At 71.0% G+C, this 54,106-nt stretch carries 42 protein-coding genes and 2 pseudogenes; 16 read left to right on the top strand and 28 right to left on the bottom strand.

Features of this window, described 5'->3' with window-relative positions; translation table 11 throughout:
* From E1267_RS10250 to E1267_RS10240, 3 genes are all read right to left on the bottom strand, one after another.
* Nucleotides 1–1,050: GDSL-type esterase/lipase family protein (locus tag E1267_RS10250; RefSeq protein WP_132332154.1), on the bottom strand; the 1,050-nt coding region annotated here is incomplete at its 3' end.
* Nucleotides 1,047–3,746: an alpha-L-rhamnosidase gene (locus tag E1267_RS10245; RefSeq protein ID WP_220449405.1), complete on the bottom strand. Its 2,700-nt coding sequence runs from the start codon at nucleotides 3,744–3,746 to the stop codon at nucleotides 1,047–1,049. The genes E1267_RS10250 and E1267_RS10245, both read right to left, overlap by 4 nt.
* Nucleotides 3,747–3,751: 5 nt before the next feature.
* Nucleotides 3,752–5,470 carry a glycoside hydrolase family protein gene (locus E1267_RS10240; RefSeq protein WP_132332150.1) on the bottom strand — a complete coding sequence of 573 codons (1,719 nt, stop codon included), beginning with the start codon at nucleotides 5,468–5,470 and terminating at the stop codon, nucleotides 3,752–3,754.
* A gap of 138 nt (nucleotides 5,471–5,608) precedes the next feature.
* On the opposite strand from E1267_RS10240, the gene E1267_RS10235 reads away from it, so the two are divergent.
* From E1267_RS10235 to E1267_RS10185, 11 genes are all read left to right on the top strand, one after another.
* Nucleotides 5,609–7,489, top strand: a complete 1,881-nt coding sequence (locus E1267_RS10235; protein ID WP_132332148.1) for a glycoside hydrolase family 127 protein — start codon at nucleotides 5,609–5,611, stop codon at nucleotides 7,487–7,489.
* Nucleotides 7,490–7,657: 168 nt separating this feature from the next.
* A complete protein-coding gene (locus E1267_RS10230; RefSeq protein ID WP_246063689.1) occupies nucleotides 7,658–8,308 on the top strand; it encodes an RNA polymerase sigma factor in 651 nt (216 codons plus the stop codon).
* A gap of 41 nt (nucleotides 8,309–8,349) precedes the next feature.
* On the top strand, nucleotides 8,350–8,589 hold the full coding sequence (locus E1267_RS10225) for an anti-sigma factor family protein (protein ID WP_132332146.1): 240 nt from the start codon (nucleotides 8,350–8,352) through the stop codon (nucleotides 8,587–8,589).
* Between the two features lie 67 nt (nucleotides 8,590–8,656).
* Nucleotides 8,657–9,919: an ergothioneine biosynthesis glutamate--cysteine ligase EgtA gene (gene egtA, locus E1267_RS10220; protein WP_132332144.1), complete on the top strand. Its 1,263-nt coding sequence runs from the start codon at nucleotides 8,657–8,659 to the stop codon at nucleotides 9,917–9,919.
* Nucleotides 9,916–11,211 carry an ergothioneine biosynthesis protein EgtB gene (gene egtB / locus E1267_RS10215; protein ID WP_132332143.1) on the top strand — a complete coding sequence of 432 codons (1,296 nt, stop codon included), beginning with the start codon at nucleotides 9,916–9,918 and terminating at the stop codon, nucleotides 11,209–11,211. The genes egtA and egtB overlap by 4 nt, the downstream gene beginning before the upstream one ends.
* Nucleotides 11,211–11,918 (top strand): ergothioneine biosynthesis protein EgtC, encoded by a 708-nt coding sequence (gene egtC / locus E1267_RS10210; protein WP_132332141.1) that lies wholly within the window; start codon nucleotides 11,211–11,213, stop codon nucleotides 11,916–11,918. The genes egtB and egtC overlap by 1 nt, the downstream gene beginning before the upstream one ends.
* A gap of 22 nt (nucleotides 11,919–11,940) precedes the next feature.
* Nucleotides 11,941–12,921, top strand: coding sequence for an L-histidine N(alpha)-methyltransferase (egtD, locus tag E1267_RS10205; RefSeq protein WP_132332139.1), 981 nt, complete (start codon nucleotides 11,941–11,943; stop codon nucleotides 12,919–12,921).
* Nucleotides 12,922–12,934: 13 nt separating this feature from the next.
* A complete protein-coding gene (gene egtE, locus E1267_RS10200; RefSeq protein ID WP_132332137.1) occupies nucleotides 12,935–14,107 on the top strand; it encodes an ergothioneine biosynthesis PLP-dependent enzyme EgtE in 1,173 nt (390 codons plus the stop codon).
* A 135-nt stretch (nucleotides 14,108–14,242) separates the two neighbouring features.
* On the top strand, nucleotides 14,243–14,563 hold the full coding sequence (locus E1267_RS10195) for a hypothetical protein (RefSeq protein WP_132332135.1): 321 nt from the start codon (nucleotides 14,243–14,245) through the stop codon (nucleotides 14,561–14,563).
* Between the two features lie 264 nt (nucleotides 14,564–14,827).
* Nucleotides 14,828–15,124, top strand: a complete 297-nt coding sequence (locus E1267_RS45565; protein ID WP_220449404.1) for a hypothetical protein — start codon at nucleotides 14,828–14,830, stop codon at nucleotides 15,122–15,124.
* 195 nt (nucleotides 15,125–15,319) lie between these two features.
* A complete protein-coding gene (locus E1267_RS10185; protein ID WP_132332133.1) occupies nucleotides 15,320–15,835 on the top strand; it encodes a hemerythrin domain-containing protein in 516 nt (171 codons plus the stop codon).
* A 288-nt stretch (nucleotides 15,836–16,123) separates the two neighbouring features.
* On the opposite strand, the pseudogene E1267_RS10180 reads toward E1267_RS10185, so the two are convergent.
* Nucleotides 16,124–17,167, bottom strand: a pseudogene (locus tag E1267_RS10180) (IS1634 family transposase); the annotation flags it as partial.
* A 197-nt stretch (nucleotides 17,168–17,364) separates the two neighbouring features.
* Here E1267_RS10180 and E1267_RS10170 point away from each other — a divergent pair.
* The 3 genes and pseudogenes from E1267_RS10170 to E1267_RS47850 all read left to right on the top strand — a co-directional run.
* Complete coding sequence (locus E1267_RS10170) at nucleotides 17,365–17,775, top strand: hypothetical protein (RefSeq protein ID WP_132332127.1); 411 nt, start codon at nucleotides 17,365–17,367, stop codon at nucleotides 17,773–17,775.
* Nucleotides 17,776–18,596: 821 nt separating this feature from the next.
* Nucleotides 18,597–19,349 carry a hypothetical protein gene (locus E1267_RS10160; protein ID WP_132332123.1) on the top strand — a complete coding sequence of 251 codons (753 nt, stop codon included), beginning with the start codon at nucleotides 18,597–18,599 and terminating at the stop codon, nucleotides 19,347–19,349.
* A gap of 185 nt (nucleotides 19,350–19,534) precedes the next feature.
* Nucleotides 19,535–19,627: pseudogene (locus E1267_RS47850) on the top strand (IS5/IS1182 family transposase); the annotation flags it as partial.
* Nucleotides 19,628–19,640: 13 nt separating this feature from the next.
* Here the strand turns inward: E1267_RS47850 and E1267_RS10155 are convergent.
* From E1267_RS10155 to E1267_RS10090, 14 genes are read right to left on the bottom strand one after another with little or no spacing between them, the layout of a single operon-like run.
* Nucleotides 19,641–19,982, bottom strand: coding sequence for a nuclear transport factor 2 family protein (locus E1267_RS10155; RefSeq protein WP_132332121.1), 342 nt, complete (start codon nucleotides 19,980–19,982; stop codon nucleotides 19,641–19,643).
* A gap of 24 nt (nucleotides 19,983–20,006) precedes the next feature.
* Nucleotides 20,007–21,314, bottom strand: coding sequence for a glycoside hydrolase family 28 protein (locus tag E1267_RS10150; RefSeq protein WP_132332119.1), 1,308 nt, complete (start codon nucleotides 21,312–21,314; stop codon nucleotides 20,007–20,009).
* The gene (locus E1267_RS10145; RefSeq protein ID WP_220449403.1) at nucleotides 21,311–23,326 is read right to left on the bottom strand and encodes a glycoside hydrolase family 76 protein; all 2,016 of its coding nucleotides are present in this window, start codon (nucleotides 23,324–23,326) and stop codon (nucleotides 21,311–21,313) included. The genes E1267_RS10150 and E1267_RS10145 overlap by 4 nt, the downstream gene beginning before the upstream one ends.
* Entirely contained in the window at nucleotides 23,323–24,309 is a 987-nt protein-coding gene (locus E1267_RS10140) for a DUF5605 domain-containing protein (RefSeq protein WP_132332117.1), read from the bottom strand. Before E1267_RS10140 ends, E1267_RS10145 begins: the two co-directional genes overlap by 4 nt.
* An 11-nt stretch (nucleotides 24,310–24,320) precedes the next feature.
* A complete protein-coding gene (locus E1267_RS10135) occupies nucleotides 24,321–25,721 on the bottom strand; it encodes a DUF5060 domain-containing protein (protein WP_181957775.1) in 1,401 nt (466 codons plus the stop codon).
* Complete coding sequence (locus E1267_RS10130; protein WP_132332114.1) at nucleotides 25,718–27,166, bottom strand: ABC transporter substrate-binding protein; 1,449 nt, start codon at nucleotides 27,164–27,166, stop codon at nucleotides 25,718–25,720. Before E1267_RS10130 ends, E1267_RS10135 begins: the two co-directional genes overlap by 4 nt.
* Nucleotides 27,167–27,179: 13 nt before the next feature.
* Complete coding sequence (locus E1267_RS10125) at nucleotides 27,180–28,340, bottom strand: sialidase family protein (RefSeq protein ID WP_165959540.1); 1,161 nt, start codon at nucleotides 28,338–28,340, stop codon at nucleotides 27,180–27,182.
* A gap of 17 nt (nucleotides 28,341–28,357) precedes the next feature.
* The gene (locus E1267_RS10120; protein ID WP_132332110.1) at nucleotides 28,358–29,401 is read right to left on the bottom strand and encodes a sialidase family protein; all 1,044 of its coding nucleotides are present in this window, start codon (nucleotides 29,399–29,401) and stop codon (nucleotides 28,358–28,360) included.
* Nucleotides 29,398–30,447 (bottom strand): ABC transporter ATP-binding protein, encoded by a 1,050-nt coding sequence (locus tag E1267_RS10115; protein ID WP_132332108.1) that lies wholly within the window; start codon nucleotides 30,445–30,447, stop codon nucleotides 29,398–29,400. Before E1267_RS10115 ends, E1267_RS10120 begins: the two co-directional genes overlap by 4 nt.
* Complete coding sequence (locus tag E1267_RS10110; RefSeq protein ID WP_132332106.1) at nucleotides 30,444–31,460, bottom strand: ABC transporter ATP-binding protein; 1,017 nt, start codon at nucleotides 31,458–31,460, stop codon at nucleotides 30,444–30,446. Before E1267_RS10110 ends, E1267_RS10115 begins: the two co-directional genes overlap by 4 nt.
* Nucleotides 31,461–31,466: 6 nt before the next feature.
* Nucleotides 31,467–32,645 carry an ABC transporter permease gene (locus E1267_RS10105; protein ID WP_132332104.1) on the bottom strand — a complete coding sequence of 393 codons (1,179 nt, stop codon included), beginning with the start codon at nucleotides 32,643–32,645 and terminating at the stop codon, nucleotides 31,467–31,469.
* 6 nt (nucleotides 32,646–32,651) lie between these two features.
* Nucleotides 32,652–33,650 (bottom strand): ABC transporter permease, encoded by a 999-nt coding sequence (locus E1267_RS10100; RefSeq protein ID WP_132332102.1) that lies wholly within the window; start codon nucleotides 33,648–33,650, stop codon nucleotides 32,652–32,654.
* Nucleotides 33,651–33,659: 9 nt separating this feature from the next.
* On the bottom strand, nucleotides 33,660–35,645 hold the full coding sequence (locus tag E1267_RS10095) for an ABC transporter substrate-binding protein (protein WP_132332100.1): 1,986 nt from the start codon (nucleotides 35,643–35,645) through the stop codon (nucleotides 33,660–33,662).
* A gap of 18 nt (nucleotides 35,646–35,663) precedes the next feature.
* Nucleotides 35,664–37,817: an Ig-like domain-containing protein gene (locus tag E1267_RS10090; protein ID WP_132332098.1), complete on the bottom strand. Its 2,154-nt coding sequence runs from the start codon at nucleotides 37,815–37,817 to the stop codon at nucleotides 35,664–35,666.
* A gap of 4 nt (nucleotides 37,818–37,821) precedes the next feature.
* Between E1267_RS10090 and E1267_RS44190 the strand changes: the two genes are divergently transcribed.
* Nucleotides 37,822–37,986 carry a hypothetical protein gene (locus tag E1267_RS44190; RefSeq protein ID WP_161714545.1) on the top strand — a complete coding sequence of 55 codons (165 nt, stop codon included), beginning with the start codon at nucleotides 37,822–37,824 and terminating at the stop codon, nucleotides 37,984–37,986.
* 328 nt (nucleotides 37,987–38,314) lie between these two features.
* Here E1267_RS44190 and E1267_RS10085 read toward each other — a convergent pair whose 3' ends face one another.
* From E1267_RS10085 to E1267_RS10045, 9 genes are all read right to left on the bottom strand, one after another.
* The gene (locus E1267_RS10085; RefSeq protein WP_246063685.1) at nucleotides 38,315–39,292 is read right to left on the bottom strand and encodes a sugar-binding transcriptional regulator; all 978 of its coding nucleotides are present in this window, start codon (nucleotides 39,290–39,292) and stop codon (nucleotides 38,315–38,317) included.
* Between the two features lie 37 nt (nucleotides 39,293–39,329).
* Nucleotides 39,330–40,901 carry an FGGY family carbohydrate kinase gene (locus E1267_RS10080; RefSeq protein ID WP_220449402.1) on the bottom strand — a complete coding sequence of 524 codons (1,572 nt, stop codon included), beginning with the start codon at nucleotides 40,899–40,901 and terminating at the stop codon, nucleotides 39,330–39,332.
* Nucleotides 40,816–41,841 (bottom strand): transketolase family protein, encoded by a 1,026-nt coding sequence (locus E1267_RS10075; protein ID WP_220449401.1) that lies wholly within the window; start codon nucleotides 41,839–41,841, stop codon nucleotides 40,816–40,818. The genes E1267_RS10080 and E1267_RS10075 overlap by 86 nt, the downstream gene beginning before the upstream one ends.
* Nucleotides 41,838–42,746, bottom strand: a complete 909-nt coding sequence (locus E1267_RS10070) for a transketolase (RefSeq protein WP_201760883.1) — start codon at nucleotides 42,744–42,746, stop codon at nucleotides 41,838–41,840. Before E1267_RS10070 ends, E1267_RS10075 begins: the two co-directional genes overlap by 4 nt.
* Complete coding sequence (locus E1267_RS10065; protein ID WP_132332094.1) at nucleotides 42,743–43,732, bottom strand: sugar phosphate isomerase/epimerase family protein; 990 nt, start codon at nucleotides 43,730–43,732, stop codon at nucleotides 42,743–42,745. Before E1267_RS10065 ends, E1267_RS10070 begins: the two co-directional genes overlap by 4 nt.
* A 1-nt stretch (nucleotide 43,733) precedes the next feature.
* Nucleotides 43,734–44,636 carry a nucleoside hydrolase gene (locus E1267_RS10060; RefSeq protein WP_132332092.1) on the bottom strand — a complete coding sequence of 301 codons (903 nt, stop codon included), beginning with the start codon at nucleotides 44,634–44,636 and terminating at the stop codon, nucleotides 43,734–43,736.
* Between the two features lie 49 nt (nucleotides 44,637–44,685).
* Nucleotides 44,686–45,951, bottom strand: coding sequence for a hypothetical protein (locus tag E1267_RS10055; RefSeq protein WP_132332090.1), 1,266 nt, complete (start codon nucleotides 45,949–45,951; stop codon nucleotides 44,686–44,688).
* On the bottom strand, nucleotides 45,938–47,413 hold the full coding sequence (locus tag E1267_RS10050; RefSeq protein ID WP_132332088.1) for a pectinesterase family protein: 1,476 nt from the start codon (nucleotides 47,411–47,413) through the stop codon (nucleotides 45,938–45,940). Before E1267_RS10050 ends, E1267_RS10055 begins: the two co-directional genes overlap by 14 nt.
* 223 nt (nucleotides 47,414–47,636) lie before the next feature.
* The gene (locus E1267_RS10045; protein ID WP_132332086.1) at nucleotides 47,637–49,517 is read right to left on the bottom strand and encodes a calcineurin-like phosphoesterase C-terminal domain-containing protein; all 1,881 of its coding nucleotides are present in this window, start codon (nucleotides 49,515–49,517) and stop codon (nucleotides 47,637–47,639) included.
* A gap of 755 nt (nucleotides 49,518–50,272) precedes the next feature.
* Between E1267_RS10045 and E1267_RS10040 the strand changes: the two genes are divergently transcribed.
* On the top strand, nucleotides 50,273–51,154 hold the full coding sequence (locus E1267_RS10040) for an RpnC/YadD family protein (RefSeq protein WP_246063684.1): 882 nt from the start codon (nucleotides 50,273–50,275) through the stop codon (nucleotides 51,152–51,154).
* Between the two features lie 15 nt (nucleotides 51,155–51,169).
* Here the strand turns inward: E1267_RS10040 and E1267_RS10035 are convergent.
* Nucleotides 51,170–54,106 (bottom strand): glycosyl hydrolase (locus tag E1267_RS10035; protein ID WP_220449400.1); only part of this gene is annotated, 2,937 nt, incomplete at its 5' end.

Genomic DNA, 54,106 nt, shown 5'->3' with positions numbered 1-54,106 from the left:
GTCAACGCCTACGTCCGGAGCGGGGTCGAGGAGGGCGGCGTCGAAGTCGGCCACGCCGTCGAACGCGCCCCCGCTCCGGACGTAGGCGTTGACTGCCTGCCGGGCTCGTTCCCCCGCCTCGGTGTGGTATTCGGCGCCCGCGTACGGTGTGAGCGTGCCGCCGATCACGCGGACCCCGGCGGCGCGCGCGGTCGCGGCGATGCGGCCGTACGCGGCGATGAGGTCGTCCGCCCGCGCGCCCGCCCCGAGGTCGTTGAGCCCGGCCAGCAGGATCACGGCGGCGATGCCCGGCCTGGTCAGCACCTCGGCGGTCAGGCGGCTCTCGGCGGATCGGCCGGTGCCCGCGGCCAGCACGCGACCACCGGAGACGCCCTCGTTGACCACGGCCAGCGGGGGCGACCCCTGTACGGCCAGGTCGGCGAGGAGGTCCACCCAGCCGTGGCCGGTCTCCGAGCCGACCCCGGTGGCGATCGAGTCTCCCAGCACCGCCACGGTCGACACGGAGGTGGGCGCGGTGACCGTCAGCGCGTCCAGCCAGTGCCAGAGCGCCACCTCCTCGGTGAACGCCCCCGAGCCCTCGTCGGCGGCGTGGTCACCGGGGACCGACCGGTAGGCCGGGGCGGTGGCGCGGTTGCGGCCGGTCAGCGTGCCCGCCTCGCCCTGGACGTACAGGCTGATGGCGAGGCGGCGGCGGGGGCGCACCCGTACCGGGAGCGGGTCGCTGAGTGCGGTCGCGCCCGGCGCCACCGTCACCGCAGGGCTCCCGCCGAAGGTCAGCATCCGGTTCGACCCCGGCTCCAGCGCCGCCCCGGCCAGCGGGACGGCCAGCGGGACGGCCGGCGGGACGGCCGGCGGGACGGCCGGCGGGACGCCCGCGTGGACGTGCCCGAACGTCACGGGCCGGTCCCCGAAGGCGTTGGTCAGCCGTACGCGCAGGCCGTTCCCGCCCACGGTGGTCCGCACGATGTTGCGTACGGTCACATCACGCAGGCCGCCGCCGTCGAGGCGTTCGGCGGCGGCGGCCCACGTGGTCACCGGCCGGTACGTCACCGACCCCACGACGCGGTGAACGTGTACCGGCCGGAGCCCACCTGGCACACCGAAGCGGCCTCGGTCGACTTGATCACGTCGATCCCCGCCGTGGCAAGCGGCGTTCCGGACTCGCGGACCGACGACGGGTCCTTGGTGGGCACGTGGACGGTGGCGAGTGCGCCCGGCGGTACGCGTACCTCCAGCGTCAACTCCCCGCCGGAGATCTCCCACCGGCTGGACAGCCGCCCCAGCGGCGTGTCGTACGCCGCCGCGGCCCACCGCAGCCGCCCCCCGGGCAGCGGCCGGATGAGCGGCCGCCGGAAGCCGACAGAGTCCTCCTCCTGGCCGAGCCCCGCGACCCCGCTGTACAGCCACTCACCCACCGAGCCGAGCGCGTAGTGGTTGAAGGAGTTCATGGCGACGGGCCCGAAGCCGTTCTCCTCCGTCCAGCCGTCCCACCGCTCCCAGATCGTGGTGGCTCCGCGCTTGATCGAGTACCCCCACGACGGGTAGCGGTCGTCGTGCAGCAGGTCGTAGGCGAGGTCGTGGTGCCCGTACGCGGACAGGACGGGCCCGAGCAGCCCCACACCGGCGAACCCGGTGGTGAGCCGCCGCCCCCGCCGCTCCAGGTCGGCCACCAGATGCCTCACTGCCGCGGGAACCAGGTCATCGGGGACAAGCCCGTGCGCGAGCGCCAGCAGGTAGCCCGTCTGCGTGTCGCCCGAGACCCGCCCGTCGGCGGAGACGAACTCCCGTACGAACGCCTCCCCGATGCGCGCCCGCAGCTCCGCGTAGTGCTCGGCGACGTCCGCGAGGCCCAGCACGGCGGCGGCCCTGGCGGTGAGACCGGCGCTGAGCGCGAAGTACGCGGTGGCCAGCACGTCGCGGGAGGTCCGCACGCCCGCCTGCAGCCAGTCGCCGTAGTGGCTGCCCACCCGCTCGCGCCAGATCAGGCCGGGGTTGTGACGTTCGACGTGGTCGACCCACCGGCGCATGCTGGGCAGGCTGTCGCGCAGGACGCGTTCGTCGCCGTAGACGCGGTAGAGGTGCCAGGGCACCACCGTGGCGGCGTCCCCCCAGCCGGGGGCGCCGTGCCGCTCCGTCATCACGTGCGGCACCACGTCGGGGACCGCGCCCTCGGCGGTCTGGGCGCAGCGCAGGTCGGCCAGCCAGCCGGTGAAGAACGCGGCCACGTCGGCGTTGTAGCAGGCGGTGGGCAGGAACACCTGCGCGTCGGCGGTCCAGCCGAGCCGCTCGTCGCGCTGCGGGCAGTCGGTCGGCACGGACACGAAGTTGCCCCGCTGGCTCCACCGGAGGTTGCTCGTCAGCCGCCGCACCATGTCGTCGGAGCAGGAGAACTCGCCGGCGACCGGCGTGTCCGAGTGCATCGCCCGGCCGAGCACCTCGACGTCGTCGTGCCCGGTGACCTCGACGTAGCGGAAGCCGTGCACGGTGAAGCGCGGCTCGAACGTCTCCTCCGGCAGCCCCGCGGCGACGTAGTGGTCGGTCGCCTCGGCCGAGCGCAGGTTGGCGGTGTAGAGGGAGCCGTCCTCGTCGAGCGCCTCGCCGTGCCGGAGCGTGACGCGGGTGCCGGCGGGGGCGCCGCGCACCGTCAGCCGCACCCGGCCGGCGATGTTCTGCCCCAGGTCGACGATGGTGCGGCCGGCGCCGTCCCGCCGGGTCCCCACGGGCACGAGGTCCTCGGTGACGCGTACGGGCTCGGCCGCCGAGGGCACGAGGACGTCGTGGCCGGTGTCCACGACGCGGGCGGGGGCCCACGACGAGTCGTCGAAGCCGGGCAGGTCCCAGCCGGGCTGCTCCAGCCGGGCGTCGTACCACTCGCCCATCAGCAGGTCGGCGTAGCGCAGCGGCCCGGTGCTCTCCCGCCAGCTCCCGTCGGTGCCGACGACCGTGCGCGAGCCGTCGGCGTGGTCGGCCACGAGCTGGACGAGCAGCTCGGGACGCCTGCCGTAGCGCTGGGCCTGCCGGCGGCCGTCCCAGCCGAGGCTGCCCGACCACCAGCCGTCCGCGAGCACCGCGCCCACGCAGGCGGGGCCGTCGCCGACCAGGCCGGTGACGTCGTACACCTGGTACGGCACCCGGTAGCGGTAGTCGGTCCAGCCGGGGGTCAGCTCGCCGTCACCCGCCCGGTGGCCGTTGACGCGCAGCTCGTACAGGCCGCGGGCGGTGCACACGATCCGTACGGAGGTCGCCGGGCGCAGGTCGACGACGCGCCGGAAGTAGCGGGGCGGGGGCAGGGACGCGGTGCGTACGCTGCGGGGCTCGCGGTCGTCGGCCGGCGGCTCGAACGGCGGCAGGGTCTCCGGGTCGTGGCCGATCCAGGCGGCCGCCCACTCGTCCGGGTGCAGCACGCCGGTGCCGAACCACGACTCGGCCGCCGCCTCCTCGCCGTCCGCGGAACGGACCTGGACCTGCCAGGTGTAACGGGCGAACGACGTCAGCGGCGTGCCCGCGTACGAAGCGCTGGGGTCCTGCCCGTCGATCCAGCCGCTGTCCCAGGCCGGAGCGCCGCCGGAGCGGACCGTGATCCGGTACGCGGCCTGCGCGTCGCCGCGCCGGCCGGAGGCCAGCCGCCAGCTCAGCCTGGGCGCCCGGGTGGCGATGCCCTGCGGGGTGGCGAGGTGCTCACAGCGCAGGTCGTACGGGTGCAGCGCGCCCCCGGCGGGAGCAGGGGGAAGTGACCATCCGCTCACGGCGCTCACCAGGCCCATTCCGTGGCCGGCCGGGACAGCGGGTAGTCGCGTCGCGGCGCGGTGGGGTGCACCTTGCGCCCGCTGTACATCGGCCGGGCGGTGCCCTCGGGGCTGATGCCGATCACGTCGTCGCCGCGCCAGCGCACCCGGAACTCCCGGCCGGACGCGACCTCCGTGCTCGTCGACTCGGGCACGGGGAACGTGACGGTGATCCGCTCGCCCCGCCTGGGCGCGCGTACGGACAGGTAGCCGTCGGGCGCCCACGCGCCGGGCCGCGTGCCGTCGAAGCCGTCGCCGTCGCGGGTGACGCGCACCTTGGCGTACCCGGCCCAGTCGGGCACCCGCATCCGCAGCTCGCGCAGGTCCCGGTGCACGTCGAGGTCGACGCGGCCCTCATGGGGGAGGTGGCTGAGCACGGTGACCCGCTCGGTGGCCCTGGTGAGCAGCAGGTTGACCCGCACGTCACGGTCATCGCCGGTGACGACGGAGTTCCACCCCCAGAACAGCCCGCGCACGCCGGAGCCGACGCAGCACGCCTGCACGTCGGCGGTGTGCCCGCGGCCCAGCTCGATGTCGCAGACGTAGTCGTTGGGGGCGCCGTACCCGGCGAAGGCGCCGCGTACGCGCTCGCCCACCCGCACGTGCGTCACCCAGCCGGGCTCGTCGCCCGAGGTGTCAGGGGCCGACTCGACCCAGCTCAGGTCGAGCAGCTGGGACTCGACGAGGTGGTTGCGCAGGAACCGCTCCACCACGCCCCAGTAGGCGGTGTGCCCGGAGCCGGCGAGCGTGACGCCGGTGCCGATCAGGTCGACCAGGGAGCAGCTCTCGTGTTCGTAGCGCTGGCCTTCGAGGTCGCCGGGCGTCCAGCCGAATCGGGTGGCCTGGGTGAGCGCCCAGTCGTAGGAGCGGCGTACGAACGCGGTCAGCTCGTGGTCGCCGGTGTGGCGGGCGTAGCGGGCCAGCCCTTCGAGGGTTCCGAGACGGGTGTGGAAGTGGCCGCTGCGGTAGGCGCGGGCCGCGTTGAAGGCGCCGTCCTCGTGGAAGACGCCGCTCTTGTGCACGATCAGCCGGGCGAACCAGCCGCACAACTCCAGCGCGTCCTCGTTGCCGGTGGCCTGGTGGTAGCGGAGCAGCGGCATGATGAGCCGGCCGCTGAACGACGCCGGGTCGGGGGCCAGGTGCAGCGCGATGGCGTTCGGGGACGGCCAGCCGTCGGGGGTGTACTCGGAAGCGGGGTAGAACCAGACGTCCCGCTCCTTGATCGCGATCCGCTTGAGGGCGGCCACGTGCCGGTCGGCCAGCCGCCTGGCCTCGGGGTCGCCGTCGGACACGTACCACGTGGTGAGCGACAGGAGCACGGCGCGCTGGTCGATGAGGTTGGCGTTCGGGGGCCAGCCGGCCTCGGGGCGGGCCCGCCGGTAGCTCAGCCCGTCGGGGCCGAAGAAGCTCGTCAGCCGCCGCCTGAAGCCGTCCTCGACCTCCCGCCAGGTGTCCTTGCCCGTCATGTGCCGGGCGAGCAGGCAGGCGTCCAGCAGCCGGCCGTGGCTGGAGCCGTAGTCCCAGTCGCCGTGCCGCAGCGCGGCGGGCCGGGCGAGCAGGTCGGCGCTGAAGTACGGAACGCCGTCCATGCCCGTGTCCGGGTCCGTGTCGGGCAGTCCGGCCACCGCGTTCATCGCCAGCTCGGCCCGCTCTTCGAGCAGCACGGTGTCGGGGATCTCTGGCATGGCCGTCCCTTCGTTGCACATAAATATTCAAGTGTGCATAGATGTCGCATTCAGCCTGCGTCGCCAGTTGACCCGCGTCAAGGTCTGCATGGATATTCATATCTTGTTGGATATGTAAGGCTGAGGGAGGATGGTGCCATGAGCGTTGATCCGGTGGTACGGCCAGGTTCGGGTGCGGCGGTGGCCCTGCGGCCCGTGACGGGAGCCCGCATCCACGACGGCTTCTGGGAGGCGCGGCAGCGGGTCAACCGCGAGGTGACGATCCCGCTGGGAGGGGAGCGGGTACGCGACTCCGGCGCCTTCGGCAACCTGCGCCGGGCCGCCCGGGGAGGCCCCGCCGAGCATGAGGGGAAGATCTTCGCCGACTCCGACGTCTACAAGTGGCTGGAGGCGCTGGCCTGGGAGCGGGGCAGGCGCGAGGACGACGGCCTGGCCCGCTCGTACGCGCAGGCGTCGGAGCTGGTCGCCGCCGCTCAGTGCGCCGACGGCTACCTCCACACGCACACCCAGCTCACCGGCCGGCGACGCTACTCCGACCTGGCCTCCAGCCACGAGCTCTACTGCGCGGGCCACCTCATGCAGGCCGCCGTGGCGGGCCGCCGGGCCACCGGCGACGAGACGTTGCTGCGGGTCGCCGCCGGCTTCGCCGACCACCTGGCCAAGGACCTGCCCCCGGACGCGATCGACGGCCACCCCGAGGTGGAGATGGGCCTGGCCGAGCTGCACCGGGAGACCGGCGTGCCCGCGTACCTCGACCTCGCCGCGCGCCAGGTGGCCGCGCGGGGGCGCTCTCTCATCCAGCTCAAGGGACACCACGGCCCCGGCTACCGGCAGGACCGCGTGCCGGTCGCCGAGGCCACCACGGTCGAGGGGCACGCGGTGCGCGCGATGTACCTCGCGGCGGGGGCGACCGACGTCGCCGTCGAGACCTCCGACCTCGACCTGCTCGCCGCACTCGGCCGGCAGTGGCGCGACATGGTGGCCACCAAGACCTACCTGACCGGCGGGCTCGGCTCCAACTGGTACGGCGAGGCGTTCGGCGGCCACCACGAGCTCGCCCCCGACACCGCGTACTGCGAGACCTGCGCGGCGATCGGCAGCGTCCAGTGGTCGTGGCGGATGTTGCTGGCGACCGGCGACCCCGCGTACGCCGACCTGGTCGAGCGCACCCTCTACAACGCCGTGCTGCCCGGCGTCTCGCTCGACGGCGAGCACTTCTTCTACGTCAACGCGCTGCGCGTGCGCGCCGGCGCCGACCCCGACGACCTGCGCTCCCCCGCCCGCGGCCGGCAGGGATGGTACGGCACCGCCTGCTGCCCGCCGAACGTCATGCGCCTGCTCTCCTCCCTCGACCACTACCTGGCCACCCGCGACGCCGACGGCGTGCAGCTCCACCTGTACGCGCCCGGCACCGTACGCGCCGGCGACGTGCTGCTGGAGGTGGAGACCGGCTACCCGTGGACCGGCCGCGTCGAGATCGTGGTCAAGGAGACCCCCGGCCACCCGTGGACGCTCGCGTGCCGCATCCCCGCCTGGGCCGACGCGGCCGGGGCCGACGGGCAAACGGCCGAGCCGGGCGGCTACCACCGCGTGCGCAGGACGTGGCGGCCGGGCGACCGGGTGGAGCTGGACCTCGGGATCCGCCCCCGGCTGACGGCCGCCGTGCCCCGGCTCGACGTCGCCCGCGGCCAGGTCGCGGTCGAGCGCGGGCCGCTGGTCTACTGCCTGGAGCAGGCCGACCACCCGGGGGTGATCGTCGACGATTTGTGCCTGGCCGCCGCGGACCTGCGCGACGCGGGCCCGGTCGCCGGCCTGCCCGCCGACGTGGTGCCGGTCACCGCGCGCGGCCGGGCCCACGTGCACCGGGAGGACGACGGCGGTTTCCCCTACCGCGCCGCCGTCGCCCCCCACGAGCCGGAGCACGGGGGCCCGGTCGATCTGACGTTCGTCCCATACCACCTGTGGGCCAACCGGGGCGCCGGGCCGATGACGGTCTGGACGCCCATGCACCGGACATGACCGGCGAAGGCAAAGGAACCCTCATGATCTGTGATCACAGCTGGAAAACGGGTATGTCGTAGCGGCCGTTCGTGACGACTTCCGATCGCCCCCGACGTCATGCCCGGAGTGGAAGCGGCGGACGGCGGGATGTGATGATGTCCCCAACGGCACGGGGAGGAAGCGATCGTGGGGTCCCTCGCGGGCGACGGGCTGCCCCCGGATGACGTCGTCGTCTCCGCGCTGCGGGCGGGCGACGAGGAGATGTTCGCGACGCTGCTCGACACCTGGGCGCGGGGCATGCTGCGGGTGGCCCGCTCCTACGTGTCCACCGACGACTCCGCGGAAGAGGTCGTGCAGGACACGTGGCTGGCGGTGATCGGCGCCATCGACGGGTTCGAGGGCCGATCGTCGGTGAAGACCTGGGTCTACCGCATCCTGGTGAACACGGCCAAAAGGCGCAGCGTGCGCGAGAGCCGTACACTGCCGTGGAGCGCCTTCGAGCGGGACACGAGCCCGGCCGCCGATCCCACCCTGTTCCACGGAATCGACGGGGCTCTGGCGGGCAGGTGGAAGGAGGCACCCGCGGCCTGGCCGACGCCCGAAGGGCAGGCGCTCGCCGCAGAGGCGCGGGGTCTGATCGGCGAGGCGCTGGCGACGTTGCCTCCACGGCAGCGCATCGTGATCACGCTGCGCGACGTGGAAGGATGCACCTCCGAGGAGGTGTGCGAGATCATGGAGATCTCCGCCGTCAACCAGCGGGTGCTGCTGCACCGAGCCCGTGCGGCGGTTCGGGACCTGCTGGAGAGTTACTTCGCGTCGGTGAAACAGCCAGAATAGGTGAAACGGTTAAATACGCAGAGGGTAAGGCGGTCAACGTCGTGAAGCGGTTCACGTGCGGCGAACTGGTGGAATCCATCACCGCGTACCTTGACGACGCCCTCGACCCGCCCGTTCGCGCCGGGTTCGAGGCCCACGCGGCCTGCTGCGACGACTGCCGGCGCCACGTCCACCAGTTCCGCGTCACCATCCGGGCGGTCGGCGACCAGCCCCCCGAGAAGTTGCCGGACCGCACGCGCGAGCGGCTGATGTCCGCCTTCAGACAGCGCCGGCGAACCTGACCGCTCCCGTGTAACGCTCGCCCGGCCGGCGGCTCTATAGAGCCATGCGTCACGCGAGGGCAAGACGATGATCGGGCTCACGACCGAGGGGTCGCCGCTCCGAGACGCCTCCGAGGTGGGGGACTACGCGCACCAGTGCTTCCGCCCCGGCGGCGACGACCAGGTGGGCGTGGAGCTGGAGTTCCTGGTCTTCGACCGCATGTCGGCCACCCGCCACGTACCGATGGACCGGGTCGAGCGGGTGCTGCCGCCCCTGCCCGGCGGCAGCCGGGTCACCTTCGAACCGGGCGGCCAGCTGGAGCTTTCCGGCCCGGCCGGCTCGCTGACCGGCGCGATCGACGGCCTCACCGCCGACGTGGCCGCCGTACGCCAGGCCCTGGCGCACGACGGACTGGTGCTGGCGGGCGTGGGCCTCGACCCGATGCGCCAGGCGGTACGCCAGTTACGCCAACCCCGGTACGACGCCATGGCGGAGTTCCTCGGCCGGCCGTACGGCGCGCTGATGATGTGCTCCACGGCGTCCATCCAGGTCAACCTGGACCTGGGGGAACGGCCCCGCACGCGGTGGGAGCGGGCGCACCTGCTCGGACCCGTGCTGACCGCGGCCTTCGCCAACTCGCCGCTGAGCCGGGGCCGGCCGTGCGGATGGATGTCGGGCCGCCAGGCCGTGTGGGAACACCTCGACCCCACCAGGACGGCGCCCGTCCCCGCGTCGGGAGATCCGGTGGCCGACTGGGCCCGCTACCTGCTCGACGCCCGCGTCATGCTGGTGCGGGAGGGCGGCGAGCGCTGCCGCACCGTCCGCGACGGCTCCACCTTCCGCGACTGGCTGGGCTCGCGCGAACGCCCGCCCACCGCCGAGGACCTGGCCTACCACGCCACCACGGTGTTCCCGCCCGTACGCCCCAGGGGCTGGCTGGAGATCCGCTTCCTGGACGCCCAGCGTCCGGCGGACTGGCCGGTGTGCGTGGCCGTCACCCACGCCCTGATCAGCGACGACCGCGCCGCCGACGCCGCGCTCGCCGCCGTCGAGTCCTGCCTCGGACCCGGGTGGCGGCGAGGGCCGGGGGCGGACCGCGAGCCGTGGGCCTCCGCCGCGCGCCGCGGCCTGGCCGACCCCCGGCTGGCCCGCGCCGCGGTCGCCTGCTTCCGCGCCGCCGCCGAGGCGCTGCCCCGCCTGGGCGCCACCCCCGCCCTGACGGGGGCGGTGGCGGCGTTCACCGACCGGCACGTGACGACCGGCCGCTCCCCGGCGGCCGACCTGATGGATCTGGCGAGAGAACCGGGGCGGCGCCTGCCGGCCTGGCTGACCGAAGAGGGACGAGAATGAGCGACTTCAAGGAACGCATCGCGAGCGAGCTGCTCGCGGTGCGCAGCCGGTCCCTGACCTACACGGAGGCCGAAGACGACCTGCTCGTACGCCAGCACTCCCCGCTGATGTCGCCCCTGGTGTGGGACCTCGCGCACGTCGGCAACTACGAGGAGCTGTGGGTCCTGCGCGAGGCCGGCGGCCTCACCCCGCTCAGGCCCGAGATCGACGACATCTACGACGCCTTCAAGACGCCGCGCAAGGACCGCCCCAGCCTGCCCATCCTCGGCCCGGCCGAGGCCCGCCGCTACATCGAGGGCGTACGCGGCCGCGTCCTCGACGTCCTGGACGCCGTCGACTTCGACGACCCCGCGCCGCTGCGCCGCGACGGCTTCGTCTTCGGCCTGGTCATCCAGCACGAGCACCAGCACGACGAGACCATGCTGGCCACGCTGCAACTGTCGAAGGAACCCGGCCTGGTACGCGACGGGCGCCTGCCGCCGGCCCGCCCCGGCGGCCCGGCCGAGGTGTACGTGCCCGCCGGCCCCTTCCTCATGGGCACCGACACCCAGCCGTGGGCCTACGACAACGAGCGCCCCGCCCACCGCGTCGACCTGCCCGCCTACTGGATCGACCGGCTGCCCGTCGGCAACGGCGCCTACGCCGCGTTCATCGAGGACGGCGGCTACCACGACCCCCGCTGGTGGACCGGCGAAGGCTGGGAGTGGCGGCAGCGGCAGGGCGTCTTCGCCCCGCTGTTCTGGACCAAGGACGGCGGCGCCTGGCACCGTACCCGCTTCGGCCGCACCGAGCCCGTGCCCATGGACGAGCCGGTGCAGCACGTGTCCTGGTACGAGGCCGACGCCTACGCCCGCTGGGCGGGCAGACGGCTGCCCACCGAGGCCGAATGGGAGAAGGCCTGCGGCTGGGACGCCGGAGCGGGCCGGGCGCGGAAATACCCGTGGGGAGACCACGAGCCCACCCTGGAGCTGGCCAACCTCGGCCACCGAGCCGCCCGGCCCGCGCCGCTCGGCGCCTACCCGGCCGGCGCCGGCCCGTACGGAACCGAGCAGATGATCGGCGACGTGTGGGAGTGGACCGGCACGTGGTTCGACGGCTACCCGGGCTTCCGCAGTTTCCCGTACCGGGAGTACAGCGAGGTCTTCTTCGGCCGGGACCACCGCGTGTTGCGCGGCGGCTCGTGGGCGGCCGACCCGGCGGCGATCCGCACCACGTTCAGGAACTGGGACCATCCGATCCGCCGGCAGATCTTCACGGGGTTCCGCTGCGCCCGTGACGCGGAGCCGGCCTAGTGTGCCGGCACGCGGCCTGGCTCGGCGCCCCCCGCGCCCTGTCCACGCTGATCCAGGACCCCGGGCACGGCCTGCTCGCGCAGTCGTACGCGCCCCGGCGGCAGCGGCACGGCACGGTCAACGCCGACGGCTTCGGCATGGGCTGGTACGACGCCGCCCGCGCCGAGCCCGTACGTTACCGGCGGGCCATCCCGATGTGGGCCGACGCCAACCTGCCGGCGCTCGCCCAGGTCGCCCGTGCGGGCTGCCTGCTGGGGGCCGTCCGGTGCGCCACCGTCGGCATGCCGGTCGAGGAGAGCGCCACCGCGCCGTTCACCGAGGGCCGGTGGCTGCTCAGCCACAACGGCCGCGTCGAACGGGACGCGGTCAGGGCGCTGGCCGACGGCGCTGAGAGCGCCTGCGACTCCGCCTGGCTCGCCGCCGCCGTCTTCGAACGGCTGCGCACCGGGCCCGACCTCGGGGAGGCCCTCGCGGAGGTCGTCGCCCACGCCGGGGAGAAGGACCCCGGCGCGCGCCTGAACCTGCTCGCCTGCGACGGCGCGTCCATCGCCGCGACCGTCTGGGGCGACACGCTCTTCGTCCAGCGTCACCAGGACGGCGTGGTCGTGGCGAGCGAACCGCTCGACGACCTGCCCGGCTGGCAGGCCGTGCCGGACCGCAGCCTGCTGCTCGCCTCGCCGGAAGGCGTGCGCGTCCAGCCCATGTGACCCCTTCTCCTGAGGAGACACCGTGCCTGTGAGCCCTTCGACCGTGCGCCTGGTCAACCACCTCGACCTCGACTATCTGCGCTCCTCCCTCGAGAACGACGTCAGGGCCGGCCTGATATCGTCGCCGAAGTTCCTGCCGCCCAGATGGTTCTACGACGAGGCGGGCAGCGACCTGTTCTCGCAGATCACCCGGCTGCCCGAGTACTACCCGACCCGGCGCGAGCTTGCCATCCTGCGGGAACGGGCCGCCGACCTCGCCGCCGCGAGCGGCGCCGACACGCTGGTCGAGCTGGGATCCGGCACCAGCGAGAAGACCGTGCTGCTGCTCGACGCCCTCACCGAGGCGGGCACGCTGCGGTGTTACGCCCCCGTCGACGTCGACGCGGTCACGCTCGCCGCGGCGGCGCAGCGGCTTGCCGAACGCCACCCCGGGCTCGCCGTTCGCGCCGTGTGCGCCGACTTCGAACGCCACCTGCGGCTGTTGCCCCGTACCGGCCGGCGCATGGTGGCCTTCCTCGGCGGCACCATCGGCAACCTCGAACCCGACGCCCGCCGGGTCTTCATGAAGGAACTGCGCGGCACGCTCCGACCCGGCGACACGTTCCTGCTCGGGGCCGACCTGGTCAAGGACAGGAAGCGGCTGGTCGCCGCCTACGACGACGCTGCCGGGGTGACGGCCGCCTTCAACCGCAACGTGCTGCACGTCATCAACCGGGAGCTGGACGCCGACTTCGAGCCGGACGCGTTCGAGCACGTCGCCCGCTACGACGAGGAGCACGACTGGATCGAGATGCGCCTGCGGGCCTCCCGCGCCATGCGGGTGCGCGTCGCGGCGCTCGACCTGGACGTGGACTTCGCCGAGGGGGAGGAGACGCGTACGGAGATCAGCGCCAAGTTCCGCCCCGGCGGGCTGCGCGCCGAGCTGGACGCGGCCGGCTTCACCGTCCTGCGCTGGTTCACCGACCCGGCGGAGGACTTCAGCCTGGTGCTGGCCCAAGCATGATCGACGGCAAGGCATGATCGGCAAGGCGTGGCGGGCGGCACGCTCCGTCGTGCCGCCGGGCCACCTCGACGCGGCCAGCTGCAACGTACCGAGTGACCGGGTGCTCGACACGGTCGTGGGGCGCCTCCGGCGCGAACGCGAGCACGGAGGCTACGCGGCCGAACCCGGCCTCACCGACGCGAGATCCGCCCTCGCCGCCCTGGTCGGCCCGGCGGGCGCGTCCCCCGGGGACGTGGCGTTCCTGGAGAGCGGTACGGCGGCGATGGCGGCGCTGCTCGGCGGCTGGCGGCTCCCACCGGGCAGCCGTGTCGGCTTCGCCCGCACCGAGTACGGCAGCACTCTGATGCTCCTGCGCCGCCTCGCCGCCGACCGCTCGTGGACGCTCGTCGAACTGCCCGTGGACGCCGGCTCCCGCCTCGACCTCGACGGCCTCGCATCCGCGCTCGCCGGAGGGCTGGACCTCGTCACCCTGGTCCACATCGCCTCCCACCGGGGCGTCGTCCAGCCCGCGCGGGAGGCCGGCGCGTTGTGCCGCGCCGCCGGGGTGCCGCTGGTGCTGGACGCCTGCCAGTCCTTCGGCCACACGGACGTGGGCGGGGTGGGGGCGACCGCGTACGTGGGGACGTCCCGCAAGTGGCTCGCCGGCCCGCGCGGCACCGGCTTCCTCATCGTGCCCGGCCTCGCGACGGGCCCGGCACCGACGTGTGGATGGGTGGCGGGGATGGACGCCGCCGCCCCCGCGCTCGGTGGCCACACGTGGGGCATGGACGACCTGCCCGAACCGCTCCCGGGGGCGATCCGCTATGAGAGCTCGGAAGGAGCGATCGCATCCCGGGCGGGGCTCGGCGCCGCCGTACGGGAGTACCAGGAGCTCGGCCCGGCCGACCTGCACGAGCATGTGACGGAGCTGGGCCGCACGGCCCGGCACCTCCTGCACGGGGCGGGCGGCTGGCAGGTGGGGGAACCACTCGACGAACCCTCCGCCATCGTCACCCTCCGGCCTCCGGCGGGCGACTCGGTGGAGTCCGCAAGGGCCCGTGCCGCCGAGGCGGGACTGCTCGTGGGGGCCGCCCCCGTCACCAGGGCACCACTGGACCTGCGAGAGCCCGTACTCCGCGTCTCGCCGGCCCCGGGCACGGATCCAGAAACCCTGCACACGTTCGCCCGCGTCCTCAGCACGCCGTAGGGACCAGCCCGGCTCGTATGCCGTTCACGGTTATCCACCTTCGACCACTGAAGGGAAAATCATCATCACCGATTCTCTGACCTGGGGATCATGCCCCGCAGTGCGAGTGTCCTCTGCAGCGGGCACACTGGAAGCATGACTTGGAGCTCGCGCTACGCCAGCCGTCGCGTCTATCTGGTGCCTGCTGATCTCACTGAGCTGACCGGCCCCATCACCGGCGTCGTGGAGCTACCCACCCGGTTGGACTGGTCTGAGCAACGCTTTTACGACATGTTGGACAACAGTCACGTGGGACTGATGTACGAACGTGTGATCCGCGAAGCGACGCGGCTGGACGAGTTGCGTATGTATCTGAACTACGAGAAGCTCATCGAGCTGTGGCCCCGTCTTTTTCTGCCCATTGAGGCGAGACGGGCGTGGGAAGCGTCTTTCCAGCAGCTGCGACGAGCGGCGTAGCTGCTGTGGATGCCTTGCACGAACTGGTCGCGCGCATCGGTCTCGCGGCAACAGAGCGGTTCGGGTTCGCGCTCGCCGGTGGCTATGCAGTACAGGCTCATCAATTCCTCGCCCGACAGTCTGAGGACGTCGACCTCTAGATACCATGCTGCGCAACCAGGGATTCGCTCGTCTGCTGGTAAGAAGTGACGAGGAACGATCCGTCAAAGTTGAAATGGGCGTCGACTGGCGTGCCCATCCGCCGTTCGGCTGGAGATCGGCCCTGTGCTGCACCCTGACGATGCGGTGGGCAACAAAGTCGCTGCCCTATACGGCAGAGCGGAAGTGCGGGACTTTGTCGATGTGTTCGCCGTGCTCGGTAGTGGCCGGTACAACACAACGCAATTGATGACTCTGGCCAGAGCAGCAGACCCTGGGTTTGACGTGGAGATGTTCCGGGTCGCGCTGTCCGCTCTGGCGCGCATCCCCGACCAGGCCTTGGGTCTCCATGGCTTGAGCCCTCAGGAAGTCGTGAATCTCCGCCGCTGTTTTCACGACTGGGAGACATCGCTCGATCGATAGCGACGTCCACGTCGTGTCTCAGGTGTTCTACCGGCGACATTCATGCAGTCGGCCATCACGACACCCCCGGCACGCAGGCCGAAACCCTGCATACGCTCGTCCGCGTCCGCAGCACATCGTACGGACCGACCCGCCTGCTGGGTCTCGATGGGTTCGGACATACTGGGGAGAGTCAACGGAGCCGGGGGAGAGAACATGCATGCGCGTTCTGAGGCGGGCGACCGTCTCACCGCTCTGGGCACGCAGCTGCTCGAGGTGCACATCTGGCTGCGCGAGATGCTGGACGACCTCCAGGACGGTATCGACGACTACTTCGACGGCAACGGGCTGCCGCCCCGCGACCTGCGTGCCCACTGCCTGTCCTTCTGCACTGTGCTGACCCGCCACCACACCGGCGAGGACAGGGCCGCGTTCCCGGCGATCGCCGAGAAGTTCCCCGAGCTGCGCAAGGTGCTCTCCGACCTGCGCACCGACCACAACCAGATCGACTGGCTCATGGGGAACCTGCGCAAGCTCCTCGACTCCCTCCCCGAGCAGCCGGACCCGGCCATGGCGGCCAAGGTGCGCGAGGAGGTGGGGGCGTTGTCGGCGGTCATGCAGACGCACTTCATCTATGAGGAGAAGAAACTGATCTCCGTCCTGAACTCCATGGACGTGCCCGAATGGCGCGACAACCGGCCCGACTTCCTGCTGGTCGACGACGACGCCTGACATTCTCCGGGGCCTTCACGGATCCGCCCCAGGTGAGTAATTTCGCAACCGCGATGCCCCGGATAGTTCCCGACGCGGCGCGTGCGCCTTTCGCCGGCTCCGAGTGAGCGGTCAACCGGAAACAGAAGCACCAGCCCGTACGCACGACGGCCCGGCGTCAAACCCGAGTTCCGCAGTTGGTGGGCAGACGAGGGCTCGGATTTTGCGGATTGACCTGGGGAAACGGGCGTGAGGTGGCACCAGCGGCGTGTGCCTACGCCTCTGCGGAGCGTTTCCCCTGCTCAGGGCCTATTCGGTGGGTTCGAGACCGCTCATCTTTGGTGGCATTGCGACGTCGGAGTCCTTGAACAGCTGAGCCTGGGCGGGTGTGAGGCGGGTGGTCTGCCGGAGCCGTCCGGCGGGACCGGACAGGGTGACCTGATGCACGCGTCCCAACTCGCGGTTGATGACGGGCCAGCTCTGCCCGGTGCGGCGCTCGGCCACGCGGATGAGCAGCAGCGCCAGCCAGCACAACAGCACATGAGCGATGATCCGCTCGTCCAGGCGATGGTAGACGGGCCGAAGGTCCAAGGTCGTTTTCATGGTGCGGAAGGCCGCCTCCGCCTGGAGCAGGTTCTTGTAACCCACGGCGATATCTCCGGGGCTCAGATCCGGGTCGCTGGTGGCGATCAGGTACTTGCCGTCGTAGTTGGCCTCGGCCTTGACCTTGGTGGCGTCGATGGACAGCCGGCCGGTCGTGGGATGCTGCTTGAGCCACCGGCCTAACGACGGGTGGTCACGTAGGGCGCACTCGGCCTTGCGGTGCGGCGCATCCATCGGCTTGGGAGTCTTCTTCTTGCCCTGCTGGGCGGCCTTGGCCTTCGCCTTGGCAGCGTCGGCGGCGCGAGCGGCGGCGATCCGGTCCAGCTCCGCTGTGATCGTCTCCAGCTGCTGTGTGCGGCGGGCCAGATCCCGCTCGGCCTCGACTGGGTTGTGGCAGATGATCCACCGCCGTCCTGGGTCTGCGGCGAGCCGGACCTCCTTGACCCGTAGGTTGTCACGGACCTGCAGGTAGCGGCCCTGGCGGGACATCGCCTCCCGGGCCTGTTGCGAGCCGTCGCGCATCTTGACGCCGCAGATGTAGTGGCCGCCGGCGCGTTGCAGGTAGGCCATGTTCTCCTTGGAGGAGAAGCCGGAGTCGACCACGGTGATCACCCGGCCCAGCCGCCAGTCCCGCAGGTCGTCCTTGACCTGCTCGATCACGGTCATGTCGCTGGTGTTGCCGGGCCAGACCCAGCAGCGCACCGGGATGCCTTCGCGGGTGACGGCCAGCCCGATGACGATTTGCGGCAGCGCCCCGATCCCGGGAGTGGAGGACGCCTACGCGCTGCGTGACTCGAAGAACCCGGATGCCGGGACGCTCCGGTTCACCGGCGACGAGCTTCGCGCCGCTGGGTTGTCCACTCTTTCGGCACTGCCGCTGAACGGCGGTCCCTGCCTGATCGAAGCAGACAGGGACCGCCGCCCCCGCAACTCTACGGGAGTTCCTCATGATGCATTGGCATGCCTACCAGTGGGTCGGTACGGGAACTGATCGCGAGAACGAGGCCGAGCGCCGGCCGTCCTCACCGGCCTACGCGTCGTCGATGGTGCCGCCGATGCGGACCGGCGACTGGCTGGCCAAGCCCGCCTCGCGCATCGCGGGAACTTTCCATGAGGTGGAGCAGGCGGTCGGGTGGCTGGCGGGGGAGTACGGCAAGGTCCGGGACGCGCTGCCGTCCGGGGGCGTTCCGGTGGAGGAACGACTCGACTCCGCCCGCGACCTGCTGTCCCGGGGCGTGGACGTGCAGTGGGGCGAATGGCTGCACGGCGGCCGGTTCGTGACGCTCGGAGTGATCTGCTGCCCCAACCGCCACACCTCCCACCCCCCGTTCAGCTCGATGATTCTTCGGCCGATATAGACACGGTCGCTAAGTTGGTGGACGTGCACAATGGCTTCGCTGTGACGGTGCCGGAACTCCCGCTACAACACGGCCGGCGTTATGTGTGGGAGGTCAGATCGAGCGGCGAACTACTGTCTTCGGTCGCGTTCGCCGTACGAATGGCTCCCGAAGAAACGGACTGAGCCCGTCGTCACGGTCTGGACGGCGGTTCGGCCACCTTGACGTCCGAGAGGGTCAGGCCGGGCACACCCTGGTGGACGTTTCCAGCGCCACCTCTTCGCCCCGCTGGGGGATGGACACCCGCTACTGGCCCGGGCCACCGAACGGCGGGTCCCGCGCGTGGGCGGCCCTCTTCCTTGACGTCGACGGGCCACTCATTCCCTTCGGCCCGCCACCGGAGCGCCACCCCGGGCACCCGACCGTGTGTCCTGTCCGCCCCGATCCCGGGAGTGGAGAACGAGGCCGAGCGCCGGCCGTTCTCACGGCCTTCTCCTCGTCGATGCTGCCGCCGATGAGGACCGGCGACTGGCTGGCCAAGCCCGCCTCGCCTCAGCCGGCTACGAACGGTTCGCGTAACTGCGGATGGTCAACCACTCTGCTTCCACCGCCACGTAGCCCAGCGACTCGCAGAGGAAGTCGATCACCGCAGGCATGTGGGCCGCCCCGTACAGGGAGCAGTTGTCCCTTCTTGTGCATCAAATGTGTCATCGATTACCTCCAACAGCTCGGGTTGCACTTCGGAATGCCGGCATTCGTGATGGATCATGGTCATCCTCGAATGGCTATCCCGCCGTTCGTCGTCGGCTGAATTTGAGGCCGGCACAGCATCAGGAGGCAACATGACTTTGACCGCCGGCGGAATGGCTACGGCTGACCCGATCGCAACCACGAACGGCACGGTGACGTTCATCGACGATATGAACGAAGCGGCCGCGCAGGCGAACAAAGATGTCGCCGCCTTCTCTCAATACCTCACAGGGCCGGCCGGTCCCGCGCCGAACGGGCAGGCAGCGACCCCAGGGGGCGCCGCCGCGGTCGGTGCGGGCGCCGCCGTGGTCAGCGCGGCCTCCTCGGTCTCGTCCACCATCCTCCAGGCCGCTCTGCTCGGCGTGAACATCGCCAATATGGTGCTGTCGCAAAAGTCGACGGGGTCCCTGGAAATCACCATCACGAACAACTCGACCAAGCCGCTGACCCTCTACAACTACCGCCCGAGCCACGGAGACATCACCAACATTCCCAATCCTCTGTACACCGGGCAGACCGACGCGGTGGTGCTGACCAAGTCCAGCGCCTTCGACGACGACACAAGTGTGGAACTTCAGTTCTGCATCGGCGACGGGCAAGCCGTCAACGGGGTCAACTCACTGATCAACTTCGCCCTCACGTACGCGTACACCGATGAGGGGAATCCGGGGCGTTGGAGCTTGTCGGCCGCGGTGGACGGCAGCGACACCCACTCCTACCCCCAGGCGCTGCAGATGTTCGGGTTCACCTTCGTGGGCAACACGGGCTTCCCGGCCTTCAGCGTCTACACCTCGCCCATCGAAACCGGCAGCGGGTCGATCTCGATGGCGGTCTACGACCATTAGCGTCACAGAAGTTCAGGCGCCGTCGGCCACGGGCTCAGGCCCGAGGCCGACGGCCGCCTGGCCGGTCTTGAGGGCACGGTGGAACGTCGCCTGTCCGGTGTGGAGTCGCGTCTCGATCAGGTCCTGGCCGCCCTCGCCAAGCCTGAAAGCTGAAGGGGACGGCGTTCGGACTGACGGTGGCCGGAGAAGTCCTGGCCGATTCCGGGGGTTGGCTGGTGCGGAGCTCGCCCGCGCTGCCCGGTGGCGTCCACGATGTGACCGCGGCCCGGACGGTCGGTCCGATGAAAGGGCTCAATGGTCGTCGGTTCTGTCGCCTCCCGCGTCCCCGAACACCATGCGATGCCCCTTGGCGGTGTCCATGTACTCGCGCACCCGATGGATCAGCCCGTCCCGCAGTTGGAAGATGAAGCAGTAGTCGTTGCTGTAGGCGTTGCCGTCTGCCAGCGTGGCCTGCATGGTTTCCTCCACCACGACAACATCGCCGTCGGCGTAGAACCCGCGGAAATCCACCGCCACATCGGCGACGAACATGCGCGGGAAGTCGACAGTGAGGAAGTGGACAATGGCCTCCCTGCCCACCATGTGGTGCGTCGCGCCGAGCGCTACGGCGGTCGCGTTCCCGGACGGGGCCAGCCATTCCGCTGATGACCTGCACCGTCAGGACGGTGGTGCGGCCACCTTGACGTTCGCGAGGGTCAGGCCGGTTATGTCGGCGGCCAGGTCCGCGCGCTGCACGTGGGCGAACGTGCTGTCCCTGATCGTGACGTCCCGCAGCGGCTGCTCGGGATAGCCCCGCAGCAGGTACGCGCTGCGCGTCCGGTCGCTGCGCAGCCCCGCCACGTTGATGTTGCGGATGGGGGGCGGGTCGTCGCCGTTGTGGCCGTCGCCGTGGTAGAGGTCGATGGAGACGGCTTCCTTGGTCAGCTCGCTGATCTCGACGTCCTTGACGAAGACGTTCTCGACGTAGCCGCCCCGCACGGAGTTCGTCTTGATGTAGAGGCCGAAGTAGAGTCCGGGGCCGCCCCAGCGGCAGCGGCGGACGAAGACGTTGCGGATGCCGCCGGTCGTGTCCGTGCCGATGGCGACCGAGCCGTACCGGTAGCGCATGTCGCAGTCCTCGATCAGCACGTCCTCGCACGGCACCCCCACCCGCCGCCCGTCGGGGCCGCGGCCGGCCTTGATGGCGACGCAGTCGTCGCCGACGTCGAAGACGCAGCCGGTGATCACCACGGAGCGGCAGCTCTCGGGGTCGCAGCCGTCGTTGTTGGGTCCCCGCGAGTGGATCGACACGTTCCTGACGAGGACGTTCTCGCACCGTACGGGATGGATCTCCCACATGGGGGAGCGCACGATGCGCACACCCTCGACGAGCACGTTGCGGCACAGGTACGGCTGGATCATGTTCGGGCGCAGGTGGTGGCCCGCGCCGAACACGCGCTCCTCGACCGGCACCCCATCCGCGGCCATCCGCTGCAACGCCGCCCAGTCGTCCGCCTCGTTCGGCATGCCGGGCCGCCAGCCGAAGGCTGGCGTGCCCACCCACCACCACCAGTGCTCGGGCCCGGCCCCGCCGTCGAGCGTCCCGGCGCCGGTGACGGCGATGTTCTCCTGTCCGTGGGCGTAGATGAAGGGGGAGTAGTTGTAACACTCGATTGCGGAGAAGCGGGTGAAGACGGCCGGGAGGTAGTCGGCGGGGTCGGTGCTGAACAGGATCGTCGCGCCCGCCTCCACGTGCAGGTCCACGTTGGAGAGCAGGTGGATCGCGCCGGTGGGGTAGGTGCCGGGCGGCACGCGCACGTGCCCCCCGCCGCTCTCGTGGCACGTCTCGATGGCGGCGCGGAACGCCCTCGTCCACGTCTCCCCGCCGCCGAAACCGGTGACGTCGAACCACCGGTCGGGGAACTCGGGCGGCCGCACCCGCTTCCGCAGCTCGTCGGCGTACCGCCAGGCCTCTTCCTCGTTCATGCCACCTTCCTCATGCGCAGCGCGTGGTGCAGGGGCAGGGCGATCACCCAGGACGGGTTCCACGTGTTCGCCTCACCCTTGCGTTGCCAGTTGGTCTGGAAGAATCCTTCGCCCTGCTCGCCGGGGACGTGGAAGCCCCAGTCGCCGGGTTCCGTGCAGATGCCCTGCCCCATGGCGTGCAGGATCGTCTCGGCCCGTTCCGCGTAGTGCGTCCGGCCGGTCATCAGGCCGAACTCCATCAGTTCGGACGTCGGGAAGAACACGTCGAGGTGGTGGTTCTGCACGCTCACCGCGGGCCAGCCGCACGCCTGGAAGCCGCGCCGCCGGAACGTGCTGCCCTCGTCGAACTCGGGCGACCACACGTAGACGAACGTCAGCAGCCAGTCGGCCGCCGTCTCCGCCCACCGCGCGTACGTCTCCCGCCCGGTCAGGCGGTAGAGCTCGAAGGCGGCCTGGAAGTAGTACATCCCGGCCTCCTTGTCCTCGCCGGAGGCGTCGAGGGTGGCGTGGGCGAAGGGCCGCTCGAACGTGGCCGCGTACAGCCGGTGGTAGTGGCCGAGCACCTCCTCCGCGCGCCGCAGCCACACCTTCTCGCCGCCCAGCCGGTACGCGCCCAGCAGCGCCTGCACGCACGCCACCCCCGCCGCGGTGACCAGAGAAGAGAACGGGTCGCCGTCCGGGGTCCAGCCGAGGGGGACGACGCCCTCAGGCAGCCGGGTCCGCCAGAAGAACGCGGCGGCGTCCTCCACCGCCTCCTCCCAGTCCGGCGGCACCGGCAGGGCGGCCTCGCGCAACCGCAGCGCGAGCTCGGCCAGGTCGGCGACCGTCTCGCCGTGGGCGCGGCTGGAGACGAAGGCGGCGCCGTCCTTGCGGAACGCCTCCCACCTGTCCTCGTCGAGCAGGTGGCGTCCGTGCCGCAGCCCGCGTACGGGCATCCGGCTGCCCTCGACGTAGAAGGCGGCGGCACGACGAGCTCGCCCGACACGCTCGGGTTCCTCCCGTTCGAGGCCCAGTTCGGCGTCGCAGCGGGCCAGTTTCATGCACTGGCCCGTCCAGCCGTACAGGTACGAGCGGGGCTTGCCGGGCCGGGTGCCGTCGTAGGCGAGGTAGCCCTCGCCCGCCCAGCGCGCGTCCATGGCGTTCGTCTTGAGCCGCACGATCTCGTCCCGGGACAGCGGCCGGGCGCCCGTGTCCCGGTAGAGATCCGTGCGGACGAGCCTGGTGAAGCCCAGGCCGCGCGGCTCCACCGAGCCCCAGTCGAGCGTGTGGCGGGTGGTGACGGTCTCGCCCGGCCCCAGGTCGCGGTAGCCGACGGGCCGGTCCGCCACCTCCGCCTTGCTGACGTAGCAGACGTCCGGCTCGCCGTCGAAGGCGATCACGCCGGTCATCGCCGCGACCGTCAGGCCCGGCGACCGTACGACGCCGAGCGAGCCGTACGCCACGGTGCCGTCGTCGAGCCTGGCCGGCGTGGGGTGGGCGAAGAGGCTGACGTAGCGGCCGTCCCATGCGGCGTTGACGGCGGGGATGGGCAGGCGGTGCTCCTCGCCCACGAACCCCTCGCGCGGCACCTTCCTGCGTGGGTCGGACGAGGGGTTGCCGTTGTAGAGCACGCCGGGCATGGTGACGTGCGCGTCCGTGGTGGGCAGCGGCAGCAGGAGGCCGGCCGCCACGTCGGTGACCTCGTGCTCGGCGTCGTTGCGCCAGGTGGTGGTGAGGGTGAGCAGGCCGCCGTGGGCGAAGGCCAGCTCCAGCCGGGCGCTCAGCGGCCCGAGCCCGGCCGTGACCACGACGGTCCCGCCCGCCGTACACACGCGGACGGAGTCGCCGAAGGCCGGCTCGACGCGCCACGGGCGGCCCGTGGAGGCGGTGAGCATGCCGCTCAGCGGCGCCCGCAGGTGCGGCCCGTCCGTGTCGCGGCGGCGCAGCAGCAGCTCGGGCCCGCCCGCGCCGGCCACCACCTCGACGACCTTCCCGCCCGGCTCCTCGACGGCCATGAGAACGCCCGCAGTCATGGCCGCCGCCGGATCCTGACGGCCTGGCCGACCGTCCCGGGCAGCGGCACCGTGATCGTCCCGCCGTCCAGCACCCCGAGCGGCGTGACGGTCATCTCCCAGGTGTCGATCACCTCGACCTCGTACCGGCCCTGCGGCACCTCGTACGTCCTGTCGGGGAAGCGGTGCTCCCCGCAGTACTCCAGGTAGAACTCCCCGGGCACCTCCAGCATCGGCGCGTCCCGGTCCTGGTAGCGCGCCTCCTCCGGGGTGCCGGCGACGACCTGGCGCAGCAGCGCGAGCCGGGGCACAGCGGCCCCGGTGAGCGTGCCGCCGTCCTGCGACCAGGTCAGCCCGTCGTCGTCCACGTACGACTCGCCGTGCGTAAGGTGGCGTCGGCGCACCGACCCGTCCCAGGCCATGGTGACGACCTTCTCGGGCGGCAGGCTCAGGGACGGGTCCTCGGCGTCGCCCTCGTACCCGCACATGTCCATCAGCACCGGCTTGTGGTGGTCGCGCGTCGCCACCCACGCGTCGCGCGGGCTGGGCGCGCGTACGCTGCCGTGCGTGAACGTGCGCCGCCACAACAGCGGCGAGTCCGCGGGCACGGTGATCGAGCGCGGGTGGTGGCCGGGGTCCTCCTCGGCCACCAGGTCGGCCAGCCGCACCCAGTCGTGCTCGGTGAACGCCGGGAACCGCGAGGGGTCGCCGGACAGCGACCACCACACGTTCGGGTGCGCGGACAGGCGCGGCACCACGTCCCGCACGTAGCGGCGGGCGGTCTCGACGTCGGAGACGCCCTCGCCGGGATGCATGAGCACGAGTTCGGCGGTCACGCCGATCCCGGCCAGCTCGGCCACCCGCTCCTCCAGCGCGTCGAGGGAGCACCGGGTGGCGAACGCCGCCATCCGCACCCGCTGGAACGGCGACGACTCCAGCGTGGCGAGGGTCCGCGAGCGCCGCTTCTCGTCGTGCAGGTGCCAGCCGAGCGCGGTGGTCGCCATCGGCCCGATCCTCATCGATCTCCCACTCTCGTCATCCGCAGCGCCAGGTACGGTTCGCGCGGCAGCCCGACCCGCACCCGGTCGCGGTGCACCCCGTCTACCGGGGTGACGGTCATGTTCCAGGTGTCGATCAGCTCGACCTCGTACGCGCTGCCCGCCGGCAGGTCCACCGTGACGTGGGCCGGTTGCCGCCGCCCCAGGTAGCGCAGGAGCGTGCCGTCGCGGCGCTGCTCCACGATCGTGCGCAGGAAGGCGATCCTCGCCGGACTCTCGCCGTACAGGCCGCCGCCGTTGCCGATCCACGCGCGGTCCTGGAAGCCGGCCAGCGACTCGCCGTGCCCCACGTAGCCGCCGCGCGTCACGCCCTCCCAGAACCGGTCCACCAGCTCCTGGGCGGTGACGTTGCCCCAGCGTTTGCCGATGTTCCCCTCGTAGGAGATCTCGTCGATGACGACGGGCTTGGGGCAGGCCGCCAGCCAGGCGTCCGTCGGGGTGGCGTCCCAGTGCTGGATGCTCTGGTGCGTGATCCACGGCTTGGTGAAGTCGTACAACGACGCGACCTCGAACATGCGGGTCCCGTTGTGGATGGAGCGCAGGTGCTCGTACGGGTCGTGGCGCACGATCGTGCGCAGGATGTCGTCCCAGTCGGCCACGGTCTTGGCCCGGTTGAAGTCGTACTCGTTGGCGGCCGACCACCACACGTTGCGGTAGGCGGACAGCCGGGCGATGACATAGCGCACGAAGGCGTGGTCGACCTCACGGCCCATGTCCTGGAAACCGCGTACGCCGCCGTCGTACGGGTGGAAGAGGATCACGTCCGCCTCCACGCCGATGTCGCGCAAATCGCGGACCCCGGCCTCCAGATGGCGGAAGAACACCGGATTGAACCGGGTCAGGTCCAGTCCGTCCGGGTCCTTTCCGGCGAACGGCACCTCCGGCGGCGTCATCGGGCCCGTCGGCAGCACGCACATGCGCAGCTTGTTGAACGGCGACGACTTGAGTGTCCGCAGCGTCCGGCGTTCCCGCTCCTCGTCCATGTCGTGCGTCCAGTGGTACGCGGTCGTGCCGAAGGGCAGGTACGGCGTGCCGTCCGCGTACACGAAGCCGGTGCCGGCGGCCCGCACGGGGCCGTGGTTGCCCTGGGCGGGCGGCCCCACTTCGAAGCCGCCCGAGCATCCGTCCAGCTCTTCCACGTTGCTGACAGTCGTGAACCGCCACGGACCCACCGCGTCCGGCATGAACCGGACGCGGTAGACGCCGTCCCCGTCGTAGAAGCCCTCGGCCTCGACGACGCGGTTGCGGTACTGGTACCGGGCCGACAGGCGGACCTCCGCGAAGGGGTTGCCGCCGGACGGTCCGGCCAGTTCGATCTCGTGGACGCCCCAGCGTTCCACGGTGGTGGAGAACGTCACCAGTCCTTGCCCGCTTCCGCCTGCGCCTTGATGTAGTTGGGGATGTCCTGCTGCTGGGAGAGGGTCAGCGCCTGCTCGGGCGTCCCGCCGTCACGCAGGATGTGCTGGCGGTAGACCGACCACAGCGGCAGGTCCCAGTACTCGGTGTTCTCGTAGTTCGAGATGGTGGCGTTCTCGCCCCAGTAGACGGCGGAGGTGTCGATGCCGGCCAGTTCGGGGATGGCCGTGCCGAAGCTCCGCACGACCTCGTCGGTCTGCAGGACCGCCTTGAGGCCGTGGCTGGACAGTTCGGTCTGGCCCTCCTCGGAGACCAGCCACTTCACGATCTGCAGGGCCTGGTCCTTCTTGGGCGAGGACGGCGGGATGAACGCGGCCCGCGTGTTCGGCTGGTAGGTCGTCGTGGAGCCCTTCTTGAGCACCGGGACGGCGCTGACGCCGATGTCGACGCTCTTGGCGTGCTCCGCGAAGGAGTCCTCGTCGCCGTCCTCGATGAACAGCTCGCTGCCGGCGTACATGTTGAGCCGCGACAACGTGTCGACCGCCATGGCCAGGTGGCCCGGCTGGCTCATGTCGCCCTTGAAGAAGTCGGTGACGGTGGTGAAGTCGTTGCGCGGGATCTCCAGGAAGCGGTACAGGTTGTCGACGTACGTCTTCCAGGCGTCACTGCTGATGTCGACCTTGACGTCCTCGGGCGCGGGCTCCTCGCTCGTCGTCGGCTGGAACGGGTAGAGGCCGGCCTGGTTGAAGTCCAGATACTGGTCAGGGTGCTGCATGTAGCCCTTGTAGTGATCCAGGCCGTCGTCCGCGGTCAGCCGCTTGGCCTTCTTGTACGCATCGTCGTACGTCATGCCGGGCTTGGGGTGCTTCACCTTGAACTTGTCGAAGATCTTCTTGTTGTAGAGCAGCACGTGCTCGTCGATGAACAGCGGCACGCCGTAGATCCCGCCGTCGGAGCGCGACCTGGTCAGCTCCACCGCGGAGGTGTTCAGCGTGTTCAGGTCGATGCCGGCCTGCTCAAGGTCGGGGGTGAGGTCGCCGACCCAGCCCATCGGTTCGAGGTCGCGGTCGATGCGGTTCTTCGGGTCCTCGATGATGATGTCGGGGACGACGCCGGCGTTCTTGAGCTCGTCGTAGCGGACGGGCAGGTCCCACGTCGCATACTTGATCTTGACGTCGGGGAACGCCGCCCGCAGCTTGTTCCCGATGACCTCGTCGAAGACCCTGGTGCCCTCCCGGGTGTCCTCCGTGACGGTCGACTCGAACGGCTTGTAGTTGGCGGCGAAGATGAACAGCTCGTCGTCGCAGACGCTGAACGGCACGTCGTACTGGTTGGGCACGTCCTTGCAGGCCGCAGGCGGCGAGGAGGTCGCACTGGCGGCGGCGGGGACGGCGGTCGTGACGGCGAGGGCGAGCGCGAGCAGCGCGAAGCCGCGTGACTTCTTCATCAGGGGGGTCTCCTCAGGGCTGTTTCGCGGGCGAGTAGCTGCACCGGCGCACCACGTCGCGCCGGACGCCGTTCTTGAACTCGGTGATCGTGTGCTCGGGGTAGTTGGACAGCAGGCCCACCGCGTCGCGGAGGTACGGCTCGTTGAAGACCACGTGCCGGATGTTGTTGCGGTTGTAGGAATAGACCATGTGGATGAAGCCGTCGCCGCTCTGCGCCAGCACGGGATAGGTGAACTGCGGCCCCGACTGCGCCTCCACGTCGACGGAGTGCTCCCACGTGCGGCCCTTGTCGGGTGAGAGCGACAGCCGCATGGGGGAGCGGTGCTCGACCCACGGGTTGTAGGCCAGCACGAGCTTGCCGTCGTCCAGCCTGAGCGCGGCGACGCGCGAGTTCGGGTTGCCGATGGGCTCGGCCACGGGGGTGCTCCACGTGCGGGCGAAGTCGGTCGAGTCGCTGGTGTGGATGGCGCCGTCGCCGGTGCGCAGGTAGGCGCGCAGCCGTCCCGGCTCGACCTCCACGACGGTCGGCTGGATCGATCCCTCAGGCGTGCGGATCCAGTCGCCGTGCTCCTCCGGGTACGCCTTCCACGACGACATGTCCTCGCTGAAGACGTAGAAGCCGGAGCTGGAGCCGCCCTCGTCGTAGATGGGCAGCAGCACCTCGCCGTTGGACATGCGGATGGGGTTGGTGCCCACCATCCACCCCCACTCCTCGCGGATGGTGGCGGGGTCGCTCCAGGTCTTCCCGCTGTCGTCCGAGGTGATCAGCCGGATCGGGGCCTGCTCCCAGCCGTGGCCCTCGATCGTCACGAAGAACAGGTAGAGCCGCTTGCCGTCGGACCACAACACGGGGTTGCCGTCGGCCTTACCCGCCTCGTCGAACACCACCTCGGGCGCGGACCACGCGCGCTTGCCCGCCGCCAGCCGCGACAGGTAGAGCGCCTGGTCGGGCGCCCCCTCCGTGGTGCCGCCGTAGTAGACGGTCAGCATGTCGCCGTTCGGCGCCTGCGCCAGGCCGGCCGCGTGCACCTTGGGGACGCCGGGGTCGGGCGCGGCGACGTCCTGACGGCAGGCGTACGAGCCGGTCGGCTCCACCCGTACGTCGCCCTCCCCGGCACCGTCCGCGAGGGTGGAGGGAAGCGCCACGGCCACCGCCGCGGCCCCGAATAACATGCTCTGCCGAAGTTTCATCACAGGCCGATCTCCAGATGTTTGATGGTTTTGCGCAGGTAGGAGAAGGCGACGTCCACGCGCCCGTCGCCGCCGTCGATGACGCTCGGATAGGAGTAGCCGAGCTCGTTCTGCCAGTACTCGTCGTCGGAGTCCTGCAGGACCCGCCGGTACGGCCAGCTCTCGCCGCCGTCGTCCGACACCGCGAGCACCAGAGGGGTGCGCAGCGCCTTCTTGCGCTGCCTGCCGTTCTTGACCACCCACCGGTACTCACCGCGCTCCAGGCTCGCGTCGTTGTAGACGAGCGCCAGTCGCCCGTCCCCGAGCTTCGTGAGCTGGACGGAGGAGTCGTTGTTCGGCAGGCCGGTGCGTTCCGGCGCCGACCAGGTGCGGCCGTCTGCCGAGGTGGAGGCGTAGATCCGCCCTGCCCGCCGGTCGCGGTACATCGCCAGCAGCCGTCCGCCTGGCTGCTCGGCGATGGTCATCTGCACCAGGTCGCCGCTGCCGGGGACCGCGTGCTCGGCCCACGTACGGCCGCCGTCCGCGCTGACCTGGACGACGCTGCGGTCGCCCGCCTTGCCGCAGTGGTAGGCGGGCAGCAGCCACGTCCCGTCCGCCCGGACGAGCGGCGGGTGCCGGACGAAGACGCCCGGCTCGGCGAAGAGCACGTCCGGCTCGCTCCAGGTGCGGCCCGCGTCGGCCGACGTCCTGACCACGACGTGCGCCGTCGTCTGGTCGTACGGCTCGCTGGAGGTGTGCAGCAGCCGGACCAGCCCGTCCCCGCCGTCGAACAGCACCGGGTTCTGCTCGCTGCGCAGCGGGTCGGCGGCGACGAGCAGCGGCGTCTCCCAGCGTTCGCCGGCCAGCCGGGAGACGACCACATCGGTGCCGGGGGAGCCCTCCTCTGGGCCGCTGAACCAGGCACACAGCAGTTCACCGTCCCGCGTGCGGAGCAGGTTGGCCGCGTGGTTGTCCGGGCCGTGCGGCGCGGGCAGCAGCGCCTCCCGCGTGCCGGGCAGCGTGCCCGACGGACGGAGGACGCCGTCGAAACGGGGGTCGGTCATGCGCTCACCTTCGGGTCCTCGCGCACGTCCGGGTCGGGGACGCCGCGCAACTCCAGTTCCTCCGCGAAATGACAGGCGACGCGGCGCCCTCCGACCTCGCGCAGCGGCGGCGGGTCCGTGCGGCACACGTCCCTGGCGTACACGCAGCGCGGGTGGAAGGGGCAGCCGGGCGGCACGTGCGCCGGGTCGGCGATGTCGCCGAGCAGCTTGATCCGCTCGCGGTGCCTCCTGGCCGCCGGGTCCGGGTCGGGCACCGCCGACAGCAGCGCCTCGGTGTAGGGGTGCAGGGGCCGCCCGTACAGCTCGCCGGTCGGACCCTGCTCGACGACCTTGCCGAGGTACATCACCGCGACGACGTCGGCGACGTGCTCGATGATGCCGAGGTCGTGGCTGACGAACAGGAAGCCGAGACCCGACTCGTCCTGCAGGTCGGTCAGCAGGTTGAGGATCTGGGCCCGGACCGACACGTCGAGCGCGCTCACCGCCTCGTCGGCGACGACCAGCCGGGGCGACAGGGCCAGCGCCCGCGCGATCCCGACCCGCTGGCGTTCGCCGCCGCTGAAGGCGTGCGGGTAGCGGTCGGCGTACTCGGGGCGCAGACCGACGCGGTCGAGCAGGTCGCCGACGCGGGCGTGGACCTCCTCCTTGGTGCCGTACCCGTGCGCCCGCATCGGCTCGCCGATGATCTCGCGCAGCGTCTTGCGGGGGTTGAGCGACGAGTGCGGGTCCTGGAAGATCATCCGCACCTGCCCCCGGTACGGCTTGAGCTCCTTCTCCTTCAGCCCCGCCACGTCGATCACCGAGCCGTCCGGCCACCGGTAGAGCATGCGCCCGCCGGACGGGTCGTGCGCTCGCACGATGCACCGGCCCAGCGTGGTCTTGCCGCAACCGGACTCACCGACCAGGCCGAGCGTGGTGCCCTCCTCGACGGCCAGGTCCACCGCGTCCACGGCCCTGACCGCGCCCACCTGCCGGCCGAGCAGGCCGCTGCGGATGGGGAAGTGCTTGGTCAGGCCTTCGAGCCTGAGCAGGGGCTCCGTGCTCATCGCCGCTCCTCCCGCTCCTGCTGTTCGTCGTCGTAGAGGAGGCAGGAGACCTCGCGGTCGCCCACCACGACGCTGCTCGGGGTCACGGTGTCGCACCGGCCGGCCATGGCGCTGTCGCAGCGCGGGTGGAACGTGCAGCCGTCCGGCCGCGCGAACGGCGGCGGCACCATGCCCCTGATCGCCGCCAGCCGGGTGCGCGAGGCGCGTCCGAGCCGGGGCATCGAGCGCAGCAGCGCCTGCGCGTACGGATGCCGGGGGGCGGCGAGCACCTGTTCGGCGGCGCCGTACTCGACCACCCGGCCCAGGTACATGACGGCCATGCGGTCGGCCACCTGCGCGGCCACGCCGAGGTCGTGCGTGATCAGCATGATGGCCATGCCGAACTCCGCCTGCAGGTCCCGCAGCAGCTCGAGGATCTGCGCCTGGGTGGTCACGTCGAGCGCGGTCGTCGGCTCGTCGGCGATGAGCAGGCTCGGGCGGCACGACAGCGCCATGGCGATCATGGCTCTCTGCCGCATGCCGCCGCTCAGCTCGAACGGGTAGGCGTCGACCCGGTGCCGGGGCTTGGGGATGCCGACCCGTTCGAGCATGTCGATCGCCCGCTCGCGGGCCTCGGCCTTGCCGACGTTCTCGTGCAGCCGGACCGCCTCGACGATCTGGCTGCCGATGGTGTGCACCAGGCTCAGCGAGGCCATCGGTTCCTGGAACACCATCGCGATGTCCCGCCAGCGCACCTGCCGCAGCAGCCGTTTGTCCGCGCCGACCAGCTCGACGGGCCCGTCCTGCCGGTGCAGCGTGATCCGGCCGCCCTCGATCTGTCCCGGCGGGTCCACCAGGCGCAGGATCGAGCGGGCCATGACGCTCTTCCCGCAGCCGGACTCGCCGACGATGGCCAGCGTCTCGCCTCTGCGCACGCGCAGGTCCACGCCGTCGACCGCGCACACCACGCCGTCGTCGAGCAGGAAGTGGGTGCGCAGGTCCTCGATCTCAAGCAGCACGTCGTCTGCGGGCACGCCTGCTCACCTCTCCGTCGCCATGTTGATGGTCGCGCTCGCACGTCGCCCCGCGCGGCGCCAGAAGGGCTTCCTTCTCCGGGCTCCGCCGGCCGATCCGTACGGGTCGGCCGCGTCTCTCAAGCCGTCTCCGAAGAAGTTCATGGCGACCACGACGATCACCACCGCGACGCCCGGCGCCAGCAGCCACGGCGCGTTCGCGACGACGCGCACGTTCTGCGCGCCCTCCAGCAGCACGCCCCAGCTCACCGCCGGCGCCTGCAACCCCAGGCCGAGGAAGCTCAGGCTGGTCTCGCCGAGGATCATGGCCGGGATGGCCAGCGACAGCGAGGCGATGATGTGGCTGGCGAACGACGGGATCATGTGCCGGAAGATGATCGACAGCCGGCCGACGCCGTCCAGGCGGGCGGCGGTGACGAAGTCCTCCTCGCGCAGCGACAGGAACCGCCCCCGCACGTCCCTGGCCAGCCCGGTCCACCCGATCAGCGACAGCAGCACCGTGATGGCGAAATATCGGGTCAGCGGCCCCCAGTCCGTGGGGAGCGCGGCCGACAGCGCCATCCACAGAGGCAACGTCGGGATCGCCATCAGGAACTCGATGACCCGCTGCACGACGTTGTCGACGCCGCCCCCGAAATATCCGGAAATGCCGCCTATAAGCATGCCGAGTAAGAAGCTGGCGGCGACCCCGACCAGCCCGATCGACAACGACACCCGGGCGCCGTGGATGAGCCTGGACAGCAGGTCCCTGCCGTTCCCGTCGGAACCCAGCAGGAAGACCGGCTCGCCCTTGGTGACCGGGCCGATCAGGTGGATGTCGGACGGGATCAGGCCGAGCAACCTGTACTCGTCGCCGTGCACGAACAGCCCCACCCTGACCACCTTGGCGGGGTCCTCGGTGTAGGTCTGCGCGTACGTCGTCGCGTCGCGTTCGGTCGTGTACCCGTAGACGTGCAGGCCGTGCTCGCCCGAGTACCGCACCATCTGCGGCGGCGCGTACGTCATCGACGTGTTCGCCGTCGAGCTGGACATCGGCGCGAAGAACTCCGCGAAGATCGCCACGAAGTACACCGGGATCAGGATCGCCGCGCCGGCCATCGCGAGCCGGTGCCGGCGGAACTGCCGCCACATCAGCCGCCACTGCGGCAGCGTCCCTACTTCCTTCGTCGGTCGCCTGAGGAACATGTGGCGCTACTCTCTCTTGTACCGTTTGCGGATTCGCGGGTCCCACCAGGCCAGCGCCAGGTCACTCACCACGGTGCCGACCACGGTCAGCGTGCTGAGGATCATGATGAAGCTGCCGACCAGGTACATGTCCTGGCTCATGACCCCGCTGAGCAGCAGCGGGCCCCCCGTCGGCAGGCTCATGACGACCGACACGATGGTCTCCCCGCCGATGAGCCCCGGGAGCAGCCAGCCCACCGTGCTGAAGAACGGGCTGAGCGACATCCGCACCGGGTACTTCAGCAGCAGCTTCCACTCCGGCAGCCCTTTGGCCCTGGCCGTGTGCACGTAGGGCCGGTAGAGCTCGTCGAGCAGGTTCGCCCTGGTCACCCGGATCATGCCCGCCGTGCCGGACACCCCGATGACCAGGATCGGCACCCACAGGTGTCCCATCAGGTCCAGGACCTTGCCCAGGTTCCAGGCCGCGTCCTGGAACTCGGGCGAGAACAGGCCTCCCACGCTCGCGCCGAAGTAGCGGAACCCGATGTACATCAGGACCAGCGCCAGCATGAACTCGGGGACCGCCATCCCGATGAAGCCGAGGAAGGAGAACCCGTAGTCACCCCAGGAGTACTGCTTGACCGCGCTGTAGATTCCGATGGGGAACGCGATCGCCCAGACCATGAGCAGGGAGCTGATCGACAGGATCGCCGAGAGCGCGACCCGCTCGCCGATGAGCGTGGCGACCGGCTGATTCCAGGCAAACGATTGACCGAAGTCGCCGTGGAGCAGGATCGCGGTGATCCAGCGCCAGTACTGCAAGAAGATCGGATCGTCCAGGCCGTAGCGCAGCCTGAGGTTCTCGATCTCCGCCGGAGTGAGGCCTTCGCCGCCCGCCTGCGCGTTCGCGATCAGCGTCGAGACATAGTCGCCCGGCGGCAGGTTGATGATGACGAAGGCGGCGATCGAGATGGCCCACAGCGTCACCACCACGTACAGCAGGCGGCGGCCGAAATAACCCAGCATGCCGGCGCCTCAGAAGGAGTACTGCTCGGGCTGGGTCGGCCCGGGGTTCACGGGACAGACGGACATGGAGTCGGGCACGTTCTTGACCTCGTTGGAGACGATGCCGTACTCGTCGGGATGCGAGCTGATGCCGATCGCGTAGAACTGGTCCTTGGCGATCCGCACGACCTTCCTGGCGTGCTCCAGCGCCTTGTTGACGTCCGGCTCGGTACGCATCGCGGTGAACGCCTCGAGTTGCTCGCGGACCACCGCCGGCGGCTCGTCGCCGTTCTTGCCCTTGCTGCCGTACCACAGGGCCCAGCGGATGGCGTAGCGGGCGCTGCCGGAGTTGCTCGGCACGTAGTAGTGGCTGCCGCCGGTGCCGGTGATCACGTCGAAGTCGCTGCACGTGAACGTGGACGCCTGCGGGTTGTTGCCCATCGTGCGCTCGGTGAACAGCGTGTCCGAGACGGGATCGACGCGCAGGCTGACCCCGACCGCCTCCCAGTGCCTCTTGACGAACTCGAGCGCCTGGACGTGGTGCGGGAACTCCGCGCTGGTCATGACGGTGACGACCAGTGGCTTGCCGTCGGGGCCCAGCCGCCTGCCGGTGGAGTCCTTCTCGGTCAGCCCGGCCTTGTCCAGGTACTCGCCCGCCTTGGCGACGTCGTACTCCGTGTACTGCTTGGCGAACTCCGCGTCGTAGACGGCGTTGTTCTTGGACGGCGCGGCCTGCCAGGGCTCGCCCTGCCCGGCGTACACGCCGTCGATGATCTCCTTGCGGTTGATCGCGTACGACAGCCCGATCCGGAAGTCCTTCTTCTGGAACAACCCGCGCAGGTCGTCGTCGCCGATCGTCTGGTTGAACTGGATGATCATCGTGTTGCTCAGCCGGCTCGGCACGTTGAACAGGCGGTACTTGCCCTTCCCGGCGTTCTGCGCGACCACCGGCTTGTTCTCCGGCGTGTTGAAGTTGCGGAGCTGCATGTGGATCTCGCCGTTCATGATCTTCAGCAGCTCCACCTCGACGTCGCCGAGGAGGTCCGACCTGAACCGGTCGATGTAGGGAAGCTGGCGCCCCTGGTCGTCGACCTTCCAGTAGTACGGGTTCCGCTCGGCCACCACCGCCGTGCCGTCGCCGATCGCGGTGATGATCTTCCATGGGTGCAGCGTGGGGATGTCGGCGTTGTGCGCCCAGTCGTTCTTCTGCATGAACAGCTGGGTCCAGTCCTCGAACTGCTGCTCCTTGGCGAGCTTGTCGGCGTCCGGGTTGTACTTCTTGTGGAACTGCTTGAGGTAGTGCTTGGGCAGCAGGAACCCGGCCGCCCCGCCCCGCTCGAAGGTGGCGACCGCGATCTGGAACAGCAGGCCGGCCTTCGGCTCCTTGTAGACGTAGCGGACCGTCCGCTCGTCCACCTTCTCCACCTTGACCAGTTCGTCCGTGCTGCCGTTCTCCAGGTAGAGGTCGTAGACGCCGGTCGTGTGCAGGTCCTTGTAGACGGCCACGTCCTCGAAGGCGAAGAGCAGGTCGTCGGCCGTGCAGGGCTGCCCGTCCGACCACTTCAGGCCGTCGCGCAGCCGGAAGACGTACTCCCGGCCGTCGTTCTCGACCTCGAACTCGGCCACGTTGGGGATGATGTCGTCCGGGCCCTTCTGGCCGTTGGTGCCGGGCTTGAGCCGGACGACGGGCTCGTAGGCGAGGGTGTAGATCAGCCAGTCCCAGTCGTCCTCTCCCACCATGGCCGAGTTCCACGTGCCGCCGTACGCACCGGCCTCCTTCAGCGGCTTGACCACCAGGGGGTTCTTCGGCAGGCGCTCGGCGAGAGGCGGCAGCTTGCCGTTCCTGACCAGCTCGGCCAGCGCGGGAGCCTCCTTGGCCGACAGGTCTGCCGCCTTCGCGACCTTGCCGCCCGTGTCGGGGCTCGTGTCGAAGAAGCCGCATCCAGTGGCGGAGGCCAGCAGCAGGAAGCCGCCGCCGGCGAGCAGACCCCTCCTCGTCAACGGTCGTGGTGTCATGAGCACGCTCCTGTCTGGTCAGCCATTGATCTTCACGAGGCTGAACTGCGCCGTGGTGTAGGTGCGGACGGCGATCGCCTCCTGGTTCCCGTCGACCGCGAGGCCGACGTAGAACCGGCCGCTGCGCATCGCTATGCGCTCGTAGCCGATGCGGTCCCAGTTCAGGGAGTTGTCGGAGAGGAAGGCCTCGAACTCGTGGTCGCCGGTCGGCAGGCTCCGGCACACCAGGCGCAGCCAGTACGGCTTCACGCTCAGCGGGTCCTCGCCGTCGTACGGCCAGAGGCCGACGCTGGGCTCCTTGCCGTGCTGGGCGACCCTGATGGCCTTGGCGCGCAGTCCGGCGCCGTCGTCGCCGCTGGCGGAGTAACCGATCCCGGCCATCATGAACGGCGAGTTCGGCGCGAGGTCCTGGCGCACCATGACGCCCGCCACGGCATCGATGTGACCCGTGCTGATGTGGTCCAGCCGCGCGGTGATCTCGACGACCTGCCCCCGCTTGGTGAACCCGACCGCCTGGTGGGCGAAGTGGAAGGAGTCCTTCCAGCCGGCGATCTTGCCCGACCCCTTCAGCGTGAGCACGCCGTCCTTCAGCGCCGTGCTGCCCGGGATGGGCACCTCGCCGATGTCCTGCGCCTTCCACGGCTTGTGGGGCCTGGTGCGGGTGACGTGGATCGGCACCAGCGACGAGGTGGTGGCCGACCCCGTGCTGTCGGTCGCGCGGGCCGTCAGGCAGTAGGTGCCGTCCGTCGCGTTCTCCCAGGTCACCTGGTACGGCGCCGCGGTGGCCTCGCCGATCTTCTTGTCGCCGTGGAAGAACTCGACCGTGGCGATGGACGCGCCGTCCATGGCCTTGGCGTCGGCCTTGACGACGACGGACTGTTCGTCCTGTGCGGCGGCGAACACCTGGTCGGCCTTGGGGGAGAGGATCGCCACCTGGGGGTTGCGGGCACCGGCCCGCTGGATGGAGTTCAGGTAGCGCTCCAGGTTCGTGTACCCGCTGCCGTCCACCGTCCCGGCGTCGTCGGGGTTCTCCGGGTCCAGCCCGTTGGCGCTCTCCCATTCGTCCGGCATGCCGTCGTGGTCGCTGTCGGCGGGAGCGGGCGTCTCGGACGGCAGCGGCAGGAAGCCGCCGACGTCCTTCTGCGAGTTGATGTGGCGTCCCGTGCCCGTGCGCGCCTCGCCGACCAGCCGGGCGTCGACGGCGTCCCGCCGCGGCAGGGTGGCTCCGGCCTGTTCGAGGACCGCGGCGTACGCCTGCGCCGGGGTCTGCTCCGTGATGCCGTGCTCGAACTCCACCGGCCTGGGCAGCAGCGTGATGCCGCCGACGGGGTAGGTGATGCCGAGCGTGTTGTCGGCCGTGATGTCGTCGTGGCCCTCGACCGTGTTGCCGCTGACGTGCCACTGGCCGAACCGCCCCGGCGCCACGATCGTCCTGGCGATCGGGGGCCGCGTGTTCGGGCCCGGCTTGTAGTGGTTGCCGATGATGTTGATGCCGTTGGACCACTCGCCGCCGTAGCAGGACGTGATCCCGGGGTTGTAGATCACGTTGTTGCGGTGGTCCACCCTCAGGCTCATGCCCTCGGTGAAGCTGAAGCGCGGGTTGCGGCCGTTCTCGTGGACGAGCAGGTTGTGGTGGTAGGTGACGGTGTCGCCGCCCCACAGGCCGCCCATGCCGTGGCGGCCCTTGGGGTGCACCGAGTTCACCAGGCCCTCGGAGATGACGCACCACTGGACGGTCACGTTGGTGTTGCCGTAGACGGAGAAGCACTCGTCCACGCCCCAGCTGAACGAGCAGTGGTCGATGATGAGGTCGCGCACGTCGCGGGCGCCGAAGGTGTCGATGGCGGTGCCGAGCTCGTCGCCGCCGCGGAAGCGCAGGTGGCGCAGGATGATGTTGTCGCCCTTGATCTGCGTCTCGTTGCCGGTGACGGTGATGCCGTGCCCGGGGGCGGTCTGGCCGGCGATGGTGAGGTTGCTGCCGGTGATGTCGAGGCCGCCCTTGATCCGGATGGTGCCGGCGACCCGGAAGACGATCGTCCCGTCGGACTTGGCCACCGCCTCGCGTAATGATCCGGGGCCGTCGTCGTCGAGGGTGGTGACCTCGTACACCGCGCCGCCCCGGCCGCCGGTGGTGTACATCCCGGCCCCCTCGGCCCCGGGGAAGGCGGGCACTCCTTTGGCCCGCTCCTTCGCCTCGACGGTGGGGGTGGGGCTCGGGCTCGGCTTCGCCGCCACGCTCGATGTGCCGCTCGATGTGCCGCTCGATGTGCCCGCCCACGCCACGGCGGGCGGGGCCAACGCCGCGGACCGCACGAAATCCCGGCGGCTGAAATGTGAATGATGGCGATCGAAGCCAAGGGCCTCGGTCATGCGAAACGCTCTCTTTCCGCCCCGAATAGACAGGGCTGTGCCGTCTTTCGGCACGACTCCGGAACCACGCTGTCGTTGCTGAGAATTTTTATTCACGCATGAATGGAGTGGATTCATCACATCGTGAACGACACGGATGTGACTGTCAAGAGCGCTTTCGTACGCGAACGGAACAGCCGGTTCACGGATCCGTCACAATGACCGGGCGCGCGGACGACGAAAGGCCGCCGGGCCAGATGCCCGGCGGCCTTTCCGCGCGAGAGGAGACCCTGGGCGCGATCGCCCGGGGGAGGCGGTGGTCAGTCCTTGAGCAGCTGCTCGGCCACGCCCACGTCGGTGATCAGGGTGTTCACCCAGCCGCCCCTGAGCGCCGCCCGGATGGCGGCCGTCTTGCGGCGACCCCCGGCGATCGCGATGCGCCGGGGCACCCGCAGCAGGTCGGCGGCCGGAATGCCGAGGATGCGCCGCTCCAGCGGCGAGTCGACCAGACGGCCCTCGGCGTCGAAGAAGCGCAGGCACACGTCGCCCACCGCGCCCAGCCCGCGCAGCGTCTCCAGCTCCTCCTCGTCGATGGCGTTGCCGCTGTCACGCAGCAACGGCGACGGGTCGAGGCTGCCGATGCCGACCAGCACGGTCGTCAGCCGCGACCACGCGTCCACGACCTGCCGCACCACGTGGTCCTCCGACAGCGCCTGACGCGCCTCCGGCGTGCCGACCAGGCCGGGAGCGGGCAGGAACACCGGCTCGGCGCCCGTCAGGTCCGCCAGGTGGGCGGCCAGCCGGGTGGCCTGCACCTGCGCCGACCCCTTGCCCACCCCGCCGATGAGCTGCACGACCTCCTCGGCCACCCGCACGGGACGGCGCTGCATTGCCTCCACCGTGGCCAGCAGGCTCGCGCTCCACGAGGAGATGCCGAGGTGCTCGCCGCCGATGAGGGTGGCGTCGAGATGGGTGGCCCCGGCCGACCCCAGCGCGGCCACCACGTCGTGGTTGTTGTCGCCCGCGGCGTCCACGACGATGATCTGCTCCACGCCGTATTTCCGCTCGAGGTCCTCCTCCAGCAGCGCGTGCACGCCGCTCGGCACCACCACGACCGTGCGCACGATGCCGATCTCCGCCGCCTCCTTGAGCAGCCGGGACACCCGCGGCTGCGAGATGCGCAACTGGGCGGCGATCTGCGGCTGGCGTACGCCGTGCTCGTGGTAGAGGCGCGCGACCCGCACCAGCAGCCGCATGCGTTCGGACTCCTGGCTGAGCCGGCGCCCGGCGTATCTCACGGGCTCCCCGCCGGCACGGCTCTTCTCGAACTGACTGTCAGCTCCCACGATCGCTGGCCTCCGCTTCGGCTCCGCCGCTCCTGCTGGTCCGGTGGCGAGCCCGGGCCACTGCCGAGTGCCATTCTGCTAGGGCGCGGCGGCGCTCGCACACCGGAAGGCCGGGTGTGTAGCACCGGCCGTGGCGGGGCAGCCCGGACAGCTCCCGGCGGGACCATACACCGTACGTGATCCCGGCCAGGTGAGCGGCCCCCAGCGCGGACAGCTCCGGCCGCCTCGCCACCCGCACCACGCGCCCCATCACGTCGGCCTGCCACTGCATGAGGTCGGCGTTGGCGGTGGGACCGCCGTCGGCCAGCAGCTCGTCCACCGGGCCCGCCGCCCGCTCCAGGGCCGCCACGACGTCGCCCACCTGCAGCGCGATCGAGTCGACCGCCGCCCTGGCGAGGTCTTCCCTGCGGCTGTCGAGCCCGAACCCCGCCATGACCGCCACCGCCCGGTCATCCCACCACGGAGCGCCGAGACCGCCGAACGCGGGCACGAGCTGCACCGCGCCCCTGCGACCCCGGGCCGCGAGCCGCGCCAGCTCCTCCGGCTCCGTGCCGAGCACCCCGGCCAGCCAGGTGAGCGTCGCCCCGGCGGCCAGGACATTGCCCTCCAGCGCGTACGCGGGTTCGCCGTCCTGCCACCCGATGGTCAGGCACAACCCCTCGTCCCCGCCGGCATCCGGGCCGGCCAGGCCCATCACCGAGGAACCCGTACCGTACGTCACCTTGACCCGCCCCGGACGGCCCGCCGCGTGCGCGAACAGGGCGGCGTGCGAGTCGCCCATCACCGCGCCGACCGGCACCCCGGCCAGCGACGGGTGCAGCGCTGCGGCGTCGGCGTGCGCCTGGGGCGCCGCGGAGGGCACGACCCTGGGGAGGGTCTCCTCGGGAACGCCGAACAGCTCCAGCAACTCGGGGCTCCAGCGGCGGGCCCGCACGTCGAGCAGCTGCGTACGCGAGGCGCTGCCGACCTCGATCACGTGCCCGGCGCCCAACCGGGACAACACCCATGAGTCCACCGTCCCCAGACGGCAACCGTCACGGGTTCCGTGGTGGCCGAGCAGCCAGGCGGCCCTGGCCGCGGAGAACATCGGGTCCAGCGGCAGGCCGCTGATCCGGCGGACCATGGGCGCCGCGCCGGAGGCGGACAGCCGGGCGCACAGGTCCGCACCCCGGCGGTCCTGCCAGCTCACCAGCGGGCTGAGCGGCGTGCCCGACGCGCCGTCCCACAGGATCAGCGACTCACGCTGCACGCTCAGCCCCACGGCGGCCACCCGTCCTGGCGGCACCCCCGACAGGCACGCCGACACCGCGTCGAGGACGCTGCGCCACAACTCCTCGCCGTCCTGCTCGACCAGGCCAGGCCCCGGATGCCGCTGCGCGAGCGGCGCGGAGGCCCGCGCCACCGGCTCGCCCGCGACGTCCACGAGGATCGCCTTGGTCGCGCTGGTCCCCTGGTCGACACCCAGCACCAGCGGATCACCCGTCGTCAACGCCCACACCCCCCGCCCCGCCCGCTCCGAGTCCACCTGCTCCGAGTCCACCTGCTCCGAGCCCGCCAGCATCGAGGCCCAGCACGTCCAGCGTCGCGCGGGCGATGCCCCCGGCGGTGAGCCCGAAGTGTTCGAGCAGGAACGCCGTCTCCCCGGTCGGCGCGAACGTACGCGGACCGAGCAGCCGCATCGGCACCGGCCTGGTCTCCAGCACGACCTCGGCCACCGCAGCCCCAAGGCCGCCGGTGGGCACCGCCTCCTCGGCCGTGACGACCGCACCGGTCTGCCGGGCCGCGGCGACGATCTCCTCACGGTCGAGCGGGCTGATCGTCGACACGTTCACCACCCGCGCGTCCACCCCGTGGCCGGCGAGCAGCGCGGCGGCGCTGAGCGCGCGGCTGACCATCGTGCCGGTCGCCACGAGCGTGGCGTCCGCGCCGTCCCGCAGCCGCGCCGCCCGCCCGTAGGTGAAGGCGGGCTCGCCGGGCGGTGAGACGTCCGGCACGGGGAAGCGGCCGATCCGCAGGAACGCCGGCCCCGTCGTCTGCGCCGCCCACCGGACGGCGGCGCTGGTCTGCGCGGGATCGGCGGGTACGACCACGGGCAGGTCGGCGATGGCCCGCAACCACGACAGGTCCTCGGTCGAGTGGTGGGTGGGCCCGAGCGCGCCGTAGGCCAGGCCGGGGCTCATCCCGCACAGCTTGACGTTGGCCAGGCTGTAGGCGACGTCGGCCTTGATCTGCTCCAGCGCCCGCGCGGTCAGGAACGTCGCCGCCCCGCACACGAACGGCACCAGCCCCGCGTTGGCCAGCCCCGCGCCGATGCCCACCATGTCCTGCTCGGCGATGCCGACGTTGATCAGCCGTTCGGGGAACTTCCGGGCGAAGGCGGCCAGCTTGCTCGACCCCACCGAGTCGTTGCACACGGCCACGATCCGGTCGTCGGCGCGGGCCAGCCGCACCAGCTCCGCGGCGAAGGCGTCCCTGCAGTCGTACGTCTCCTCGACGGTCAACGCAGTTCCTCGAGCGCCATGCGGGTCTGCTCGGCGTCCGGCACCTTGTGATGCCACTCCACCCGGTCCTCCATGAACGACACCCCTCGCCCCTTCACGGTCCTCGCGATCACGCAGCGCGGCCGCGACCCCGCGTGCGGTGCGGTCACGGCGTCCAGCAGCGCCAGATGGTCGTGGCCGTCGACCTCGGCGACCTCCCACCCGAACGCCCGCCACTTGTCCGCGAGCGGCTCCAGGTCGTTGGTGTCGCCGGTACGGGCGCCCTGCTGCAGCCCGTTGCGGTCGATGACGGCCGTCAGCGACGACAACCCCCGGTGCGCCGCCGTCATGGCGGCCTCCCAGTTGCTGCCCTCCTGCAGCTCGCCGTCGCCGAGCACGACCACGGTCCTCGCCGGTGACCCGCGCAGGCGCAGGCCGACCGCCACGCCGACGCCGACGGGCAGCCCGTGCCCGAGCGGGCCCGAGCTGGTCTCGACGCCCGGCACCGCCCTGCGGCTGGGGTGGCCGTTGAGCGGCGACATCGGGGCGGCGAACGTGGCGAGCCGGTCCGCGGGGAAGAACCCGCAGGTCGTGAGCGTGGTGTAGAGGGCGACCGAGCAGTGTCCCTTGCTCAGGATGAGGCGGTCGCGCTCGGGCCAGTCGGGTCTGGCCGGGTCGATGCGCAGCACGGCGCCGTACAGCGTGGTGAGGATGTCGGTGACGGACAGGTCGCCACCGGTGTGCCCGAGGCCCGCCGCGTGGATCGTGCTGATCGCCGTACGTCTGATCCCGCCCGCCAGCGCGGCCAGCGCGGCGGCGCGGGCGGCCCGGTCGGCGTGCGCCAGCCGGTCGCGCAGCCGGCGCCATGCGCCGATGGCGTCGTGGTCGGGCAGCAGCAGGCCGCCGGCGGCCTGGGCGAGGGTCACGGCGTCTCGCGGGCGGTTCCGAGCGCCGACCAGAGCAGCGCCTGCGCCGCGAGGGCGTCCTGCCGCTCCTGCGCCTCACGCAGCGCGTCGAGGTCCACGCGGTCGCACACCTGCTCCAGCATGCGGATCGTGGCGATGCTCTGCGACAGCGCGCGTACCGGATCCTCCCTGAAGGGGAACTGGTCGAGCAGGACCGGCGCGCTCCAGCCGATGCGCCGCACCGCCAGCAGGTACTCGATGGTCTCGAACAGGTGCACCGACGCCACGGGCAGGTCGTCGTCCCAGCCGCGCCAGTTGTCGTTCAGCTCCACCGACACCAGCCGCCCGCGCCGGTGCACGAGCTGCACCGCCTCGGCGGGCGTCTCGCCGGCGAGCAGGGAGTGGCCGAAGTCCATGACGATGCCGACGTTCGGCTGCCCCGCCTCCTCGATGGCGAGCAGGGTGCGGGCCGCGTCGGAGAGCGTGATGCGCACCCGCGGCTCCTTGGCCTTGTACTCGATCGCGAACCGCACGTCCGGGTGCGCCGAGGCGAGTTCGCGGATCGCGGAGACCGTCAACTCCCACAGCCGCGCGTAGTCGGCCTGCCCCGGCATGTCGAAGCCGTCCTGGCCGGGCCAGAACTTCACGTAGCCGGCCCCGAGTTCCCGCGCGACGGCGACGGCCTCGTGCACGCGCTCCACGGCGCGCTCCCGCACGGCGGGGTCGGGGTTGGTGAAGGCGCCCTTGGCGAACTCCCGCGTGTACAGGTGCGGCGTGATCGCCCTGGCCCGCAGGCCGCGCTCGGCCAGCGCCGCCGCCAGCTCGGACGTCTTGGAGACGCCCTCGGCGAACGGCACGTTGATGTCGAGGCACTCCAGCCCGTCCACGGAGGCCGCCAGGTCGAGCATCTCGGTCATCGTCCTCGACGGGCCGTAGCCGTCGGTCGCGTACCGGTCGACGATCTGCCCGAACGCCCATATCCCGGCGCCGAACGTCAGCGCGCTCATGTCACACCCTCCTCTGCGCGAAGGCCCGCAGCTTGGCGAAGAAGTCCTCGTGGATGAACCGTGCGTCGATCGAGTCGTAGGTGCGGATGGGCCGGTTGACGACGGAGAAGTCGTGCGAGCCGTCGTGGCGGAAGTTCGGAGCGGGCCGCTCCACCCACGTCCCGCACGCCGGGTGCAGCATCAGCCCGATCGCGGGGGAGTCGCCCAGCACGCGGAACTCGATCGACCCGCCGTGCCGGCTCTCGTTCCACTCGACGAGCTGGCGCACGAGGTAGTCGCCGATCTCGCCGCACGGCGCGACCTTCTCGTCCAGCTCGGCGTAGCCGACCGCCATCATCCGGTACGTCGGCGCGGGGACCTGCCAGACCCGCAACGACGAGGAGAACACGATGTTGGCCGCCACGATGTCGTTGGACAGGTTGAACTCGGGGCGTCCCGGCTCGCCCTCCCTGCCGTCGTATCCGCCGCCGCCGATCCAGACCACGGTGACGTCCCGTTCGGCGATGCGCGGCTCCAGCAGCAGGGCCGAGGCCATGTCGGTGAGCGGGCCGAGGAACGCCACGAACAGCGGCTCCTCCACGTCGCGCATGGCCTCGGAGATGATCAGCTCCACGCCGGGCGTCCTGACGGGGGTGCCGACGTCGGGCAGCGCGTACGGCACGCCGTCGGCCACCGGCACCCGGCCGTCGAGCTTCGTCAGCCACAGCAGCAGCTCGATCTCCTCCCGGCTTTCCTCCAGGCTCGACCGGGTGCGCCTGTTGCCGAAATGCGCGGCGATCAGGCCTCGAATGTCGAGACTCGGGGAGAGCAGGGCGTGCACGATCGCGAATTGGTCGTCCGCCTCATTCTTGGCATCGGTGTTCACGATCACCCGGCGCCGGTGGGAAAAAGTCCTGACCGCCACGCAACCCTCCGTCTGAATATTTATTCAGCAATGTATCTATATTCCGATATTAGGTTGTGATATTTGAGGTGTCAAGATCCCAGAGGATCACGGAAAGGGCGTGCGGCGAGATGGTGTGGTCCTCGTGCGTGGCGTCCTCCAGGATGTCCCACCGGCCCTCCTCGGGCCGCCCGCCCGCGAGCAGCGCCACCCGGTCGCGCACCGGGGCGTGGTACGCGCGGTGCCCGACCCCGTTGAAGCAGCAGTCGTCGAACCGGTTGAGGACCTGCAGCTGGCCGCGCCCCCGGCCGACCGAGGCCAGCACGTACATGTCGAGGAAGTCGTCGGACTCGGCGGCGTAGAAGCCCGGCAGCGCCTCCTTGGTCTGCTCGAAGTCGCCGATCGTCGGGCTCGGCTTCGGCGAGGCCGGGCGCAGGAAGAACGGCAGCGACCCGGCCACCGGATAGCTGCGCGTCACCCGCGGGTCCAGCGCGGAGTAGACCGTGGTCGTCCAGCCGCCGCCCGACAGGCCGACCATCTCCACGGAGGCCGGCCGGTACGTCGCCGTCGCGTAGTTCAGGGTCACCGTGATCGGTTCGAGAAAGAACGTCAGCGTCGAGAACCCGGCCCGCTCCCACGGCGGCAGTTCCCGGTGTGACGGGCCGGGCAGCAGCGTGTCCGGGTCGTCAGGGTCGGCGATCTGCTGGGCGTTCCAGTGGTGGAACGGCATCGCGTACGCCATCACCCGGTAACCCCGGTCGAGCAGCTCCTGGACGGTGCGGAGCATGGTGTCGAACGGCTCGCCGTGCCCGTTGTGGTACAGGGCCAGCCGCCGGTTCCAGCGCTTGCGCGGCAGGAGGTCGTACACCTTGGCCGAGACGCGGTAGCGCAGCGGGACCGTCAGCAGATCGATCCTGCGCACGCCGGTCAGCGAGGCGAAGTCGGGCGCCTCGACACCTCTCTTCACCTCCGGCAGTGACGTGGGCAGGCCCGCGCCCTTCCAGATGTAGTCCGCCATGGCCTTGCGCCTGGCCGCGATGTCGGCGGCCGAGTGCATGCCGATCAGCGGCTCGATGTCGACGCCCGCCACGGCCGCGGGCAACGTCCTGTACTCGGGGCCGAACCTGGCGGCGACCTCCTGGTTCACCGGCGCGACCGGGCGCGGCGGCCTGGCTCCTGCCCCGGCCCGCGGGGTGGTGTGCGCGGCCTGCGCGGTGGCCGCCGCGGCCGGCGCCGCCGCGCCCGCGACGACGGCCGCGCCGAGCCCGCCCAGCACCCCGCCCAGCATCCCGCGCCGGCTCGCCACTCCCGTGTCCGTCCCGTCATTCGTGTGCATCAGGCGTGCTCCCGTGCTCTCCGCGGTGGCCCCGCTCCGGATCCCAGCCGCCCAGCACGTACGCCGGGTCGCTCCACTGCTTCGCCTCGGCGTCCGTGAGCTGGCGCGAGCAGGCCAGCCGCCGCGAGGTGTCGATCGCGCGGCCGGACAGGTCGGTGCTGTCGTACTCCCAGAAGGACGTCTGCCGGGCCTGCGCGCAGTCGTCCGGGTCGATCTGCCAGCCGGCCGGGTCGATGTGGCCGTCCATCTCGGTGTCGATGTACACGACCTGGCTGTGCGTGAAACGCCAGACCGCGCTGCGGCTCAGCGCGACCGAGCCGTCCGGAACGCCGGGAGCCCGTGTCAGCTTGGTCCTGACGAACACCGTGCCCGGCCGGGTCTCGTCGTTGCGGCTCTGCGAGATGTAGCCGCGGTCGGTCGACTCCAGCACCGTGTCCTGGATGAACACCGTGCCGGTGCCCCAGACGAAGTCGGTGTCGCCGCTGATGTGGCTGTCGGTCACGAAGCCCTTGCCCTGCAGGCGCAGCGTGTCCTGGAAGCTGCGCAGGTGCACGCGTTCGAGCGCGATGCGCTCGTTGTTGCCCCGGAACGCCTCGGCCTGCGAGCCGCCGTCCGGCGTCGTGTTGTGCACGGTGACGTCGCTCATCCGGAAGTCGGAGGCGTCCACCCCGAACGAGGCCCGCCAGCAGTTGTGCAGGTCGGACGTCTCCAGCACGCGGCGCGGGCACACGTCCTCGGGGCCGCCGTCGCTCAGCGCCTTGTCGCCGTTGCGCAGGTCGTTGTTGGGATAGCGGATCACGGTGCGCTTCGCCCCCGCGCCCCGCACGGTGATGTGCGGGCGGTCCTCGCGGACGTAGACGATCTCGGTGTAGACGCCGGGCCGCACGTCGATCGTCACCGGGGTCGTGTTGCCGGTCGGCACCGCGTCGATGGCGCCCTGCACGGTGCAGAAGTCGCCGGCGCCCTTGGCCGACACCGTCAGCCGGCCGGGCTTGGGCTCGCGCCTGGTCGTCGTGAACCGCCAGGCCCGGGGGTCCCGCACGCCGTCGAAGCCCGCGAACACGCCCTGGTCGACGGTGACGTAGTACTCCTGGCCGTACTCCAGCCGGTGGTGCAGGTAGACGTCGGCCCGGTGGCCCTCGATCATGATCGATTCGTACGAGAAGTCGTGCGGCAGTCCCGTGTCGGAGATGGCGCTGCCGACGTTCTTCCTGTCGGTCTTCGCGGTGGCGGCCTCGATGCGGTCGGCGAGTGTGCCGTCGGCGCGGCGCACCTCGATCGCGCCGGTCGTGCCCAGGGCCGGCGGCTCGGGGAACGTGATGGTCAGGGGCGTGTCGACGCAGGTCCCGCCGCCCCGCCCGGGCACCGAGAAGCGCGGCTCGTCACCCGCCTCGGCCTGTGCGGTCACCGGGCATAAGACGAGCGCCGCCGTGGTCGCGAGCACCGTGATGGTTGCCTTCACCTGCACCTCTCGTGGCGAATGGATAATTGGCTGTGAATAGATATGTATACGTCTCAGCAGGTCCGGTCAAGGCCGCAAAGCCCCCTGTTCGCTCGCGTCCATGGCTTCCGCAGGGCATCGGGCAGGTTCCAGGCCGGGAAAGGGCCGACGAGGAGAGGCCGCGAACGCGCGGAGGCCGCCACCCGATGCGGGTGGCGGCCCTGGAGAAACGGGCAGGAGAGCCCTACCGTTGTTCGGCGACGGTGAAGCGCAACTCGTCGGTGAACTTCCGGCCGTAGGAGTCGGTCGCGGTGACCCTCGCCCTGTGCTCGCCCTCGGCGAGGTCGGCGGGCAGCTCGAACCGCCAGAGATGCATCGACCGGTCCGCGATGCTGGCGTCGCCCACCAGTTGCCGTGCGACGGCGTGCGGGTCGGACCACTCGGGGCCGACCAGTTGGTCCTCGCCGCGGAGGTCCTGCGTACGCGTGGCCTCGCGCGCCGGGCCGTGGTCGATCGAGACCTTGACCGTGGAGCCGGTGGAGCCCATCCAGAAGTTAGTCGTGAGCCAGGTGCGCCCGTTCAGATCATCGCGATCCACGACATTGGGGTCACCCAGTTCCGGCGCCTCTCCTTGCTGATCCTCGTTCCAGGCCTGCCGCGCGGCGTACCACTCACGATAGGCCGGGCTGTTGAGGCCCAGCTGCGTCTGCACCCTGTCGCTCTTGCCGGTCACCGTGTACCGCTCCTTGAAGGAACTGCCCCTGATGTCGAGGGTGAGCAGGCCCGGCATGCCGCCGTCGCGTCCGACGGCCACGGGGTAGCCCTCGTCGGTCAGCTCACCCGAGTACCAGTCACCGGAGATGGCGCCCGCCGTGATGTGCGGGAACGGCAACCCTTCGACGCCGAAGAGGTCACGCCAGCCCTGGGCGAGGTCGCCGGTCTTCATGTTCTCGATGGAGTGGCTGTGCCCGGAGACGGCGACGGCCTTGCGGCCGTCCAGCAGTTCGTGCACCTTGCGGACCTGGTCGACGTTGTGGATCGGGCTGCCCTCGTCGGCCCAGTTCAGCAGGGAGATGTGGCCGGCGACCACGATGAGCTTGCCGCGGTCGACCGTGGCCAGGTCCCGCTCCAGCCATGTGAGCTGGTCCTCGCTGAGCCTGCCGTTGTACGCCGCCTTGCCCGCCGGGTCGTCGCACTGGGGCCGCAGGCCGTCGGCGTTGTCCACGTCGGGGGTGCACGGGTAGCGCACCGTGTTCAGCGCGACGACGTGCACCTCGCCCACGTCGTACGAGTAGTACGCGGGCGCGAGCTGCGCGCGGAAGGTGTCGAACGAGTGCTCGGCGGTCTCGGCGTCGAAGTCGAGGTCGTGGTTTCCGGGCAGGAACCGGGCCGGCCCGTTGGTCAGGCTCGTGAGCTCCTTCACGTCCGGGTAGAGCGACAGGTCGTCACCGACGACGTCACCGATGAAGAGCGTGCCGCATCCCTGGTAGTCGTGGCGCTTCGCGAGGTCGGCCATCGCACCCTTGCGGGCGTAGCCGATCTCCGTCTTGTTGTAGGGCTGCAGGTCGCCCGCGATCACGCAGTGCTGTTCCCTGGTCTTCGTCCGCGTGCTCCGGACGACGGGGAAGTTCACAGCGTTCGGAAGGGCGCCGGTGGGGGCGATGCCGCCGTAGCGCAGCTCGGGCGAGCCCTCGGGCAGGTGGTTGTAGTGGAACTGCGCCACGTTGGACGCGTCCACCGGCACCTGGTAGCCGGCCGGCTGCGTGATGAACACCGTCATGTTGTCGTAGACGGGTAGCCGGTAGCGGCCGCGGGAGTCGGTGGTCACCACGTCGCGCCCGTTCGACACCACGACGTCGCGCAGGCCGGGCTCGTGCCGGTCGTGGACGCTGTCTCGGTCACGGTCGTCGAAGACGGTCCCGGTCAGGACCGAGGGGTCGGCCGGGCCGTCAGGGGTGCGGACGACCTCGACGTGGCCGCGGTAGGCGGTCTTGTTCCAGGCACCGTGCAGCGTGCTCGCCGCGGCGCCCGAGGCGGGGCCGATCGCGACGGCTGAGCCGGCAACCAGGGAGGTGAGGGTCAGGGCGACGCGGAGTCTGATGCCTTCTCGGGAGGGACTCAACATAAGCGTTCTCCGGTGAGTCGTTCGGTGCGGCCGTCATGGCAGCCGAACGATCTTTTCCGAGAGAGCTGAACAGCGGCCCCTGTGCGAGAGAACGCCAGCGGTCCGGAGGCCGGCCCGCGGGTGATCCAACGTGGGGGCGCATCGAATTTCTGTTTCGCCGACACCGGGAGGGGTGAGAAAGCATGTCGGTCTGCCATGCCGGTGCGTCGCCCACCGGCCATCCGACGATCCACCCGCCGCGCGGGTCATGGCCTCTCTGGTGCCGCCGTGCCGGCAACCCGCCCGGGGATGGTTGTGTTCATCTACGGGATGAGGCCGGGGCGTCCCCGTGGCTGAGCAGGAGTTTGCGCAGCAGGGCGGCCGGTTGGTCCTGTTCGGTGGGTGACAGTGCGGCCAGGGACCGGGCATCGGCGCCACGCCGGTCGGCGGCGTGATCGAGGTGTGGGATCCAAACCACGTCCACCTCGTGGCTGGACCGGCGTTCCGGATCGTTGACGACGCCGTGACCGACCTCCGCCGGGACGCCGTTGAAGGCTTCTGCCCCTGCCAAGTCCGCGGCCCAGATGCGGCAGACCTCTTCGAAAGAGCGGGCGGGCGTCGCGGACCGCGAGGGTGCCGCTGCCGTGCTTGACGAGCCAGCCGGCAGTACTTCTCCGGGAACCACTCTTCGTTACGACAGAATCTACGTCACTGTCCGAGTTCGTTATGTGACAATGAGTGTCATGCCGTCCCCCCGACACGACGCCCTCGTCCAGATGTTCACCGACCGCCCTCAGCTGGTGGTGGAGATCCTGCGTGACCAGATGGGAGTGAACCTGCCCGACACTCCACTGATCCAGCAGGAGGAGCGCACCTTCAACACGCGGCCCTCCGACGACATCGAGGCCGACCTGGTTCTCACTCTTGGGCCACCGCAGTCCCCCGCACACGCCGTCATCGTGGAGATCCAGCAGGGCACGTCCAAGGATCCTCGGCAGTTCGCCCGCTACGCCGCCTCGTTGTGGCTGCTGCTGGGCTGCGACGTCACAGTCCTGGTCGTCTGTCCCGACCGTGCGACCGCCGCCTACTACGCGCAGCCGATCGATTCAGGGCTGACCGGCTACCGCCTGCAGGCGCGCGTGCTGGGGCCGGACGGCATTCCGGTCATCACCGACCCCCAGGAGGCCGCCGCTCACCCGGGCCTTGCAGCCATGTCCGTCATGGTCCACGGTCGTGACCGCAAGGTCATCGAGGCGTTCGCCACAGCACTGTCCACCACCCGTGACGATCACGCTACGAAGTATGCTGAATACGCCTACAGCATGTCCGCGCCCGAAATTCGCTGCCTCATGGAGGAGATCATGACGTCCACCGACTGGCCGGTCTACACACCCTGGGGTCGCGAGCACTACGGCCGCGGCCTCAAAGAAGGCAAGGCAGAAGGCAAGGCAGAAGGCAAAGCAGAAGGCAAAGCGGAAGAGGCGGCCAGAATGGTGCTGCTCGTGCTGACCGCCCGCGGCTTCGACGTCCCCGACGACACCCGTACCCGGATCATCTCCTGCACCGACCTGGCACAGCTCGAGAACTGGGCTACCCGCGCGGCCACCGCCCGGATCCTCCAGGACCTGTTCAACGAACCGGGTGAAGAGTGTCGTTAGCGCACGTCCGGCGGTTCACGGGCGCACACGCGCCTCCCCGTAGGGCACCAGCCTGACGGGGCCGATGAGCCCGTACGGTTGCCGTTTCAGCCCGCCGTAGACGTCCGGGTCCGCCACTCTGAGCCGGTTGCCGAGAGGGGTGGCGACCTCGACCTCGATGGTGTTGGTCCTGCGCCTGAGGTAGGGGCCGGCGTCCACCACGGGGGAGATCTGGTCGGCCGGGTCCAGGCAGCGGCCGTTGACGCGCACCCTGCACGTGTCGGTCACCTCGCCCAGCTCCAGGTACGCCGGGCCGTCCAGGTCGACCGTGGTGGTGTAGGTCCCGATGCCCGACACGTCGGCCAGTCCGGGGAGCTCCGCCCAGGGAACGAGCGTGTCCAGGTCCAGCTCGTGGATGACTTTCGAGGTCTGCGTCGGCGTGGCGCCGGGCTGCCAGTCCTCGACCCTGAGCCGCCACGACGACAGCTCCACGGGCGGGGGGACCTCGCCGACGGCCGTGGTGACGGTGCGGCCGGTGGAGAGGGTGGTGGTGTAGGTGCCTGCCTTGGCGGCCCGGATGGCGAGGTCGCCGCCGGTGTAGAGGGCGCGGTCCGCGTCGGTGGCGGTGGCGTGGGGGAGCCGGCCCGTACGGTCGCCGAACAGCCCGGCCCGGCCGATCGCGACGATCCGGGCCTGCCCGGGCTGGAGGGCGACGCGCAGGCGGATCCCGTCGGGCTCCTCCGTGTACAGCGCGATCCGCTCGGCCCGCCCGGTCCACGGGTCCAGCAGGTACGGGACTCCGTGGCGGTCCGCGCGGGCCAGCGTGACGTCGTGGTCGATCGGGGCGACCGGCGGCTTGGGGTTCTCGACGTGCCTGCCGTTGCACAGGTAGTAGTAGTCGATCTTCCCGGCTGACCGTCGCAGGGTGAGCAGCGTGCTGGGGGCGGCGTACCGCACGTCGGGCCGCACGCCGAGGGAGGCGAGCGCGCCGGGGACGTCGGCCTGGCCGGCGACCATCCGCACCGTGGGCTCGGCCAGCAGCGCGGCGACGAGTTCGCGGAGCCGCTCGTTCTCGCCGTCCCGGGGCAGGCCCGGCACCGAGGCCGACTCCCACGCGCCGAGCAGCACGATGGGCAGCCCGGCCCGCGCGTACTCCAGCAGCCGCCCGGCCACCGGCACCGTCATCGTGGGCTCGCCCGCGTAGAACTTGTCGCCCTCGACGAACAGCGCCTTGTAGGCGGGCCCCGACGGCGCGAGCCGGCCGCCGGAGACGCGGGCGGCGGGCAGGTCGAGCAGGGGGCCGCTGACGAACTGGTGGGTCCAGCCGGTGGGGATGCCGTCGCCGGTGAACCAGGAGGCGCCGATGCCGGTCTTGGTGTAGCCGGTCTGCCGCAGGACGGCGACGTCGGCTCGGGGCACGCCCTCACGCAGGACCTCGTGGACACGGGCGAGATATCCAGAAATATCGGATACGTGGTGCCAGGTCGGCTGGCGCGGCCCCCACGACTCGGCATAGCCGGCCGTCCCGTCGTACGGCGTGAACGCGGCGAACCCCGGCCAGGCCGCCCCCGGCGCGCTCGCGTAGCTGAACCCGTGCAGCACCGTCTGGTTGAGCCCCGCCGCGTACGCGCCCCCCATGGTGGTGAGCAGCCTCGTCCACGTCGTGGTGTAGGCGCCGCCCGCGTACGCCCCCGCCTCGCTGGACAGCAGCTCGTGCCCCGCCAGGTCCCGGCCACCGGCCAGGCAGCGGTAGTCGTCGAGGTTCTTGAACCCGAGCGACTCGCCCTCGGGGATGTCCAGCACGGCCGCCGCCGCGATGGCGTCGGTCCGCAACCCGTACGGCTGCGCGCGCAGCTTCAGCCCGAGCGAGTGGGCCCAGTCGCGCAGCCCGGCGAAGTGGTGCTCGTTGAACAGCTCGGAGATCGTGTCCCAGTAGTCCTTGCGGGCGTGCCGGGTCATGGCGGCCTCGTACGCGAAGACCGGGTCCTCCTCGGCCAGCAGCACCACCGGCAGCAGGGGCGCGAGCGGGTGGCCCCGCCGCCGCCCGAACTCCTCCAGCAGCCCCGGCGTCCACGGCAGCGCGTCGGTCTCGATCTCGATGGAGTCCTCGAACAGCGCGCCGCCCGCCTTCTTCAGCAGCCGGCGCGTGGCGGGCGTGAGCAGCTCCGACTCCCAGTGGTCGATGACCGCCTGGGTGCCCGCCGCGCTGAAGTGGTCGACCACGTACGCCTCGGGCGCGGTGTGCGGGCCGGACTCGGGGCGCTGGCCGGAGCCGCGCTCCCAGTAGGAGATCAGCACCCACTCGCCGTCGGCGGGCGCGGTCCAGGTGACGTTCTCGCCGGTCACGGGCACCTCCCGCACGGAGGCGGGGTCGAGGCCGGTTTCGTCGCCGGTGGAGTGGGTGGGCTCGACCTTGGCGGCCTGGACGAGCAGCAGTTTCCGCTCGGTGACGCCCTCGCCGGGCGGCACGGCCGGGGGCGGCGCGGCGCCCGCGTACGTGGCGCCCGCGGCGACGGTGACCGAGCCGTGGGCGAGCTCCTTGACCGCGGCCGGGCTGTCCGGGGTGATGGACGGCACCGCCGCCGGCCAGGACGGGCCGACGGTCAGGTCGATGCGGATGCCGCGCCTGGCCGCCTGGTCGAGCGCGGCCTCGACGGCGGCGTTCCACGCGGGGGTGCCCCAGCCGTGGCCGGCGGGGTCTAGCACGGACTTGTCGCGGATGCTGTGGTGCACCGCCGCGATCTCCGCGCCGCCGAACCCGGCGGCGGCGAGCTGGTCGACCTCCCGCCGGATCTCGGCGGGATCGACGTGGGCGTCGGGCCACCACCAGCGCACCATGGGCCGCGCGGACCGGGCCGGGCGAGAGGACCAGATCCTCCCCGGCCCACCGACGGCGGGCGTTCCGGAAAGGGCGAGCGTGGCCGTGGCGGTGCTCAGGAAGAGGAAGCCGCGGCGCGTCAGATCGTTCATGGG

Source organism: Nonomuraea longispora, assembly GCF_004348345.1.
GTDB classification, from domain to species: domain Bacteria; phylum Actinomycetota; class Actinomycetes; order Streptosporangiales; family Streptosporangiaceae; genus Nonomuraea; species Nonomuraea longispora.
The sequence above is the reverse complement of the archived record's forward strand: the minus strand, read 5'-3'. Positions and strand labels throughout refer to the sequence as shown.

What these genes read in the sequence shown, in the direction of transcription:
- E1267_RS10240 (WP_132332150.1), bottom strand. Translation starts at nt 5,470, where the DNA reads ATGCCAGAGATCCCCGACACCGTGCTGCTCGAAGAGCGGGCCGAGCTG.
- E1267_RS10235 (WP_132332148.1), top strand. Translation starts at nt 5,609, where the DNA reads ATGAGCGTTGATCCGGTGGTACGGCCAGGTTCGGGTGCGGCGGTGGCC.
- egtA (WP_132332144.1), top strand. Translation starts at nt 8,657, where the DNA reads ATGATCGGGCTCACGACCGAGGGGTCGCCGCTCCGAGACGCCTCCGAG.
- egtB (WP_132332143.1), top strand. Translation starts at nt 9,916, where the DNA reads ATGAGCGACTTCAAGGAACGCATCGCGAGCGAGCTGCTCGCGGTGCGC.
- egtE (WP_132332137.1), top strand. Translation starts at nt 12,935, where the DNA reads ATGATCGGCAAGGCGTGGCGGGCGGCACGCTCCGTCGTGCCGCCGGGC.
- E1267_RS10195 (WP_132332135.1), top strand. Translation starts at nt 14,243, where the DNA reads ATGACTTGGAGCTCGCGCTACGCCAGCCGTCGCGTCTATCTGGTGCCT.
- E1267_RS10185 (WP_132332133.1), top strand. Translation starts at nt 15,320, where the DNA reads ATGCATGCGCGTTCTGAGGCGGGCGACCGTCTCACCGCTCTGGGCACG.
- E1267_RS10170 (WP_132332127.1), top strand. Translation starts at nt 17,365, where the DNA reads ATGATGCATTGGCATGCCTACCAGTGGGTCGGTACGGGAACTGATCGC.
- E1267_RS10160 (WP_132332123.1), top strand. Translation starts at nt 18,597, where the DNA reads ATGACTTTGACCGCCGGCGGAATGGCTACGGCTGACCCGATCGCAACC.
- E1267_RS10150 (WP_132332119.1), bottom strand. Translation starts at nt 21,314, where the DNA reads ATGAACGAGGAAGAGGCCTGGCGGTACGCCGACGAGCTGCGGAAGCGG.
- E1267_RS10145 (WP_220449403.1), bottom strand. Translation starts at nt 23,326, where the DNA reads ATGACTGCGGGCGTTCTCATGGCCGTCGAGGAGCCGGGCGGGAAGGTC.
- E1267_RS10140 (WP_132332117.1), bottom strand. Translation starts at nt 24,309, where the DNA reads ATGGCGACCACCGCGCTCGGCTGGCACCTGCACGACGAGAAGCGGCGC.
- E1267_RS10130 (WP_132332114.1), bottom strand. Translation starts at nt 27,166, where the DNA reads ATGAAGAAGTCACGCGGCTTCGCGCTGCTCGCGCTCGCCCTCGCCGTC.
- E1267_RS10125 (WP_165959540.1), bottom strand. Translation starts at nt 28,340, where the DNA reads ATGTTATTCGGGGCCGCGGCGGTGGCCGTGGCGCTTCCCTCCACCCTC.
- E1267_RS10120 (WP_132332110.1), bottom strand. Translation starts at nt 29,401, where the DNA reads ATGACCGACCCCCGTTTCGACGGCGTCCTCCGTCCGTCGGGCACGCTG.
- E1267_RS10115 (WP_132332108.1), bottom strand. Translation starts at nt 30,447, where the DNA reads ATGAGCACGGAGCCCCTGCTCAGGCTCGAAGGCCTGACCAAGCACTTC.
- E1267_RS10105 (WP_132332104.1), bottom strand. Translation starts at nt 32,645, where the DNA reads ATGTTCCTCAGGCGACCGACGAAGGAAGTAGGGACGCTGCCGCAGTGG.
- E1267_RS10100 (WP_132332102.1), bottom strand. Translation starts at nt 33,650, where the DNA reads ATGCTGGGTTATTTCGGCCGCCGCCTGCTGTACGTGGTGGTGACGCTG.
- E1267_RS10095 (WP_132332100.1), bottom strand. Translation starts at nt 35,645, where the DNA reads ATGACACCACGACCGTTGACGAGGAGGGGTCTGCTCGCCGGCGGCGGC.
- E1267_RS10080 (WP_220449402.1), bottom strand. Translation starts at nt 40,901, where the DNA reads ATGCTGGCGGGCTCGGAGCAGGTGGACTCGGAGCAGGTGGACTCGGAG.
- E1267_RS10065 (WP_132332094.1), bottom strand. Translation starts at nt 43,732, where the DNA reads ATGAGCGCGCTGACGTTCGGCGCCGGGATATGGGCGTTCGGGCAGATC.
- E1267_RS10055 (WP_132332090.1), bottom strand. Translation starts at nt 45,951, where the DNA reads ATGCACACGAATGACGGGACGGACACGGGAGTGGCGAGCCGGCGCGGG.
- E1267_RS10045 (WP_132332086.1), bottom strand. Translation starts at nt 49,517, where the DNA reads ATGTTGAGTCCCTCCCGAGAAGGCATCAGACTCCGCGTCGCCCTGACC.
- E1267_RS10040 (WP_246063684.1), top strand. Translation starts at nt 50,273, where the DNA reads ATGTTCACCGACCGCCCTCAGCTGGTGGTGGAGATCCTGCGTGACCAG.